Origin of the sequence: Nonomuraea terrae, from assembly GCF_044465245.1 — a bacterium.
GTDB classification, from domain to species: Bacteria; Actinomycetota; Actinomycetes; order Streptosporangiales; family Streptosporangiaceae; genus Nonomuraea; species Nonomuraea terrae.
Genome location: NZ_JBITLL010000005.1, coordinates 995,200 through 1,051,649, shown reverse-complemented (window position 1 = coordinate 1,051,649; position 56,450 = coordinate 995,200). Strand labels below are relative to the sequence as shown.

The following is a 56,450-nucleotide window of genomic DNA, read 5'->3' as shown; positions in this document are numbered from 1 at the left end:
GGCGGCGATGCCGATGGGCACCTGCCTCTCGGGCAGGTCGTAGAGCTTGGCGGAGTCGACGTCGTAGAACTCGCCCTGGTGGGTGACGTACTCGCCGCTGAACAGCTTCCTGATGATCTGGACGGCCTCGGCGAACATCCGGTGGCGGGTGTCCACGGGCGGCCAGCCCTCGCCGATGACGTGCTCGTTGAGGTTCTCGCCCGCGCCGAGGCCCAGCGTGAACCGGCCGTCGCTGAGCACGCCCATGGTGGCCGCCTTCTGCGCCACCACGGCCGGGTGGTAGCGCATGATGGGGCAGGTCACGTACGTCATGAGCGGCAGCCGCTCGGTGACCTGGGCCGCGGCGCCGAGCACCGACCAGCAGTAGGGCGAATGGCCCATCTCCTCGAGCCACGGGAAATAGTGGTCGGAGATGACGGCGTAGTCGAAGCCGATACGTTCGGCCGCGGCGGTGTAGTCCACCAGCTCGCGGGCGGGGGTCTGCTCGGACATCAAGGTGTAGCCGATTTGTACCATGTGCCCCGGCTACCCTGGTTTGTCACGATTAGTGTCCAGGGCGCGGAGATCAATCGCGGCGGCAGGCCCGCCATTCCTCGATGACCAGTCCCAGGCCGATGGCCAGCAGCCAGACGTCCTTGGCGATGGCGAGGCCCTGCTCCGACGGGCGCACACTGTGCGGCCGTCGCAGCGCGGGAAGGCGGAGGTAGAGGCCGACCAGGCCCCCCGCGAAGCCCGTCAGCGCGGCCCCGGCCACCAGTGACGGCACGGCCGGGGTGAGCAGGGCGGCGCCCAGGGCCATCTCGGTCTTCGACAACATGCGGGTGAAGGCGACCGGGTCCACGCCCCGCAGGAACGGATAGGCGCTCACCGCCGTGCCGTGCGTGGACTTGGCGGCCTCCTCGTCGGCGCCCGCCTTGGTGAAGCCGGAGTTCAGGATGAAGGCGCCGGCGGCCAGGCGGGGCGGCAGCTGGTGCATCCGAGCGAAGATCCTCATATCCCCTCACAGATTGCGATCGTTCTTCCTCTTCCCTGATATTTCGCGACATGTCCGGCTTGGCGGTTCCTGGGGCGATGCCCGTACGCTGCGAGGGGAATGCGGGGGTAAATCGTGAGCCGCCCTTGGCCTGGCGCATTAGTGTCTAGCTGTGACAAATGGCGCATACCTGAGATACCCGCACCTGCACGATGACCTGGTCACCTTCGTCGCCGACGACGACGTCTGGCTGGCACCGATCACCGGTGGCAGGGCCTGGCGGTTCACCGCCGACCGCGTGCCGGTGTCGAACCCGAGATTCTCCCCCGACGGCAGCCGGATCGCGTGGGCCGGGACCCGCGAGGGCGTTCCCGAGGTGTTCGCCGCCGAGATCGACGGCCCTGAGGGCGACCGGCTGACGCATTGGGGCAGCGCCACGACGGGCGCGTTCGGCTGGACGGCCGACGGCGACGTGCTCGCGATCAGCTCGGCCGGGGAGAGCTCGCGCACCAGGCGCTGGGCGTACGCGGTGCCGCTCGACGGGGGACCGGCGACGCGGCTGCCGTACGGATGGGTGAGCGACGTGGCCGTCAGCGGCGTCAGGGTCGCCACCGTCTCCTCGCTGTGGCGCGAGCCGTCGCAGTGGAAGCGCTACCGGGGCGGCACCGCGGGCAAGATCTGGGTGGACGCCGAGGGCAACGGCGAGTTCACCAGGCTGTTCGCCGACAGCACGGCGCAGTACTGGTCGGTGAGCTGGGCCGGCGACCGCATCGTGTTCCTGTCGGACGCCGACGGCACCGGCAACGTCTACTCCGCCCTGCCCGACGGCTCCGACCTGCGCAAGCACACCGCACACGAGCAGTTCTACGCCCGCCACGCGACCAGCGACGGCGAGCGGGTGATCTACAGCCACGCCGGCGACCTGTGGCTGCTGGAGAGCCTGGACGCCGAGCCGCGCCGGCTGGAGATCAGCCTCGGCGGGCCGCGTCCGGGACGGGCCAGGCGGCCGGCGCCCCTGCGGGCCGGCGACTTCTCCCCGGACGCCACCGGGCGGGCCAGCGCGGTGGAGATCCGCGGCACCGCCCACTGGGTCACCCACCGCGACGGGCCCGCGGGCGTGCTCCGCGCCGAGCCCGGCGTCCGCGTACGGCTGCCGCGCGTCCTCGACGCCTCAGGCCGCGCCGTGTGGGTCTCCGACGCCTCCGGCGAGGACGGCCTGGAGGTCGGCACCCCCGGCGGCGAGATCCGCACGCTCGCCACCGGGCAGCTCGGGCGGGTGCTGGAGCTGACCGCCGCGCCCGACGCCAAGCACGTGGCCGTCGCCTCGCACGACGGGCGGCTGCTGGTCGTCGGCCTGGAGAGCGGCGACGTCCGCGAGCTCGACCGCACGAGCGAAGGCGACGTGAGCGGGCTGACGTTCTCGCCCGACTCCGCGTGGCTGGCCTGGACGCACCCGCACGACGAGTCGCTGTCGCAGATCCGGATGGGCCGGGTCGACGGCACCTCCGTGATCGACGTGACGCCGGTGCGGTTCGCCGACTCCGACCCGGTGTTCACCCGTGACGGCAAGCACCTGGCGTTCCTGTCGGTGCGGACGTTCGACCCGGTCTACGACGTCCACGTCTTCGACATGTCGTTCCCGAACGGCTGCAAGCCGTACATCGTGCCGCTGCAGGCCACGACGCCCTCGCCGTTCGACCCCTCCCTGCGGGGGCGCGGGTTCAACGGCGAGGACGACAAGCCCGCCAAGGACGCCCCGAAGGACGACGACGCTCCGCCGCGCACCGAGGTCGACACCGAGGGGCTGGCCTCGCGCGTGGTGCCGGTGCCGGTGCCCGCAGGGCGCTACGCCAACCTGCGTACCGCCAAGGACGCGCTGCTGTGGCTGAAGCACCCGCTCACCGGGCAGCTCGGCGACGGCACCGAGCAGAACGCCGAGATCGTGCTCGAACGGTACGACCTCAAGAAGCGCGCCAAGGCCGAGCTGGGCAAGGAGGTGCGGGCGTTCGAGGTCAGCGGCGACGGCACCCGGCTCGTCCTCAACGGCAAGAACGGCCTGCAGACCCGCGCCGCGACCGAGGGCGACGAGGTGGTCACCGTCGACCTCGACCGGATCTCCGTCCAGATCGACCCCGTGGCCGAGTGGCGGCAGGGCTTCCGCGAGGCGGGCCGGCTCATGCGCGACCACTTCTGGCGCGAGGACATGAACGGCGTCGACTGGCAGGGCGTGCTGGACCGCTACGAACCACTGGTCGAGCGCATCGGCTCCCACTCCGAGCTGATCGACCTGCTCTGGGAGACGCAGGGCGAGCTCGGCACCTCACACGCCTACGCCATCGGCAACGGCGCCGGCGTCGACCCCCGGCGGCGCCAGGGCCTGCTCGGCGCCGACCTGGCCAGGGACGAGGACGGGGTGTGGCGGGTCACGCGCGTCCTGCCCGGCGAGACGTCCGACCACGCCGCCCGCTCGCCGCTGCTCGCGCCCGGCGTCGCGATCCGTCCCGGCGACGCCATCCTCGCCGTGGGCGGCCGCCCGGTCGATCCGGTACGCGGCCCGCTCGCCCTGCTGGCCGGCACCGCCGACCGGCCCGTCGAGCTGACCGTGCGGCCCGCCTCCGGCGGAGACGTGCGCCGGGTCGTGGTCAGCCCGATCGCCGACGAGACGCCGCTGCGCTACCACGATTGGGTGGACAGCCGCCGCGCCTACGTCCGAGAGGCTTCGGGCGGCCGGCTCGGCTACCTGCACATGCCGGACATGGTGGCCTCCGGGTGGGCGCAGTTCCACCGCGACCTGCGTACCGAGATGGCCTTCGACGGGCTGATCATGGACGTGCGCGAGAACGGCGGCGGGCACCTGTCCGAGCTGGTGCTGGAGAAGCTGTCGCGCAAGGTCGTCGGCTGGGACCTGGCCCGCGGCAAGAAGCCGAAGCGCTACCCGACCGACTCGCCCCGCGGGCCGGTGGTCGCGGTCACCGACGAGTTCGCCGGTTCCGACGGCGACATCGTGAGCGCGGGCATCAAGAACCGCGAGATCGGTTCGCTGGTCGGCACCCGCACGTGGGGCGGCGTGATCGGGATCGACTCGCGCTACTCGCTCGTGGACGGCACCCGCGTGACCCAGCCGCGGTACTCGTTCTGGCTGGCGGGACAGGGCTGGGCCGTGGAGAACCACGGCGTCGACCCCGACATCGAGGTCGTGATCACGCCCCAGGAGCGCGTCGCCGGGCGGGACCCGCAACTCGACAGGGCGATCGAGCTCGCGCTCGCCGCCCTGGAGGAGCACCCGCCCGCCACGCCGCCGGAGCTGCCGCCCCTGGCGTGAGTCACCAGGCGCGGGCCAGGCGGTCGAGGATCTCGGCGAGGATGGCCTCGGTGGTGGCGAAGTTCAGCCGGACGCAGTGCTCGCCGCCGGGGCCGAACGCCGCGCCGTCGTTGAGCCGGACGCGGGCCTCGCGCTCCAGCACCTCCGCCAGCCCCGGCCGCCCCACCTCCAGCCAGGCCAGGTACGTCGCCTCCGGGATCCGGTACCCGACTCCGGCCGGCAGGCGGGCGGCGATCATGTGCCGGTTGCGGTTGAGCAGCGCCACGGTGTCGGCCAGCCAGGCGTCCCCGTGGCGCCAGGCCGCCACCGTGGCCTCGACGCCGAAGACGTTCGCGGAGCCGTACAGGAAGGGGGGTTCCGCCTCCAGCGCCGCGCGGACGCCCGGGTGACCGAGGTGGGCGACCGAGCAGCGGATGCCGCCCAGGTTGAACGCCTTCGTCGCCGACGTGAGCGTGACCGTGCGCTCGGGGAGGATCGTGGCGAACGGGATGTGCCGGTGCGGCTCGTAGACCAGGTCGGCGTGGATCTCGTCGGAGATCACCAGCAGGTCGTGGCGTTCGGCGTGCTCGGCCAGCTCCTCCAGCTCGGCGCGGGTGAAGGCGCGGCCGGTCGGGTTGTGCGGGTTCACCAGCAGGAGCACCCGGCAGCCGGACAGGTCGGGCACCTCGAAGCGCCATGTGCCGCCGTCCGGGACCATCTGGATGGGGCGCAGGGGGCGCTTCATGAGGTCGAGCGTGCCGAGGAAGGGGTGGTAGGCCGGGGTGTGCAGGGCGACGCTGTCGCCCGGGGCCGTCCAGAGGTGGAGGAGCACCTGGAGGGCCTGGTTGATGTCGGTGAACGACCGCACGTGCTCGGGGCCGGCCGCCCAGCCGTACCGCGCGGTCATGCGCTCGGCGAACGCCTCGGCCAGCGGACCGGCGCCGGGCTTGTCCAGCCACGTCGGGTAGCCGAGGTCTCCGCCGGCCCGCCGCCGCAGAGCCTCGACGACGTCGGGCGCGGTCGGCAGGTCCATGTCGGCCACCCAGGCGGGGATGACGCCCGGCTCGACCGCCGCCCACTTGAGGCCGTCGTGCGTGGACTTGAGGTCTACGGGGGGATATGCGTGGTTCACCCGACCATTCTAGAATCGGCGATTGTGATGAGGCGGCGGCAGCGACTGTGGCAGGCTGTGCGGCCATGACGCCCCACCCGAAGGTCGACGCGATCGTCGACACGTACCTCTCCCTGGCCGACGCGGAGGCTCCCGGGCTGGTGGAGGCGCTCTACCTGGAGGGTTCCGCCGCCCTGGGCGACTACCGGCCGACGACGAGCGACGTCGACTTCGTGGCCGTGACGACCGAGCCGCCGCCGGTCGAGGTGATCGAACGCATCCACGCCAAGCTCGGTGTCCACCCGTTCGACGGCGTCTATCTCACCTGGGACGACCTCCGCCGCGATCCCGCCTCGCTCGGGCAGCGTCCGCAGGCGCACGCCGGGCGGCTCAACCGGCGCGGCGACCTCAACCCGGTCACCTGGCACACCCTGGCCCGTCACGGGGTCACCTGCCGCGGCCCCAAGCCCAAGGATCTCGACATCTGGAACGATCCCGAGGCCCTGGCCGCCTGGACGGACGCGAACCTCGACCACTACTGGCGCCGCCTCGTCGCCCGCGCCTCCCGCGTCGTCTCGCCGTGGGGGCTGGCCTGTTTCGGCGGGTACGCCACCGTGTGGCTGGTCACGGGCGTCTCCCGGCTGCACTATACGCTGGCGACCGGCGAGCTCACCTCCAAGACGGGCGCGGCCCTGCACGCCCTGCGGGCGTTCCCGTCGCGCTGGCACCGCGTGCTCAACGAAGCGCTGCGTCTGCGCGAAGAGGACACTGCCCTTCCGACCGCGTCGAGCCATCTGTCGGGCCTCGCCGACCACTTCGGCACCCCACGCCGATCCCTGTACGCCTCCCCCTTCGAGCGCCGCCAGGACGTCCTCGCCTTCGCCACCCACGCGATCACCGCCGCCCACACGCTCTACACGACCCGCTGACGACGCACCGCGTGACGTCGATCGGCCCCCTGCATGCGCTGCCAGACGGGTGGAGGCGTACGACTCCGCCAGGCGTACGGCCGGTCCGGGGCAGCGGTGGCATGTTCCGCGGCGCGGTCGGCTCGGTGGCCATGCCACAAGCGCAGGCCGATCACCATCGAGGTGAGCGCGACCGCGGCGCAGATCAGCACTGTGGCGGATCTGTCGGAGGCCCAGGCGATCACTGCGAGCAGCAGGACCGCGTGACCGGTGCACTCGGCTGCCGAGGGGTAGGCGATCAGCCCCCGCCGAGGAGAGGAGGGCCGGCCGCGCGGGCACGTAGGTCGTCGCGGCGAGCGGCGCCGATCCCAGCCGCGGCCACCTTGGACGCCGCGGGCCGAATCGGAATATGAGGAGCTCGGCCACCATGGTGGCGGTCAGCAACGCCCACAGGGCAATGCGGTGAATCGCGATCGACGTAGTGGTTTCCGCGTACTCGTCCCAGATCCGCGTCGTGATTCTTCCGGCGTAACGGATGTGGTGCCCAGAACGAGGCCGGTATGAAATGCCCGCCCGGCGGGCTGCCGGCGCAGTTCGCTGACGTGGTCGGGGGTGACGTCCAGGTCCTAGGGATCTCGGTCCTTCGCGGGTACCGGATCACCCGGTCGTGGGTGAGGGCGTGCTTCACGAGCTTTGAGGTCTTGGCGTCCTCGTCGGTCGTCGTTCGGGGTGGCTGACCTGGTCGACGTGGATCAGGGTCGGGCCGATCGTGTGCGGACGGGGACGTGCGTGACGGCCGAGTGAGTGCGAAGCGGGACCGGGCTTGACGAGGTGGCGGGCTGGGTTCGGGTGCGGCGTCCGACGATCGGGAGAGTGCGAATCGGGACCGGCTTGACGAGGCAGGGGGTGACTCGGGTGCGGCGTCCGACTTTGAGGTCTTGGCTTCCTCGTCGGTCGTCGTTCGGGGTGGCTGACCTGGTCGACGTGGATCAGGGTCGGGCCGATCGTGTGCGGACGGAGACGTGCGTGACGGCCGAGTGAGTGCGAAGCGGGACCGGGCTTGACGAGGTGGCGGGTGGCTTCGGGTGCGGCGTCCGACGATCGGGAGAGTGCGAATCGGGACCGGCTTGACGAGGCAAGGGGTGACTCGGGTGCGGCGTCCGACTTTGAGGTCTTGGCTTCCTCGTCGGTCGTCGTTCGGGGTGGCTGACCTGGTCGACGTGGATCAGGGTCAGGCCGATCGTGTGCGGACGGAGACGTGCGTGACGGCCGAGTGAGCGCGAAGCGGGACCGGCTTGACGAGGCGGCGGGTGACTCGGGTGGGGTGTCCGACGATCGGGAGAGTGCGCGAAGCGGGACCGAGCTTGACGAGGCAGCGGGCTGGCTTCGGGTGCGGCGTCCGACGATCGGGAGAGTGCGAATCGGGACCGGCATTCGATCTCCGGACCGGCTCCTTGGCCGGCTCAGGGCAGGCGGTCTGGGGTTCGCGTTCCAGCGGGCGAGTCGGGGTGCGCATCGAGACGTGAGAGCGAGTCGGCAGGAGGGCCGAACCGGAGATGCCTGGGGTGGCGGTGCGGCGGGTGGCCGAGCCGTGGGGTGAGAGGCGTCGCGTGCCGTGGTGGGACGGGCGCCCGGGGCCCTCTGGTGGGCGCCCGGGCCTTCGTCGCGACTAGAGGCGGCGCAGCACCGCCACGACCTTGCCCAGGACGCTGGCCTCGTCGCCCGGGATCGGCTCGTAGTTGGCGTTGTGGGGGACGAGCCAGACGTGCCCGTCCTTGCGCTTGAAGGTCTTGACCGTGGCCTCGCCGTCGATCATGGCGGCGACGATGTCACCGCTTTCGGCCACCGGCTGCTGGCGGACGACCACCCAGTCGCCGTCGGCGATGGCGGCCTCGATCATCGAGTCACCGGTGACCTGCAGGAGGAACAGCGTGCCCTCGCCGACGAGCTGCTTGGGCAGCGCGAAGACGTCTTCGACGCTCTCCTCGGCGAGGATCGGCCCACCGGCGGCGATGCGGCCCACGAGCGGGACGTAGGCGGCCGTCGGGCGGCTGACCGTGGGCTCCTCGGAGCCGGCGTCGGGGTCGACCCACATCACGGGCTCGCCGGGGAGGCGGACCTCCAGCGCGCGCGGCCGGTGGGGGTCGCGGCGCAGATAGCCCTTGCGCTGCAGCGCCGTGAGCTGGTGTGACACGCTGGACGTGCTGGTCAGCTGCACCGCCTCGCCGATCTCGCGCATGGACGGCGGATATCCGCGTTGTTGCACCGAGTCGCGGATCACTTCCAGGATCTTGCGCTGCCTGGGGGTGAGCCCCAGGGAGTCTCGTCGGCGCACCGCGAGGTCGCTGACCCCGCTTGTGTCATCCCGCTCGGTCATGCTGCTCCTCCTCGCCTGGCGGCCCGCCTCACCGGCGGACCTCCCGGTCCGTGGTCTCGATGTCGCACACAGCGACGTTATCGCTGTTGAAGATCATTCTCAAACAATTGTTCGAGTCTTCCTCGAAATCATCGCCGGTGTGGTGTACAACATCGTACGGGAGTTCGATCGACACCGTGTTCGATTTGCTGATCTTTATTTGGCCTTTTCCTCGGGTCGCACGGCAGGAGGTCATCCATGCGAACACCCTCAAATACCGATACGACCAGCGAAGACACCAATCAGCTCACCTTGCTCGCCGATGCCACCCGGAGCACTGATCGACGGGGAGACAATACGCGCGGGCGGGCCACGCTCCGCCGGAATTCAGGGAAGAGGTCGGGGTCCCGTTCGAGTGGTGAGGGAAGGGCTCATTTGCGCCTTGTCCCGCCGCCGCGTACGGGTGGTGACGACGACATGACGGTGGCGAGCCGGCGCTCCGGCCCGCGAGACGGCCCGCGAGAGCGGCCGGTCGGGGAGCGGCGGGCCGGAGAGGGGCGGCCGGGGCGCTCAGGGGAGCGGGGGCCCGGAGGGCGGGAGCACGAGGGGGGACGGTCCGGAGGGCCGGCCTCGGGGGAGCGGTGGCGGCGCGGGAAGCCGCGGTCGGAGGGGCGACGGTTCGGGGGGCAGAGACCTGGGGAGCGCCGTTCGGGAGGACGGCGGCGGCGCAGAGGGCTGCGGTTCGGCGGGCAGGGGCCCGGAGGGAATAAGGGGCGGGGACGGTCGGTTCCTCCGGTACGCCTGACCCGGCGCGGGCGGATCGTGCTGGTGATGGCCATGGCGCTGCTGTCCTTGGGCGGGTTCTGGCTCGGCACGCGTGCCGCGAGTCATGCCGATGTGCGGGTCGTGGTGACGGGTCACGCCGGAGTGCCCTGGGTGGAGGTCGAGAAGGGGGACACGCTGTGGGCGATCGCCGACGCGCTCACCGAGCGGGACGACACGGGGGCCATGGTGGAGGAGATCAAGCGTCTGAACGGCCTGCCCGACTCCCTCATCCGTTCCGGCACGCGACTCTACGTCCCGGCGAACACCGCCGCACTACGTTGACCCCCATGCCGACCTCCCATCCCGCCTTACGGATGACCTTGCTGTAGGGGCGAGACCTCACAGACGGGGACGACCTCACCTAAGGGTGTTCCGCTCAGGCGACGAGCGACGGCACGGGGAAGCAGGACGGCGCGGAAGCCGCTCGGCAGGGGTCCGCCCGGACGCCACCAGCCCAGGCTGGAGCGGGACAGGCGGGGCTGCTTCCAACCGGACCCTGCGGGAGGTCGCTTCTGCGGGGCCGATTTCGTCCGTGGGGCTGGGTTCTTGGCCGGTTCCTCTGTGGGCTCGATTCTGTCCGCGGTGTGGGAGGCCCAGACAGTGCCGGGCGGGCAGTTGCTCCCGTCCCGACAGGGCTTCTCACCATGCGGGGAGGGTTCGTCCGTGGGGCGGTTCCGGCCACGGTCCGAGATCCGGACGGCGCCGGGCGGGCACGCGTGGCGAGCGGGCTTCGCACCGTGCGGGGTGGTTTCGTGGGGCGGAGGTTCTGCGTCGTGGGAGTGCCGGACGGCGCCGGCTGGGCAGCTGCCCCTCGTACGCCGGGCGCAGGCCTCGCTCGGTCACCCGCCGACGGGACGGCCTGGGGGACGTGGCCACCCTCCTTGATCGCCCTCCATTCCTCGCCGCTTCCCTGGGGCACGGCTGCTCGCCCCGGGCGGGCTGAGGGCGGTGGGTGTGTCGGCCGTTAGGATTGTGAGGTTTGTTCACCATCGAGGTCCCGAACAACTGCTGTGACGCCCTCACCTGCGGCGGGAGCACCCGCCCAGGGACGACACGCCGGGGGCTGGTGGTGTCGGTGGGCTGATCAGCGACTTCGTGCCGATGGGGTTGCTCAACTTGCGTTCATGGTCGCACGCTTCTACGGTTGGACCACAACATCTAGTAGTTACACCGATGTAGTTCACCACACCTTGTGTTTCTGTGACCGCTCCATGGCCGGCTGTGGAGTGTGCGCGAGCGTCCCCGTAATGACGGATTTGGCGCGTGTGGTGGCCGGACGTCTTGGAGGCGAACGCGTGCACTGTCCGTTCTGTCGCCACCCTGACACCAGGGTCATCGACAGTCGCTCCACCGACGACGGGGCCGCCATCAGGCGCCGCCGCACCTGCCCCGAATGCGGGCGCAGGTTCACCACGCAGGAGACCGTTCTGCTCATGGTGAGCAAGCGCAGCGGGGTGACGGAGCCGTTCTCACGGGACAAGGTGGTCGCGGGCGTGCGACGGGCGTGCCAGGGCAGGCCGGTCAGTGAGGACTCGCTGGCGCAGCTCGGGCAGCGGGTGGAGGAGGCGATCAGGGCGAAGGGCGCGGCCGAGATCCCCTCCAACGAGGTGGGTCTGGCCATCCTCGGCCCGTTGCGCGATCTCGACGAGGTCGCCTACCTGCGGTTCGCATCGGTTTATCGCGGTTTCGAGAGCCTGGCGGACTTCGAGGCCGAGATCTCACAGTTGAAGGCGGAGAAGGGGGAGTCATGACGGAGACGGCCAGCGGTTCGGTCGCGCGCGGGGGCAAGCGTCCGCGCAAGGGGCTGAAGATGAAGCGGATCTTCACCAAGCCCGGTGTGCACCCGTATGACGAGATCAAGTGGGAGCGCCGCGACGTCGTCATGACCAACTGGCGCGACGGGTCGATCAACTTCGAGCAGCGGGGTGTCGAGTTCCCCGAGTTCTGGTCGGTCAACGCCGCCAACATCGTGACGACGAAATACTTCCGGGGGGCGGTGGGCACCCCGCAGCGTGAGTGGAGCCTGAAGCAGCTGATCGACCGGGTCGTCGGCGTCTACACCACGACGGGCCTCGAGCACGGCTACTTCGCCAGCGACGAGGACGCCGAGATCTTCGACCACGAGCTGAAGCACGCGCTGGCGCACCAGGTGTTCGCGTTCAACTCGCCGGTCTGGTTCAACGTCGGCACCAAGTCGCCGCAGCAGGTGAGCGCCTGCTTCATCCTCTCCGTGGACGACCAGATGGAGTCGATCCTGGAGTGGTACAAGGAAGAGGGCGTGATCTTCAAGGGCGGTTCCGGGTCGGGTGTCAACCTGTCCCGCATCCGTTCGTCGAAGGAGTTGTTGTCGAGCGGCGGCACGGCCAGCGGCCCGGTGTCGTTCATGCGCGGCGCCGACGCGAGCGCCGGCACCATCAAGTCCGGCGGCGCCACCCGCCGGGCGGCCAAGATGGTCGTGCTCGACGTCGACCACCCCGACATCGAGGAGTTCATCGAGACCAAGGCGCGCGAGGAGGACAAGATCCGCGCGCTGCGCGACGCCGGCTTCGACATGGACCTCGGCGGGAAAGACATCGTCAGCGTCCAGTACCAGAACGCCAACAACTCCGTCCGGGTCTCCGACGAGTTCATGCGCGCGGTGGAGAAGGGCGGCGAGTTCGGGCTCCGGGCCCGCCTGACCGGCGAGGTCATCGAGACGGTCGACGCGCGCAACCTGTTCCGCAAGATGGCCAAGGCCGCGTGGGAGTGCGCCGACCCCGGCGTCCAGTACGACGACACGATCAACGACTGGCACACCACCCCCGAGACCGGCCGCATCACCGCCAGCAACCCGTGCAGCGAGTACGTCCACCTCGACAACTCCTCCTGCAACCTGGCCAGCATCAACCTGCTGAAGTTCCTGAAGGACGACAACACCTTCAACGTCGGCGACTTCGTCAAGCTGACCGAGCTGATCATCACCGCGATGGACATCTCGATCGTGTTCGCCGACTTCCCGACGGAGAAGATCGGTGAGACGACGCGGGCCTACCGGCAGCTCGGCATCGGCTACGCCAACCTGGGCGCCCTGCTGATGGCCACGGGCCACGCGTACGACTCCGACGGCGGCCGTGCGGTGGCGGCGGCGATCACGTCGCTGATGACCGGTGTGTCCTACCGGCGCAGCGCCGAGCTGGCCGGCGTGGTCGGGCCGTACGACGGTTACGCCAGGAACGCCGAGCCGCACAAGCGCGTCATGCGCAAGCACGCCGCGGCCAACGACGACCTGCGCACGGTCGGAACCATGGACGCCAAGATCCACACCGAGGCGTCCCGCCAGTGGTCGGAGTGCCTGCGGCTCGGCGAGAAGAACGGCTACCGCAACGCCCAGGCCAGCCTGCTCGCGCCCACCGGCACGATCGGCCTGATGATGGACTGCGACACCACCGGCATCGAGCCCGACCTGGCGCTGGTCAAGTTCAAGAAGCTCGTCGGCGGCGGCTCCATGCAGATCGTCAACCAGACGATCCCGCGGGCGCTCAGGCAGCTCGGCTACCAGCAGGAGCAGATCGAGGCCATCGTCGAGTACATCGCCGAGCACAGCCACGTCGTCGACGCCCCCGGCCTGCGCCGCGAGCACTACGAGGTGTTCGACTGCGCGATGGGCGAGCGGGCGATCGCGCCCATGGGCCACGTGCGGATGATGGCGGCCACGCAGCCGTTCCTGTCCGGCGCCATCTCCAAGACGGTCAACCTGCCCGAGTCGGCCACGATCGACGACATCGAGCAGGTCTACCTGGAGGGCTGGAAGCTCGGCCTGAAGGCCCTCGCCGTCTACCGCGACAACTGCAAGGTCGGCCAGCCGCTGTCGGCGGGCGACGGCTCCAAGAAGGACACCTCCGCCAAGCAGGAGGACAAGGAGCCCGAGGTCAAGGTCATCGAGGTCAACCGGCCGACCCGGCGGCGCATGCCCAACCAGCGGCCGAGCATGACCACCCGCTTCACGGTGGGCGGCGCCAAGGGCTACATGACCGCCTCGTCCTACCCCGACGACGGCCTCGGCGAGGTCTTCCTCAAGATGTCCAAGCAGGGCTCGACCCTGGCGGGCGTCATGGACGCCTTCTCGGTGGCGATCTCCATCGGCCTGCAGTACGGCGTGCCGCTGGAGACGTACATGAGCAAGTTCGTCAACATGCGCTTCGAGCCGGCCGGCATGACGGACGACCCGGACATCCGGATGGCCACGTCGGTGATGGACTACATCTTCCGCCGCCTGGCCCTCGACCACCTGCCGTACGACGAGCGGGCCGCGCTGGGCATCTTCTCGGCGGCCGAGCGCGCGGCGCAGCAGCGCGGCGAGGACCCGGCGGCGCTGCAGGAGACGGTCGACCGTGAGGCGCTGGCCCAGTCCGCGCCCATCGAGGCCGCCCAGCCGAAGGCGGAGCAGCCGGAGGTCAAGGAGCTGACGCTGGAGAGCCACCAGCGCTTCACCGCCGACGCTCCGCTCTGCATGACCTGCGGCACGAAGATGCGCCCGGCCGGCAGCTGCTACGTCTGCGAGGGCTGCGGCTCCACCAGCGGCTGCAGCTGACCTGACGACCGGCGGCGGGGAGCCCGGCTCCCCGCCGCCGATCGCGGCCTCAGAACAGACCGGTCTCCGAACAGGGCGGGCTCAGAAGAGGCAGGCTCCGGCGACGCCTCTTTCGAGGTCGAGCAGCTGCTGCTTCGTTGCCAGACCGCCGCCGTACCCGGTGAGGTGGCCGGTGGAGCCGACGACGCGGTGGCAGGGCACGATGATGCCGATCGGGTTCTTGCCGTTGGCCAGGCCCACGGCCCGGGCCGCGCTCGGCTGCCCGATCCGGTCGGCGAGCTGACCGTAGGTGATCGTCTCGCCGTACGGGATGTCCCGCAGGGCCGCCCAGACCCGTCGCTGGAACGGCGTGCCGTCGAAGACCATGGGCAGCTCGAAGGCGGTCAGCCGCCCGTCGAAGTAGGCCCGCAGCTGCTCCACGACTTCGGTGAAAGGTTCGGGGTCGGGTTCGCCGAAGGTCTCCTCCGGAGGGCGGTGCCGCTGGCGTCGCATGTAGAGACCGACGAGGGTCCCGTCGGCGGCGACGAGGGTGAGCGGGCCGACAGGGCTGTCCACCACGGTGTGGGTCCTGTGTCCGGCCAGGGTCATCGTGCGTCCTTTCGGGGGATCATCCGGTGGGCAGGCTGTTGACGGGATGGTCGCCGGTCGCCCACAGGTACTGAACGGCGTACGCGCGCCATGGCCGCCACGCCTCGGCGCGGCGGGTGAGCGCGGCGGGGGTGACGGGCAGCCCGAGTTCGCGGGCGGCGACGCGGATGCCGAGATCGGTGGCGACGAACGCGTCGGGGTCGCCGAGGGCGCGCATCGCGATGGTCTCCACCGTCCAGGGGCCCAGTCCCGGCAACGCCGACAGCTGAGCCCGCGCTCGCCGCCAGTCGCCTCCGACGCCGAGATCGATCTCGCCGGCGGCCAGGGCGGCGACCAGCCCGGTGAGCGTGGCACGGCGCGACCGCGGCAGGGCGAGGGCCGCCGGGTCCAGGCCGGCCAGCGCGAGCGGGCCGGGGAAGAGGTGGGTGAGGCCCCCGGCGGGGTCGGTGATCGGCTCACCATGGGTCGCGACGAGCCGGGCGGCGTGCGTGCGGGCGGCCGCGGTGGACACCTGCTGCCCGAGCACCGCGCGTACCGCGAACTCCGACGCGTCCACCGTGCGGGGCACCCGGCGGCCGGGGTCCTTGTCCACGAGCGGAGCCAGCACCGGGTCGCCGCGGAGCAGGTCGTCCACGGCGACCGGGTCGGCGTCGAGGTCGAGCAGCCGACGGCAGCGGCTGATCGCGGTGGACAGGTCGCGCAAGTCGGTGAGGGAGAGCCGGCAGTCGATGTGGCCCGGGCGTGGGCGCAGGGTGGCGATGCCGTGCCCGTGGGGCAGGCGCAGGGTGCGGCGATAGGCGCCGTCGCGCCACTCCTCCACGCCGGGTACGGCGGTCGCGGCCAGGTGGCCGAACAGGTTCCCCGGGCACAGCGGGGCCCGGAACGGCAGCCGTAACGACAACACCCCGGACGGGCCGGCCAGGCGGCCACGGGCGACGCGCTCCCGTAGCCGCGTCGGTGTCAGCGCGAAGACCTCCCGCACGGTCTCGTTGAACGTCCGGATGCTGGTGAACCCGGCCGCGAAGGCGACATCACCCATCGGCAGCTCCGTGGTCTCGATCAGCAGCCGGGCGGTCTGGGCCCGTTGCGCCCGGGCGAGCGCGAGCGGCCCCGCTCCGAGCTCGGCGAGCAGTTGCCGTTCGATCTGGCGGGCGCTGTAGCCGAGGTGCGCGGCCAGGCCGGGCACGCCCTCGCGGTCGACGACCCCGTCGGCGATCAGGCGCATCGCCCGCGCCACCACGTCGGCGCGCTCGTTCCACTCGGGGGAGCCGGGGCCGGCGTCGGGACGGCATCGCTTGCACGCCCGGAACCCGGCCTGCTGCGCCGCGGCGGCACTGGGATAGAAGCGCATGTTCTCGGGTTTGGGCGGCACCACCGGGCAGCTCGGCCTGCAGTAGATCCCGGTGGTGATCACCGCGCCGAAGAACCAGCCGTCGAATCGGGCGTCCTTGGCTCGTACGGCTCGAATGCACCGCTCCACGTCGTCGTACACATCGCCAGCATCGCGTGCGACCGGCCGCCGCGGCTGGCGGAAATCCGACATGACCACACCATGATCCTGACTTCCGTCGCTGAGCCTGCTGCGCGGCGCTTCGACCTCGCGAACCTGCCGGGGATATGTGATTGCCGCCGGTGACGCCTTCCTGGTGGACTCGGCCGGTGATCGGAAGGGCGTTGTGGGAGCGGCCGCTTCATCAGAGCGGAAGCATCTCCGCGGTGGCGGCCACGGCGGATCGTGTCGTGGTGCATGAGCGCCACACCCGGCTGGCCTGCCTGAGCCGCCATGACGGCTCGCTCTGCTGGGACGTGCCGGTGGGGACCTGGCCGCGGGCCGTCGTGGCCGCCGGTGATCGCTGCATGGTCCTGCCCCAGAACGCCGATCACCTGTCTTGCCTTGACCTCGCGACTGGGGCCGTGATGTGGCGCGCCCCGTTACGGCCGTACACCGGGCATGTCGTGGTCAGCGGTGAGACGGTGGTCGTCGGCGGCTGGCGCGGTTACACGCCGCTTGCCGCGTTCGACCTGAACGACGGGCGGCCGCTGTGGCGGACGCCACACCGCAAGGCCGCCGTCCTTCCGCTGCCATGGAATGACGGTGTGCTGGTGGGGAGCGGCCCGGAGGTACGGCTGGTCGATCCGCGTGATGGCCGGGAGCTGCTGCGGTGGCGGTTGCCGGAGCCGGTGCCGGACCATGAGGCGGCGTTCACCATGATCGACGCCGGCCGTTGCCTGGTACGGTGTGGCCCGCGTTCCGTCGTGTGCGTTCGGCCGTCGGCGGAGGACGCCGACCGGGTCTTCCGCCACGACGCCGACCTGCTCCCGGAGGCGGCCGAGTTCAGGGGTGGTGTGCTCTGGTTGCGAGAGCCCGGCACCCGGTACCTCGCCGTCGACCCCGAGACCGGATCGGTCCTGTGGCGGGTGGACGTCGGCCAGCCGTTCGCCCGCGGGGTGGTGCACGATGGTGACGGGTTCGTGCTGGCCGGCCAAGGCGGCATGCTGTTCCGCCTGGGACGCGGCGGGCACATCATCGAGCGCGCCTGGGCGTCCGTCCCCCGAGTGACGGGGCTGCTCGACCTCGGTACGGGAGACGCGCTCATGGCCACCGAAGCAACCCTGCGGATGGTCGCCCTGGCCCATGCCGGCGAAGGAGACGTCGCAGATGCGTGAGCCCTGGCGCGGTGCGAGCCGCAGTCGCGGGCGCCCGCTGCGGAGGCGCCCGGACTGGGCTCGCGAAACCGTCAGGAGCTGACCAGGTCGCTCAGGACGTCGGGGCGGTTGGTGATGACGCCGTCCACGCCGTAGCCGATCACCCGGCGCATGGCGTCCGGGTCGTCGACGGTCCAGGTGAGGATGTCCATGCCGAGCCGGTGCACCCGCCGCACGTACGCGGCCGTGAGCGTGCCGTACTGCGGGTTGATCTGCTCGGCGAACCCGGCCAGCCCGGAAAGTTCCCCGGTCGAGGGCGTGCCGAGCAGCCCGACCGGCACGTCCGGCATCAGCCGGTCGAACGTCCGCATCGAGTCCCAGTCGAACGACTGCACCACCACCCGCCCGGGCGCCCGCCACGAGGAGTGCCGGCGCAGCTCGGCGGCGATGCGTTCCTCGATCCCGGGATACAGGTCCGGCGACTTGACCTCCAGCAGCAGGCCCATGTCCGAGCCGTCCATCGCGCGCAGCGCCTCGCCGAGGGTCGGCACCCGCTCGCCCTCGTAGTCGGCCGACTTCCACGAGCCGGCGTCGAGTCTGCGGATCTGGTCGAGGGTGAAGTCGCCGACGTTCCAGGGGGAGCGGCCGGGGAAGACCTGCTCGGCGTCGGTGGTGCGGGTCAGCGTCGTGTCGTGCATGAGGACGAGCTCGTGGTCCATGGTCTCCTGAACGTCCAGCTCGAACATGTCGGCCCCCTGCTCACCGGCCAGCTCGAAGGCGGCGATGGTGTTCTCGGGGGCGTACGCGGAGGCGCCGCGATGGGCGACGTTGGTGACGCCGGCGGCCGCGCTGGTGGTGGTGGCCAGCGCGGGTGCGGTGCCCGGGGTGGCGGCGAGGACGGCGAAGGACGTGGCGATGACGGCGGCGAGTCGCCCGAACATGGATCTCCTCTGGTGGGGAGAGACATTGACGACCCGACAGTGACAAGGCCTTGTGACATCGAGTTGAGGGCAGAGTAGCCCGGCGGTGCCGCGCGGATGAGCATTCGACACGCGGGGGCGCGCGCGAAGGGGCCTCTTCGAACGGGCCCACTCGACGGGGCCCACTCGACGGGGCCCACTCGACGGGGCCTGTTCGAAGGGGCCTATTCGAAGGGCACGGACAGGGCCGTGCCGTACAGCCGCGTCACGGGGAGCCTGATCACCAGCCGCCGGTCGGCCACCATCTGCCGCAGGAACGTCTGCTCGTCGGCGGGTTCGGCGAAGGCCGGCTGCATGGCGAGCAGCTCGCGGCCCACCTCGTCACCAGGCTCGGCGCTCACCGGTGACAGCTCGGCCTCGCCCTCGGCCACGACGTACGACCAGAAGTCGTCGCTGGCCACGTAGAGGGCGCAGCGCGGATCGCCGTGGAGCTGGCGCACCTTGAGCCGGTCGGCGACGGTCGAGATCCGGATGACGCGCTGCCCGGCGTCCCAGTCGTACCGGACGGTGGACAGGTGCGGGTGGCCGCTGCTCCGGTTGGTCGCGAGGGCGCCGAACCGCTGGGCGGCCAGCAGCTTCGACAGCTCGTCGTCCGTCAGCGGCCTCGGCTCCGCGTGCTCCGCCATACACCGTCCTCTAGCCCAAATGGGGAAATGTCACCCTATACCGAGTTGTCTGCTGAACGTCTGGCCGTCGGAGATCACCCAGTACTCGGCGAATCTGCCGTCCCGGACGCGCAGGATGTCATGCCCGCTGAAAGCGATCCTGGTGCCTTCCGCCACGGTCGCGCCCGGGACGCCGCCCCGGTAGGCGCCGCCGAACGTCCAGCGCGCCGATACCAGGTCGCCGTCCACGATCGGCCCCACGTCGAGGGTAACCGTCACGTCCGTGAACGGCTCGTGTCCCTGCCGGAGCGCCTCGACGAGCCCGCCGGGCCCGGAGACGTCCATGCCCGGCCAGTGACCGGTGAAGTCGGGTGTGACCAGCTCGTACGCCAGGTCGAAATCGCCGTTCCACAGCTCGAGCAGCCAACGCCGGTAGAGGTCTGCGATCATTCCGGCCTCCTACCCCCTGACCTGTAGGTTACTTGTCATGAATCTTGCCATTACCAGCGGATATGTCGTACCTGTCGACGGCGACCCCATCGACGGCGGGACCGTGCTCATCCAGGACGGGAAGATCACCGCGGTCGGCCGCGACGTGACCGTCCCCGAGGGCACCCCGATCGTGGACGCCGCGGGCGGCTGGGTGCTGCCCGGCTTCGTCGAGGCCCACGGGCACCTCGGCGTCCACGAGGAGGCCGAGGGCTGGGCCGGCCAGGACACCAACGAGATGACCGACCCCAACGGCGCCCGCCTGCGCGCGCTCGACGCCATCAACCCGGCCGACCTGGCTTTCGCCGACGCGCTCTCGGGCGGTGTGACGACCGCGGTGATCAAGCCCGGCTCCGGCAACCCGATCGGCGGTCAGACGGTCGCGATCAAGTGCTGGGGCAGGTCCGTGGACGAGATGCTGCTCAAGGAGCCGGTCAGCGTCAAGAGCGCCCTCGGCGAGAACCCCAAGCGTGTCTACGGCGACCAGAAGAAGCTGCCGTCCACCCGGCAGGGCGTCGCCGCGGTGATCCGCGACGCGTTCATGAAGGCGCAGGACTACACGGCCAAGAAGGCCGCCGCGGAGGCCGAGGGCAAGCCGTTCGACCGCGACGGCACGCTGGAGATCCTGGCCCGCGTGCTGGACGGCGAGTTGCCCTGGTGCCAGCACACGCACCGGGCCGACGACATCGCCACCGCGCTCAGGCTGGCCGGCGAGTTCGGCTACCGGCTCGTGATCAACCACGGCACCGAGGGTCACCTGCTGGCCGACACCCTGGCCGAGCGGAACGTTCCCGTGATCATCGGCCCGCTGTTCACCAGCCGCTCCAAGGTCGAGCTGCGGCAGCGCTCGCTGCGCAACCCGGGCATCCTGGCGCGGGCCGGCGTCGAGGTGGCGATCACCACCGACCACCCGGTCGTGCCGATCCACTTCCTCGTCCACCAGGCCACGCTGGCGGTCAAGGAGGGGCTCGACCCGGCCGACGCGCTGCGCTCGATCACCGTGAACCCGGCCCGCATCATGGGCCTGGACGACCGGGTGGGCGCGCTCAAGCCGGGGCTGGACGGTGACGTGGTCATCTGGTCGGGCGACCCCCTGGACGTGATGAGCCGGGCGCTGAAGGTGTACGTCTCCGGCCGCGAGGTCTACACCTACGCCGACGGTGAGCCGGTCGTGGCGGATCCGTACTACCGCGAATCAAGCGACCGTTAAGCGCCTGTAGATGGGCCGGGCGCATAGTGGGCGGACCAGCCGGGAAGAGAGGCACCAACATGACAGCACCGTCCCTCGCCCAGCGCCCCAGCAAGGCCCTGCTCGTCGGCCTCGTCGTCTCCGGCGTCCTCGCGCTGATCGTGCTGGCCGTCATGCTCTACTCCGGCGGCCCCATCGGGTTCGGCCTGTCCGCGCTGCTGGCGGTGGCGCCCCTTCCGGTGCTGCTGGCGGCCGTTCTCTCGCTCGACAGGCTCGAACCCGAGCCGAAGCTCCACCTCGCCTTCGCCTTCGCCTGGGGCGCCGGGGTGGCCATCGTGCTCGGCGTCGCGCTGACCGTGGCCGGCCAGCAGCTCTTCCTGCGGGCCGGCTACGGCAGCGCGGCCGTCGAGTACATCGGCACCGTCGTGCTGGCCCCGGTGGTCGAGGAGGCGCTCAAGGGCTCGGCGCTGCTGCTCCTGCTGCGCCGGCGGATGGAGATCGACGGCCTGACCGACGGCATCGTGTACGCCTCCATGGCCGGCCTCGGCTTCGCCGCCGTGGAGAACGTCGGCTACTACCTGCTCTCCTACGACCAGGACGGCATCAGCGCCGCCGTGCAGGTCTTCGTCGTCCGCGGGCTGATCGACCCCCTCGGCCACCCGATCTACACCTCGATGATCGGCCTCGGCGTCGCGTACGCGCTGACCCACAGAACCCCCGCCCGCTACGCCGCCATACCGCTCGGCTACGCGGCCGCGGTCTTCCTGCACGGCCTGTGGAACGGCGCCGCCAGCACCGGCTCGCTCGGTGTGCTCGGCGTCGCCTACCTGGTGATCATGGGTGCGCTGGTCCTGCTGGTCGTCGTGACCGTGCTCGAACGCCGCCAGCTCGTCGCCCGGATGGGCTACTACCTGCCCGCCTACGAGCCGACCGGCGTGATCAGCCCCGCCGACGTGCAGATGCTGACCACGTTGCCCGCCCGCAAGGCGGCCCGCCAGTGGGCCAGGCGGGTCGGGCTCGGCCGCGCCATGAGCGACTACCAACAGGCCGCCACCGAGCTGACCATGCTCCACGTACGCGCCGAGCGGCAGGCCGTCGACCCGATCAGGTTTCAGCTGGAGCGCGACCAGCACCTGAGGACCATGGCGCTGACCCGCCGCTGGTAGCTACCCCGGCAGGAACTCGCGCAGGTGCGCGAGCACGGCCTCCGGCTGCTCCTCGGCCAGGAAGTGCCCGCAGTCGGGGATCTCGGCTCCCCGTACGTCGCGGGCGTACTCGCGCCAGATGTCGAGCACCGGCACCCTGCTGGGCAGCCCGGCCGCGCCCCACAGCGCGAGCAGCGGCATCTCCAGCCGCCGGCCCGCCTCCCAGTCGGCGTCGTCGTGCTCGGCGTCGTACGGGAACGAGGCCCGGTAGTCCTCGAACCCGGCCCGCAGCGCCCCCGGCTGCTCGAACGCCCGCATGTACTCCTCGACGTCCAGCCGGGCACGCTGCACCGTCCACTTCTCGAAGAAGTAGCCGAGGTAGCCGCGCACGTCCTTGCCCGCGAGCAGCTCCGGCAGGTCGGGCTGCAGGTGGAACGTCCAGTGCCAGGTGCCGGCGGCCAGGCCCGAGCGCATGTCGTAGCGCAGCCACATCTCGCGGGTCGGGATGATGTCCATGACCACCAGCCGCTCCACCTCGCCGGGGTGGTCGAGGGCGTACCGGTGGGCGACCCTGGCGCCGCGGTCGTGCCCGGCGAGCAGGACCTTCTCGTGGCCCAGCGAACGGGCGAGGGCCCGCACGTCGGCGGCCATCGTACGTTTGTCGTAGCCGGCGGCGGGTTTGTCGGTGCGGCCGTAGCCGCGCAGGTCGGGCGCGACGACGGTGAAGCGCTCGGCCAGCGCGGGCATGATCCCCCGCCAGCAGGCGGAGGTCTGCGGCCATCCGTGCAGCAGCACGAGCGGCGGGCCCTCGCCGTCGATCAAGTAGTGCATCCGCAGGCCGTTGAGGTCGGCCATCCTGGACATGGTCACGATCTCACTCCCATCCCGGACGGAGGCCGGCGGCCCGGCCGCCCAACGGAAATCTCCTTCGGATCTTCCCCCGATTCCTGACAAGATGGGGGAAACCCCGAAGGGAGATCAGATGAGCTGGGCGGAGATCGGGTCGGAGGCAGAGCTGCGCGAGCTGCTCGGCGAGGTCATGCCGCGAGCGGTCACCAAAGAGCGTGTACGCCTGCACGAGCGCGATCGGCAGTGGCTGGCGGCCTCACCGTTCTGTCTCATCGCCACCTCGGACGACCGGGGCAACTGCGATGTCTCGCCCAAGGGCGACCCGGCCGGGTTCGTCCACGTCGTCGACGACACCACGATCGCGATCCCGGACCGGCCGGGGAACCGCCGAGCGGACGGATTCCTCAACATCCTGAAAAATCCGCACGTCGGGTTGATCTTCCTCATCCCGGGGCGCAACGAGACCCTCCGCGTCAACGGCCGCGCCCGGCTCGTCCGCGATGCCCCGTTCTTCGATGAGATGATCGTGAAGGGCCACCGCCCGCACCTCGCGCTCGTGGTCGAGATCGAGCAGATCTTCTTCCACTGCGCCAAGGCGTTCCTGCGCTCTTCGCTGTGGAAGCCCGATGCCTGGACCCCTGACGGGCTGCCTTCGCACGCCAGGCTGGTCAAGGAGGTGCAGACGGTGGAGGAGAGCCTCGAGGAGCTCGAGAAGTACTACGGCGAGGCGTATGCCCGGCGCCTCTACGGCTGACCGGACCGCCTCGTCGTGCGCCCCGGCCCTCAGGCTGCGGGGGTCGGGCCGCCGGGGAAGCGGATGACGTTACGCCCGGCGTAGGCGCGCAGGTCGATCACCTTGGGATCCGTGGGTGGCTCGCGGCGGACGGCCGACCGGATGTCGCGGACCTTATGCCTGGCCGCATGTCGCGGCACCACCACAAACCTCTTCATCGTGAGCCCCCCGTGACGTGCTTGTTACCAATGTTACTTACAGATACCCCCGTAAGTTCGGTGTAAGGAACGCGCTAGTAGGGAAGCTGGCGACCCGCCGGTGACCGCAGGTCGAGATCGATGACAGGCCTCGTGCGTCGCTTGGCCGACTTGCTGACTCTGACGCGTTTCATTGGAGTCCCCCTTCCGAAGCGCGTCCCTTTCCCCTTCGCGGATGGTGCGCCCGCACTGCTTGGCGACGGCATGGCGGGCTCATTACCCGCCATGCGCGCCAACCTAACCGCCCCCGGCCGGCTCGCTCAACGCATTTCGGCCGGCAGGCTCGTCACGTTCCGGGCGTGAGCCGGGCGGCGACGCCGATGCGGTTCCAAGCGTTGATCATGGCGATGGACACGAGCAGCAGGGCGAGCTGCTGCTCGCTGTAGTGCTCGGCCGCCTGCTCCCACACCGCGTCCGGCACGGCCTCCCGATCGGCCAGCCGGGTCGCCTCCTCCACCAGCGCCAGCGCGGCCCGCTCAGCCGGCGTGAACACCGTGGCCTCCCGCCAGGTGACCACCGACCAGAGCCGCTCGTCACTCTCGCCGGCCTTCTTCATGTCGCGGCTGTGCATGTCCACGCAGTAGCCGCAGCCGTTGATCTGGCTGGCGCGCAGCTTGACCAGCTCGATGGTGCTGGTCGGCAGCTCACTGTCGCGCAGCAGCTTCTCCACGGCGAGAAAGTGGTGGTACGCCTCGGGGACGTGCTTGGCGACGTTGACGCGCTGAGTCATCACATGCCTCCGTAGTTCGGGTCGTTGCACACGGAGGACGGGACAGGCGGCTCGGATGTGACAGTCCCGGCGAGAAAGGCGGCAGTTTTCTTCCGCGCTCCTACTGCGTTCCTTCTGCGTTCCCTCTGGGGCCCTTCCGACGGGCCGGGCTCCCTGTTCTGGTCCTTCTGCGGTTGTCAGGGATTCCGGCCCTGCGGATCCCGTCGCGCGGTCCCGCCGGGGCCGGTGGCGTGCGGCCCGGCGTGCCGTAAGCGGACCCCTACCCCCGATCGGCGCTGTTCTCCACGAGGTTTCCCCACGTGGCGGATCACGGTGGTGTGATCCTTGCTCTATGTCGGCCGCCGGGCCCGGCGGCCGACGAGGATCTGACGGGTGCTTGACCGGACGTACGGAGGGCTGGACGGATGCCGTTGATCGCGGTCTGCGCGGTGTGGGCCGTGTTCTGGGGGTCGTGGTCGGTCCTGCTCCCCGCCGTCAAGCTGGAGGTCGGCATCTCCGCCACCGACCTCGGGATCGCGCTGAGCGCCGTGCCCGTCGGGGCCCTGCCCGCGATGGCGCTGGCCGGGCGGCTGGCCCGCGGACGGGAGCGGCCCGCGCTGGCGTTGACCACCGTCCTGTTCGCGCTCAGCGTCGCCGGCATCGGCCTCGCCGCCACGGGCGGGCAGCTGGCCTTGGCCCTGCTGCTGGTCGGGGCCACCAGTGGCGCCCTCGACGTCGTGCTCAACCTCGCCACCGGGCGCGCCGAGCGCGACAGCGGCCGCCGCCTCTTCCAGGCGGTGCACGCGACCTTCCCGCTCACGGTCATCGTGGCGGCCCCGCTCACCGGCCTGGCCCGCTCGTACGGGCTGGGCGTCGACACGGTGCTCGTGCTCATCGCCCTCGTCGTGGCCGCCGCGTCCCTCACCCTGGTGGCGCTGCCGCTCGGCCGGGCGCTCCCGGAGCCGGCCGCGGTCTCCGAACGGCGGCGGCTGTGGGGCACGGCGGCCGTGCTCGGGGCGCCGGCGGCCTGCGTCCTGGTGATCGAGAACTCGGTCGAGCAGTGGTCGGTGCTGCTCCTGGAGGAGCACCGCGGCGCGACGCCCCTGGTGTCGAGCGCCGCGCCTGCGGCGTACATGGCGGCGCTGACGGCCGGGCGGCTCCTCGCACAGGCGCTGCCCCGGGTGCGGCTGCGCACGTTGTATCTGGTGGCGGGGGTGGGCGGTGGCGCGGGCATCGCCCTGGCCGGCATGGGCGGCGGCGTGCCGGTCACCATCGCCGGGTTCGCGGTGACCGGGCTGGCGCTCGGCCCGATCGTGCCCGCCCTGCTCAGCCACGCGGCGGCCGGCGACTCCAGCGGGACGCTCGTGTGGGGCGTCTCGACGATCTCGTACACCGGCTTCGTGGTGAGCCCGCTGCTCGTGGCCGGGCTGAGCGGGTGGCTCGGCCTGCCCGCCGCGCTGGCCGTCCTCGGGCTGCTCGGTCTGCCGCTCGTGGCGCGATTTCTGGTGGAACGATCATAACGGGCGGAATATAACCCCCATTTGGGGAAAAGGGACCATGGAACGGGGTATCCCGACGGCGGATCAACGGCGAAGGGGATCACCATGGCGATCTGTGAGACGTGTGGCAACGACTACGACATGGCGTTCGAGGTGCACGCGCAGGGGGCTGTGCACACGTTCGACTGCTTCCAGTGCGCGATCGAGGCGATGGCGCCCATCTGTGAGCACTGCGGCACCAAGGTCATCGGCCATGGGGTGCAGTCAGGCGAGCACTGGTTCTGCTGCGCCCACTGCGCCCGCGAGGAGGGCACCCAGGGCCTCGTGGACCGGGTGAAAGCCGGCGCCTCGGCCTGACCTTCATCGCGCCCGCGCCTGACCGGCCGGCCTGATTTCGCCGGCCGGCCAGGAGGGTACGCGCCCACGCGGCGAGTGAACGGGGTTGAGGAACGAACGGACAACCGTCGGCGCCAAGGACGATCATGGCGCTGGTTCCCCGGTCGTACTAGCGGAGAAGCTGTTCACCGGACTCTGGAACGACTGCCATGGGGCGACCGGCGTGGTCCGCGAGAAGAAGGTCGTAGAACATCCGGTCGTCGGCCGCATCCGTTTCCACGTGGAGGCGGTGACGACACCCAAGGACCCGGACCAGGTCCTGCAGGTGTTCATCCCGGAGTCCGATGTCGCCTCTCAGTCGGCCGTACGACATCTCCAGGCGTTGGCGGACACCCGCGAGGCGGGTCAGCGGACAAAGCCGATGTTCTCGTACTGGAGGTCGTAGAAGCCGCGCGCGCCCACGTTCGCCAGCCTCTCCTTGACCGCCACGTTCTGCGGCCGCTGGTACAGCGGGAGCACGTTCACCTCCTGCCAGATGAGCTGGTCGGCCTCGTTCGTCGCCGCGCGGGCCCGCGCCGGGTCCAGGCTCTGCGACGCCCGCTTCATGGCCGCGTCGATGGCCGCCGACCCGGTACGCCCGAAGTTCGCGTTCCACCGCCCGTCCGTGGCGTTCGCGTAGATGCCGTAGCTGCTCGACACGGGGAACGGCGTCCCGATGTACGCGAACGGCGTGATGTCGAAGTTGCCAGGAATGACGTACCTGGTGAAGAAGTCGTCGCTGGGCACGGACCTGATGGTGAGCTTCACCCCGATCTGGGCGAGCATGCTCTGCGCCAGCTCACCCTCCGCCTTGCTCACCTGCACCCCCGACGGCACCACGAACCGCAGCTCCAGCGGCTTGCCGCCCTTCATCCGGACGGCGCCGCTCAGCCGCCAGCCGGCCGCGTCCAGCATCTGCTTGGCCTTCTCGGGGTTGTAGACGCCGAGCACGCCCGCGTTGTCCTGGTATCCCTCCTGCGTGTTCATGAAGAAGTGGTTGTTCAGCAGCGTGATCGGCCAGTCGAGGCCCTGCAGGTCGGACTGCGCGATGGCCTGACGGTTGATGCCGAGCTGGACGGCCTGGCGCACGTTGCGATCGCGCAGCAGCTCACTGGAGCCGTTGAAGGTGAAATGCCGGAAGTCGGGCCCGGCGGCCTGGCGGACCTGCGCGTCCGGCGTGTTCTTGGCGCGCGCGTAGTCGGGCGCGGACGGCCCCACGTCGATGATGTCCAGCTCGCCGTTGCTGAACGCGCCGATCAGGGAATCCTGCTCGGACGCCCGGTAGACGATCCGGTCGAGCTTGGCCCGCTGCCCCCACCACGCGTCGTCCCGTACCAGGGTGATGGTCTTGGCCGTCTGGTCGAATCCGCCGAACTTGAACGGCCCCGCCGTCACCGGGATCTTGTTCAGCCAGGCGTTGTTGAACGCCTCCGGGGTCTTGTTGGTCGAGGCGGGCAGCAGCGGCCCGAACAACGACTGCCAGTCGCCGAACGGCCGGGCGAACGTCACCACCACCTGGTAGTCGTCCTTGCCCTTGGCCACCTTCTCGATGTCCTGGTAACCGGTCGAGGAGGCGATCCGGTAGCCGGGGTCGCGCCCGCTGAGCGCCTGCCACTGCGCCTGGTAGTCGGCCCACGTGATCGGCTTCCCGTCCGACCACTTCGCCCGCGGGTTCAGCGTGTACGTCACCACCTGCTTCGGCCGCCGATCGGTCACCCTGGCGTCCAGCACGTAGTCGCGGTCGACGGAGATCTGCGCCTTCTCGTCGGACACGAACGGCCCCGGCAGCAGCGCGTTGCTCACCGAGGCGGCCACCGCGAGGTTGCCGTCGACGTGGTTGCGGTTCCACTGGGCGGGGAACTCGTTGATGCCCCACCGCAGCGTCCCGCCGTCCTGGACGTTCTCGCGCGGCTGCGGATTGATGTCGTACGCCTTGATCGTACGCTCGTCGCCCGGGCCGTCCTGGACGCCGGGCGCGCCCCCCTGGCCGTCGCCGCAGCCGGCCAGCAGCAGCGACCCCGTCACCGTGACGGCCACGACACGACGTGATGCTCTCATCGAACGCATTCCTCCTGGTCAGACGACTTCCCGGCTCTCGGCGTAGTGACAGGCCGCACCGTGGTCCTCGCCCACGGGCCGCACCTCGGGCTCGACGTCCACGCAGAGCCGGCGTTCGGCGTCGGTGAGCTCACCCCGGAACTTCGGGCATCTGGTGCGGAACCGGCAGCCCGACGGAGGGTCGGCCGGGCTGGGCAGGTCGCCTTCGAGCAGGATCCGCTCACGCGAGCGCTCGCGTACGGGATCGGGCAGCGGGATCGCCGAGAGCAGCGCCTGCGTGTACGGATGCGCGGGAGCGTCGTAGACGGCGCCGACACGGCCGATCTCGGCGATCCTGCCCAGGTACATCACGGCCACCCGGTCGGCGATGTGCCGCACCACGGCCAGGTCGTGCGCCACGAACAGGTACGACAGCCCCAGCCGGTCCTTCAGCGAGCCGAGCAGGTTGAGCACCCCCGCCTGGATCGACACGTCGAGCGCGGAGACGGGCTCGTCCAGCACCAGCAGCCGGGGCTCCAGCGCGAGCGCCCTGGCGATGCCGATGCGCTGCCGCTGCCCGCCCGAGAAGCTCTGCGGGTGGCGGGCGGCGTGGGAGGGGTGCAGGCCGACCAGGTCGAGCAGCTCGGCGATCCGCCGGGCCGGGTCGCGCCGTCCGTGCGTGCGCAGCGGCTCGGCCAGGATGTCGTAGACCGTCATGCGCGGGTCGAGAGCGGCCAGCGGGTCCTGGAAGACCACCTGCATGTCGCGCCTGATCGCGGTGCGCCGGGCCCGGTCGAGCCGTGTGACGTCGTGGCCGAGCACGACGATGGTGCCCTCCTGCGGCGCGGTCAGCTCCAGGATCTGCGTCAGCGTGGTGGTCTTGCCGCTGCCGGACTCGCCGACCAGCCCCAGCGTCTCACCCTCGCGGATGTCGAAGTCGACGCCCGCCACCGCGTGCACCGTGCCCACCCGGCGCTTGAACACCGCCCCCTTGAACAGCGGATAGTCCTTGACCAGGCCGCGCACGTCCAGCACGGTCCGCTCGCCGCGCGGCCGGGGCGCGGCCGCCTCCTCCGGCTCCGGCGGTGCCTCGTACGGGCGCACCTCCTGCCAGCGGATGCACGCCGCGCGGTGCCCCTCGCCGACCTCGAACAGCGGCGGCTCGCCCGCGTCGCAGGCGTCGATCCGCAACGGGCAGCGGGGCGCGAACGGGCACCCGGGCGGCAGCGCGGCGGGGGAGGGCGGGTTGCCCTCGATCGGCGTCAGCGCCCGCCGCCCGCCCCGGTCCACCCGCGGCACCGAGCCGAGCAGCCCCACGGTGTACGGCATCCGCATCCGGTAGTAGATGTCGTCCACCGCGCCCACCTCGACGGGGCGGCCGGCGTACATGACCATCACCCGGTCGGCGAACCCGGCGACCACCCCGAGATCGTGCGTGATCATGATGATCGCGGCGCCGGTCTTGGCCTGCGCCCGCTTCAGCACCTCCAGCACCTGGGCCTGGATGGTGACGTCGAGCGCCGTGGTCGGCTCGTCACAGATGATCACGTCGGGGTCGTTGGCGATGGCCATCGCGATGACCACCCGCTGCCGCATGCCGCCGGAGAACTCGTGCGGGAACGCCTGCGCCCGCTCCGACGGGCGCGGGATGCCCACGAGGTCGAGCAGCTCGACGGCCTTGACCAGCGCGGTCTCCTTGCTGACCCGCTGGTGCACGCGGACGGCCTCGGCGATCTGGTCGCCCACCCGGTAGACCGGCGTGAGCGCCGACAGCGGGTCCTGGAACACCATCGCGATCGACCTGCCGCGAAAGGAGTTGAGCTCGCGTTCGGGGGCGCCGATCAGCTCCCTGCCGTGCAGGCGTACGGAGCCGGTGACGCGTGCCCCCGGCGGCAGCAGGCCCATGACCGCGGCCGAGGTGACCGACTTGCCGGAGCCGGACTCGCCCACGATGCCGAGGACCTCGCCGCGGCGTACCGCGTAGCTCACCCCCCGCACGGCGTGGACGTCGCCGAACGACACGGTCAGGTCGCTGACCTCCAGGACCGGCTCGCTCACCGCCGCCCCCTCGATGACGACGGGTCGAACGCGTCGCGCAGCGCGTCGCCGATGAGGTTGACCGCCAGCACGGTCACGACCAGCAGCCCCGCCACGAACCAGAAGGTCCACGGCGCGTAGACGGCCGTCTTGGAGCCGTCGGCGATGAGCGTCCCGAACGACACGTCGGGCGGCTGGATGCCGAACCCGAAGTACGACAGCGAGGTCTCGGTGAGGATCGCGGTGCTGACGTTGAGCGTGGCGTCCACGATCAGCAGCGACGACAGGTTGGGGATCACGTGACGGAAGATGATCCGCACCGGCGGCACGCCCATGTAACGGGCGGCCTGGACGAACTCCCGCTGCTTCACGGAGATCGCCATCCCGCGCACGATCTTCGAGGTGACCATCCACAGGAACAGCGCCAGCATGATCACGAACAGCGCCCACTGCCCCGGCCCGAACACCGGCGACAGGATCGCCAGCACCAGGAACGCCGGCAGCACGAGCAGCAGGTCGGTCACCCAGCTCAGCGTCCGGTCGGTCCACCCCAGGAAGTAACCGGCGAACGCCCCCACCACGGCCGCCAGCGCCGTCGAGATCAGCGCCGCCAGCAGCCCCACGACGAGCGACTTCTGCATGCCGCGCAGCGTCACCGCGAACACGTCGGCGCCCGTTTGGAGCGTTCCGAACCAGTGGCGCGCCGACGGCGGCTGCATGAAGGCGGTGAAGTCCTTGTCGGTGTACGACCACGGGCTGACCAGCGGCCCCGCGAACGCCAGCAGGAACATCAGCGCGAGCACCGTGAAGCCGATCCGCCCCTGCGCCGAGCGGAAGAACCGCGCCGCCACCACCCGCGCCCGCGACGGCACCCTCATGACGGCGCCGTCGGAGAGCTCCTCGGCCAGCTGCTCCTCCGACAGCGTCATCCGGCCCGCACCCTCGGGTCGAGCGCCGCGTGCAGCAGGTCGGAGGCGAGCGAGGCGGCCAGCACGGCCACGGCCGCGAGGAGCGAGATGGCGGCGACGGTGTTGACGTCGTTGCTGAAGATCGAGTTGATCAGCTGCTCGCCCAGCCCGTGCCAGCCGAAGATCTTCTCCGTGAACGTGGCCCCCGTCAGCAGCGCGCCGAACGTGAACGCGAAGTACGTCATCACGGGGATCAGCGCCGTGCGCAGCGCGTGCCGGGTCAGCGCCTTGCGCCTGCTCAGCCCCTTGGCCCTGGCCGTACGGACGAAGTCGGCGCCCAGCACGTCGAGCATCATGTTGCGCTGGTAGCGGCTGAAGACGGCGATCAGCCCCACCGACAACGTGATCGTCGGCAGGATCATGTGTTGCAGCCGGTCGACGACGTGGCCCCAGAAGCCGGTGGTCAGGCCGTCGCTGTACTCGCCGCTGACCAGGAACACGTGGCGGCCGAACACGTGCTCGTTGGCCCACGTGGCGACCAGGATGAGCACGTTGGCCAGCACCACCACCGGCACCGCGAGCACCAGGAAGGACAGCCCGGTCGTGAGCCGGTCGAACCAGCCGTACTGCCGCACCGCCGCGAGCGCGCCCGTGAGCACCCCGAGCAGGCTGCCGCAGATCAGCCCCACGATGACCAGCCGGAAGGTGACGCCCATGCGGCGCTTGAGGTCTTCGTTGACGGGGGCGCCCGTCACCGTCTTGCCGAAGTCGCCGCGCAGCACGCCGCCCGCCCAGGTGGCGTAGCGCTGCAGCAGCGGCGTCTTGTCGTTGAGGTTGAGCGCGGTGAGCTGCGCGTCGACCACGGCCGGCGGGGGCTTCGGCGTGCGGTCGGCGTAGTTGGAGCGGGGGTCGAGCGCCGCGGCGGCCAGCAGGTAGGCGAGGCTGGCGGCGACCGTCACGAGCACGGCGTAGTTGAGCAACCTGCGGACCAGGAACCCCGCCATCGCTCCCCTTCCGACGCGCACCGCACGTAGCCATATTGCTACACCATGTGATGGACGCGCCGCAGGGAACCTTCAAATAAGGTCAACGGCCGGAGAGCTCGTCGACGGCGGTGCGCACGTCGTCGCTGGTGATGGTGGTCAGGTCGGCCGAGCTGGCGGTGCCGCCGCGGGTGGCGTGGGCGGCCAGGCGCACGTCGCGCCGCATGGCCGCGCGCTCGAACAGCGACCTGGCGAAGCGGCCGTTGCCGAGGCCGTCGATCAGCCGCTGCTCGCACACGTACGCGAAGACCTCGTCGAGGCGGCTCAGGGCGTCGTCGTCGAACCTGTCGCCCGACTTCTCGGCCTGCAGCACCGCGATCTCGCGCAGCTCGGCCGGGCTGTAGCTGGGGAAGGCCACCCGCTGGTTGAACCGGCTGGCCAGGCCGGGATTGGTGGCGAGGAAGGCGTCCATCTCGCGTTCGTAGCCGGCCAGCACGATGACGAGCCGGTCGCGGTCGTCCTCGGCCCGTTTGAGCAGGGTCTGCACGGCCTCCGCCCCGAACGCGTCGCCGCCCTGGTAGCCGGGGTTGGCCAGGCTGTAGGCCTCGTCGATGAAGAGCACGCCGCCGAGGGCGCGGTCGACCAGCTCGTTGGTCTTGATCGCGGTCGCGCCGAGGTGCTGGCCGACCAGGTCGGCCCGGTGCGCCTCGACGACGTCGGGGCGGGCCAGCAGGCCGAGGGCGGAGAAGACCCGGCCGAGCACGCGGGCGACCGTCGTCTTGCCGGTGCCGGGCGGGCCGGCGAAGACGAAGTGGCGCATCTGCTGCGGGGTGGGCAGCCCGCGCTCCTGCCGCATGCGGGCCACCTGCAGTTGCGCGGCGATCGCGTGCACCTGCCGCTTGACCGGCGCGAGGCCGGCCATCCGGTCGAGGTCGGCCAGCGCCTCCTCCAGCGTGGGCGTGGCGATGTAGCCGCGGAAGCGGGCGGTCAGCCCCTCGAATGCCTTGGTGACGTCGGGCGTCGTGGTGGTCACCAGGTCGTGGGTGCTCGGCGTGCCGCCCGCGCCCACCACGCGCACGTCGCGGGCCTGGGCGGCGGCCTCGACCAGGCTGCGGGCGAAACGGGCGTTGCCCAGCTCGTCGACCAGGCCGCGCCGGTGGACGTCGTCGTAGAGGCCGAGCAGCACCTTGCGGGTGTCGGTGGCCATCGTGTCGCCCCTGTGCCGCTGGAGCAGCTCGGTGACCTCGACCAGCTCGGCGGGGGAGTAGCCGGGGAAGCGCACGCGCGTGGCGAACCGGCTGGCCAGGCCCGGGTTGCTGGTCAGGAACGCGCCCATCTCCTGCTCGTAGCCGGCCAGGATGATGATCAGCCGGTCGCGGTCGTCCTCGGCCCGCTTGAGCAGGGTCTGCACGGCCTCGGCGCCGAAGCGGTCGGGCTGGCCGTCGGAGGAGTTGATGAGACTGTAGGCCTCGTCGATGAACAGCACGCCGCCGAGCGCCCGGTCGACCAGCTCGTTGGTCTTGATCGCGGTCGCGCCCAGGAACTCGCCGACCAGGTCGGCCCGCTGCGCCTCGACCACGTACGGGGTCTCCAGCAGGCCGAACGCGTAGAAGATCTTGGCGAGGGCGCGGGCCACGGTGGTCTTGCCGGTGCCGGGCGGGCCGACGAAGACGAAGTGGCGGGTGGGCCGCCCGGCGGTGTAGCCGGCCTCGGCGCGCAGCCGGGACGCCTCGATGGAGGCGGCGATCGAGCGCACCTGCTCCTTGACGGGGGCCAGGCCGATCATGCTCTCCAGCTCGGCGAGCGCCTCCTCGACGGAGATCTGCGGCGGCGCGCCCGCCTTGTCGGACGGGGCCTCGGGCCTGCCCTCGCGGGCGCGTACGCGCAGCTGCTGCTCCTCGGCGGCGGCCACCTCGGCGCGCGCCCGGCGGGCCAGCACGAGGCGGTGGACCAGGACGGCGGCGGAGGCGGCGCAGGCGACCCAGACCGAGGCGTCGGGGGACAGCGGCGAGACGGCGGCGCCGAGCACGGCCGCGGGCAGCAGCGCCAGCAGCGTGGTCACCCACGGCGTCACCCAGCGGATGAGGTGGGCGGCGGCGGCCACCGGCAGCGCCAGCGCCACCATCAGGTGGACCGCGCCGGAGCCCGGCGGGAAGAGCGTGGAGAAGAGCGGCAGCGCCACCACGACCCAGCCCGCGACCACCAGCGCGGTGGCGGCGGCGCGGGGGAAGCGCATGGTCAGCGCGACGAAGGCGAGCAGCAGGAGCACCAGGGGGAAGGTCTGCAGGAGATCCCAGCCCAGGGCCGCGCCCACGCCCATCGCGCCCACCAGGGCGACCACGTAGAGCACCCGGCGCACCGCCGGGGGCGTCTGGAAATAACGCAGCCGAACCTTCTCGAACCGATCCCGCGCCGCGGCCCGCCCCGCGGCCTGGGCCCTGCCGGACTCACGCATCACGCCTCCCCGGTCCGCCCCCGGTTATACCGCACCGGACCGACGATTGGGCGGACCTGACACGCTAGGCGGTGGTCACGAAAACGGCGATCTGGCGGCCGAGCTCGGCGCCCGCGTCCTCCTGGAGGAAGTGCCCGGCGCCTTCGATGACGGGATGCCGCAGGCCGGCCGCCCCGGCCATCGATGCCCGCAACCGGGGCGCCATGCCGCCGGTGATCGGGTCGCCGTCGGAGAACGCCACAAGGAACGGCAGGTCGAGCGTGGTGAGGATCCGCCAGGCAGCGCGGTTGGCGGCCGCGGCCGGGTCGTCGGGGGTGATCGGCACGAGCCCGGGCATCGCCCGCGGCCCCGCCTTGTACGACTCGTCCGGGAACGGCGCGTCGTACGCGGCCCGCACCCGCGGCGCCAGCGCGGTCCGGCAGCCCGCCTGCACCAGCCGGCCGACGTCGAGCACGGGCGCGTTCTCCACGGCGGCCCTGAACCGGTGCCACACCTCGGGCATGGGAGTGTCACCCGTGGGCAACCCCGTGTTGGCGGCCACGATCCTGGCGACGCGCTCCGGGTGTTCGGCGGCGATGCGCAGCCCGATCAGGCCGCCCCAGTCCTGGCCCACGACGGTGACCCTGTCGAGGCCGAGCGCGTCGAACAGCAGCGCGCGGGTCCACTCGACGTGCCGGGCGTAGGTGTGGTCGGCAGGGTCGGCCGGTTTGTCGGAGCGGCCGAACCCGACCAGGTCGGGCGCGATGGCCCGCAGCCCGGCCGCGGCCAGCTCCCGCATGACGTGGCGGTAGAGGAACGACCAGCTGGGCTCGCCGTGCAGCAGCACGACCGGCTCGCCGCCGGCGGGACCGGCCTCGACGTACGCCATGCGCGGGCCGCCGGGCAGCTCGGCGTAACGGGGCTCGTAGGGGAAGTCGGGCAGGTCGCGGAAGCACTCGTCGGGGGTGCGCAGGAAACGCATGGACCGATGCTCTCACCCGCGCCGCTGGTGGCGGCCGGGGAACTCGCCGACCTGCACCTGCTTGGGCGTGACGCGCAGGACGTCGGCGTCGGCCAGCGCGACGCCGCGCACCTCCACCCAGAAGCGCCGTTGCAGCGGGTCGGAGGCGAACACCGCCACCCTGGGGTCCGCCTCGACGGCCTCCCACACCGCGGCCTCGGCGATCAGGCGCAGCTCGCCCGAGGACGTCACGGAGGCGACCGCGCCCGCGACCCGCGGCCCCAGGGGGTCGCCGTAGGACAGGACGACGCCGCGGGCGTACGAGAAGGCCTGGCGCACCTCGGGGTCCAGGTCGACCGAGGGCTCGCCGCCCACCGGCAGGTCGCACATCAGCAGCGACGAGCGCCACGGCCCTGGGCCGCCGCGCCACCACGCGCGCGCGGCCCGTACCGCGAAGACGGGCACCACCAGGCCGAGCGCGCCGAGCCCGATCCGCCACGCCCACGCCGACCCCAGCAGCCCGCCCGCCGCGCAGGCCGGCCCGGCCAGTGCCACCAGCCCCGCCGCGGCGCGCAGGGGCAGGTCACCGCGGTGCCGGGCGCGCAGGTAGCCCCGCACCATCGGGTACGGCACCGCCACCGCCGCCACGGCCGCCCGCGGCTCCGCCACCAGCGCCCCGGCCGCCACCATGACCAGCGCCGACCACGTCCGGCCGAGCACGATCCACAGCGCCACGCCCGCGTTCCGCCGCGCCGTCCGCTCGGCCGCGGTCGCCGGCGCCGTCTCGGCGAGCGCCCGCAGCGGACGTCCCCGCCACGTCTCGGCCAGCGCCCGTACGGCCGCCAGCGCCGGCCAGCCCAGCACCGCGATCCCCGCCAGCCCGGCCCAGACGGGGTCCAGCGCGGACGGCACCGCGGCCAGCACCAGCCAGGCGGCGTACGCGGCCACCGCCACCGCCGCCGACACCACGTCCGCCCCGAGCCAGGGATCCCGGCCGAACATCGCCGGCACGTACGACCAGAGGCCGACCCGCCGCGCGTGCCGGACCGTGAGGGGCACCAGCAGCGCCAGCACGGCGAACCCGCCGATCTGCGCCTGGGCGCCGAGGTCCAGCAGGAAGGCGCAGGCCGCGACCGCCACCGTGGCCACCGCGACCAGCAACCGGGCCTGCCGCGACCAGACCTCCAGCGCCCGCCTGGCCCGGCCGGTCTCGCGCGGGCCGATCGGCCAGGCCGGGTCGTGGTGCGGGCGGGGACGCTCCCAGCGCAGCAGGGCCAGGGCCAGGTTCACCCAGGCCTGCGGGTGTCCGGGGTCGAGGGTGAGCGCGGCCCGGTAGCGGCGTTCGGCGCCGGCGTGCTCGCCGCGCAGCAGCGCCAGGTCGCCCAGCATGACCTCGGGCGCCGGCTGCTCGGGTGCGAACTTCGCGGCCAGCGTGGCGTGCGCGACCGCCTCGGCCCAGCGGCCCGGCATCCGGCGCAGCGCCGCGGCCAGGCGCAGCCGGGCCGGCCACGAGCCGGGCGCCAGGTCCACGGCCCGCTCGGCGAACGGCACGGCGTCGGCGTCGCGGCCGAGGCGTTCGTGGGCGAGGCTGATGAGCCGGTGCGGCCACTCGGCGGCCGGATCGAGGTCCGCGGCCCGGCGCGCCGCCTCCAGCGCCGAGTCGGGGCGGCCGGCGTTCAGCCTGGTCAGGGCCTCGTCACACCATTCGCGTGCGGATCGGTCGGAGTCGTCGCCGTCAGTGCCGTCTGGATCGGTCCGCACGCGTCCATGATCGGCTGGCCAGCGAATCTTGGATAGATCTCGACATATGGCTGTATCTCTCTAGAGAGGTATGCGGCGTCGCGGATCGGCCGATACCGCTCTCACCGGCGCGCGCCATGGCCTAAGCTGCCACGCAAGCCGGGAGCGCCGGAGCCGGCGGCGACGACATGCAGCACGGTTCCGCCGCCGCCGACCACGCACGCGCGGGCCCTGTGACACGGATCGGCCCGCAGGGAGGGCCATGACCGTCACACAGTCCGCACCCCTCGTACGGACTGCCGAACGGGGGCACCCCGACCGCTGGCCCATCCTGGTCATCCTCTGCCTCAGTCTGCTGCTGATCACGGTGGACGCGACCGTCCTGCACATCGCGGTGCCCGCGCTGACCGCCGCGCTGGAGCCGTCCGCGGTGCAGCTGCTGTGGATCATCGACGTCTACTCCCTGGTGGTCGCGCCGCTGCTGGTCGTGTTCGGCACGCTCGGCGACAGATACGGCCGCAAGCGGCTCGTCCTGGCGGGATTCGTGCTCTTCGGCCTGGCCTCGGCCGCGGCCGCGTTCGCGCCGACCCCGCTCACCCTGATCCTGGCCAGGGCGCTGCTCGGCGTGGGCGGCGCCATGATCATGCCGGCCACGCTGTCGCTCATCCGCGAGGTGTTCACCGACCGGCGCGAGCGCGCCGTCGCGCTGGGCGTCTGGAGCGCGGTGGCGGCGGCCGGCGCCGCCGTGGGCCCCCTCGCCGGCGGCCTGCTGGTCGGCCTGTGGTGGGGCGCGGTCTTCCTCGTCAACGTGCCGATCCTGCTGGCGCTGCTGCCCGCCGCCGTCCGGCTGCTGCCGGAGTCGCCGGTGCGCGGGGGCCGGCCGTGGGACGCCGTCAGCGCCGTGCTGTCGGTGCTCGGCGTCCTGGCGCTGGCGTTCGGGCTCAAGGAGGCCGGCTCGGGCAGCCTGATGCCGCTGTGGGCGGCCACGCTGGTGTTCCTCGCGGGGCTCGCCCTGCTGGCCGCGTTCGTCCGCCGTCAGCGCCGGCTGGCCGTGCCGTTCCTGGACGTCGGGCTGTTCCGGCGGCGCGCGTTCACCACCGGGGTGCTGGGCGTGCTGCTCGGCGTGTTCGCGCTGGTGGGCCTGCAGCTCATGCTCGCCCAGTACCTGCAGCTCGTGCTCGGTGACAGCCCCGTGCGGGCCGCGCTGCGGATGCTGCCGCTGGTGATCTCGGCCGTGATCGGCGGGCTCGCCGCGGCCCGCGTCCTGCCGAGGATCGGCCTGCGGGCCACCATGAGCGGCGGCCTCGCGCTCGTCGCCCTCGCCCTGACCCCCACCCTGACGTGGGGCGTCGAGGGTCATCCCGTGATGCTGGCGGTGTGCTTTGTCGGCATCGGGTTCGGGGTGCAGGTCGCGCTGCTGGCCGCCTCCGACACGATCATGGCGTCGGTGCCCGAGTCCCGGGCGGGCGGGGCCGCGGCCATCGAGGAGACCGCGTACGAGCTGGGCGCCGGGCTGGGCGTGGCCGCGCTCGGCACGGTCACCGCCCTCGCGTACGCCCCCGGACTGCCCGCCGTGCCCGGAGTGCCCGCCGGCGGCATGGACCAGGCCAGGCAGTCGCTGGCCGCCGCCGCGCACGTCGCCGACGAGATCGGCGGCGCCACGGGCGGCGCGCTGCTCGACGCCGCCCGGTGGGCCTTCGTCAATGCCCTGCACACGACCGTGGTCGTGAGCGTCGTCCTGCTCAGTCTGACCGCCGCCGTGGTGGCCATGCTGCTCAGCCGTGATTGAGGTGTGCCATGTCCCGAATAGGGCAGACAAATACCGTGAAGCAGGCCCTTCGTGATCTCGCCGCATTAGTCGCTCGCCTAGGCGTCGGCGGCATCTTCTTCGCCAACGGCTGGGCCAAGCTCGAAGACGGACTGAAGATCACCGGAGCCAAGTTCCTCGAACAGGGCGCCCCCGCGCCCGGCGCCTGGGCCACCGTCACCATGCTCGCCGAGCTCATCGGCGGGGCGCTGCTCATCGCGGGCCTCGCCGTCTCGGTCACCGGCCTCGTGCTCTTCGCCGAGGCGCTGGCGGTCTTCCTGGTGGCCCCGCCGCTCAACCCCATAAGCCTGAACGAGCTCATCCTGCTCGGTGCGGCCTCCCTGCTGCTCGCCGTGGTCGGCGCGGGCCGCGTCTCCGTCGACCACATGGTGGTGATCCGGCGCAGGGAGTCGGAGGCCGCCGACGAGTTCGCCGCCGACACCGAGGCCGACCGCGTCATCGCGTCGTTCAAGGAGCCCGACAAGCCCGCCGGCGACGCGCCCGCGAAGGAGCCGGAGCCCGCGGCGGACACCGCGCCGCACCCCCGCCCGCGCGCTTCCGGAGGCGAGGCCAAGACCGTCGAGGCGAAGACCGCCGAGGAGCCCGCCACCGCGCCAGGCGACACGCTGGTGGCCGGCCGCAAGAAGCCGTCGTCGCGCAGCCGCCGCACCACGACCGACTGACCTGGCAGACTCCGTTCCATGAAGCGGCCTTTCACCCAGGTTGATGTGTTCACCGCCACGCCGTACCTCGGCAACCCGCTCGCCGTCGTCCTCGACGGCGACGAGCTGAGCACGGAGGAGATGCAGCGGTTCGCCGCCTGGACGAACCTGTCCGAGACCACCTTCCTCCTGCCGCCGACGACCCCGCAGGCCGACTACCGGGTGCGCATCTTCACCCCCGAGACGGAGCTGCCCTTCGCCGGCCACCCCACCCTGGGGTCCTGCCACGCCTGGCTGGAGGCAGGGGGCAAGCCGCGTACGGACGGGGTGGTCGTGCAGGAGTGCGGCGCCGGCCTGGTGACCCTGCGCCTGACGGACGACGGGCCCGCCTTCCACGCGCCGCCGCTGGTGCGCTCCGGCCCTGTGGAGGAGGAGCTCCTCGAACGGATCGCCGCCTCGCTGGGGATCGCCCGCGGTGACGTCGTGGACGCCGAGTGGGCCGACAACGGGCCCGGCTGGGTCGGCGTGCTGCTGAGGGACGCCGAGTCGGTGCTGGCGCTGCGGCCCGGCCGGGTGCCCGTGGACGTGGGCGTGGCGGGTCCGTACCCGGAGGGGTCGCCGTACGCCTTCGAGGTGCGGGCGTTCTTTCCGCACCGCGGCTCCACCGTCGAGGACCCGGTGACCGGCAGCCTGAACGCCGCACTCGGGCAGTGGCTGCTGCGCACGGGCCGGGCGCGGGCGCCGTACGTGGCCTCGCAGGGCACGGTCGTCGGACGGGCCGGACGCGTCCGCGTCTTCGCCGACGACCAGGGAGACGTCTGGGTGGGCGGCTCCGTCGTCACCTGTGTCGGCGGCCACGTCGAGCTGTGAGCCTCAGCCCCGCAGCGTGAACCGCACCTCGTCGCCGGGCCGCAGCTGTGCCGCGACCGGGACGTCCGCGGCCCGCACCACCCCGATCACCGGATAGCCGCCCGTCGGCGGGTGGTCGGCGAGGAAGACGATCGGCTGCCCGCTCGGCGGCACCTGCACCGCGCCGAGCACCATGCCCTCGCTCGGCAGCTCACCCCGGCGGGCGCGCACCACCTCGGGCCCGCGCAGCCGCACGCCGACGCGGTTGCTGTCCTGCGTCACGGTGTACGGCCGCGCGCACAGCCCGGCCGGCGCCCCGGGCGCGAACCAGTCGTCGCGCGGCCCCGGCAGGATCCGCAGCACGGCCGGCCGCGGCCCCGGCGGCGGCGCCAGGTCGGCCGAGATCTCGCCCAGGGGCCGCCCGACCGGCAGCAGCGTGCCCGGCCGCAACGGCGCCGGCCCCAGCCCGGACAGCGAGTCGGTGGAGCGGCTGCCGAGCACCGGCTCGACCTCGATCCCGCCGCGTACGGCCAGGTAGGTGCGCAGCCCCCACGCCGGCGGCCCGAGCCGCAGCTCCGCGCCCGCCGGCACCCAGAACGGCGCCCCCATGTCCGCCCCCGACGCCAGGGGCGCGCCCGCCAGCGCCACCCACGCCGCGTCGTGGAAGCGCAGCCGCGCCATCCCGAACGTCAGCTCCACGCCCGCCAACCCCTCGGGGTTGCCGACGAGCCGGTTGGCCAGCCGCAGGCTCGGCGCGTCGGCCGCTCCCGAGCACGGCACCCCCAGGTGCGCCAGACCCGGGCGGCCCAGATCCTGCACGGTCGCGTAAGGACCGGGCGCCACCACCTCGATCACGCGGGCTCGAACCGTACGCGCATGCCCGGCCGGAACAGCGACGGCGGGTCGGCGCTCACGTCCCACACCGGTGTCGAGGTGCGCCCGAGCAGCCGCCACCCGCCCGGCGAGGCCGTCGGGTAGACCGCGGAGTAGGGCCCGGCCACGGCCACCGACCCGGCGGGCACCGAGGTGCGCGGCGTGTCCAGCCGCGGCATGTGCAGCACCGGGTCGAGCCCGGTCAGATAGGCGAACCCCGGCGCGAACCCGAGCCACCCCACCACGAGCTCCCGCCCGCTGTGCCGGGCGATGACCTCCTCCACCGGCAGGCCCGCCAGCAAGGCCACCGACTCCAGGTCGGCGCCGTCGTAGACCACGGGGATCGTGACCACCGGCCCGTCGGTCATCCCCGCCCCCGCGCGTACCTGGTCCGCCAGGGACGACAGCCGCGCCCGCAGCCGCTCGCGGTCGGCGCCGGGCGCCACCACGAGCACGGTCTCGGGCCCCGGCACGATCTCCACGACCTCCTCCGGCCGCTCGGCCCGCAGCGCCGCGTCCAGCCGGTGGGAGGCCTCCAGCGACCCGGTCTCCACGAGCAGCCCGTGCTCACCGGCCGTCCGGATCACGCGAACGCCTGCAGGACCACTCCGGCCGCCAGCAGCGCGTCGCGCACCTCCCGCGCCAGCCGGACCGCGTCAGGCGTGTCACCGTGGACGCACAGCGAACGGGCCGGGACCGGCACCGAACTCCCGTCGACGGCCGTCACGCGGCGCTCCACGGCCATCTGACGGGCCCGCGCGGCCACCGCCGCCGGGTCGTGGACGACCGCGCCTGGCTCCCGGCGCGGCACCAGGGTGCCCTGCGGCGTGTAGGCCCGGTCGGCGAACGCCTCGCTCACCGTCGGCACGCCCTCGGCCGCGGCCACCTTGTGCACGACCGACCCGGGCAGCGTGAGGACCGGCAGCGAGGGGTCGTAGTCGGCCACCGCGCCGATCACCGCCGCCGCCTGGACCTCGTCGCGGACGATCCGGTTGTAGAGCGCGCCGTGCGGCTTGACGTACGAGACCCGCCCGCCCATCGCCCTGGCGATGCCGTCGACGGCGGCCAGCTGGTAGAGCACCTCCGCGCACAGCTCCTCGGGCTCGACGTCCATCTCCCTGCGCCCGAAGTGCGCCAGGTCGCGATAGGACACCTGCGCGCCGATCGTCACGCCGCGGTCGACGGCCGCCGCGCACGTGCGCCTGATCGTCACCGGGTCGCCGGCGTGGAAGCCGCAGGCGACGTTGGCGCTCGTGACGACGTCGAGCAGGGCGAGGTCGTCACCGAGCCGCCAGATGCCGAAGCCTTCGCCGAGGTCCGCGTTCAGGTCGATCACCATGGCTCCATCATGGCCGCAGGTGAGCCCTCGGCGCGACGCACACCCGCTATCTCAGATTTCGTCCGGGATGTCGGCGATGTCGTCAAGTGCGGAGGCCAGTTCGTCGGGGTCGCCGCCGATCCGCTCGGCGATCTCGATCAGCACGTGCAGCACGTCGTGGCGGTCGTGGCCGAGGTCGAGCAGGCGCTGCGCGGCCTCCCACAGCTGCGGCGGGTCGCCGTCCCACAGCCGGGTGGCGATCTCCTCGTGCCAGGCCAGGTGCTCCTGGTCGATCAGCCCGCCGTGGTCGATCTCGAGTAACGTACGCCGGTCCGCCTCGTCGGCCGGGTTGAGCCGGTCGAGGTCGACGCCGTTGTGCGTGCCCTGCAGATAGGGGAACGCGAACGCCCGCCTGGCCAGCGCCGACAGGTCGCCGTCGGGCAGCAGCCGCTCCAGCAGCGGCCGGTCGATCCCGAACGACGTCGGGTCCCGGTAGGCCTCGGGGAACTTCCCGGTGGCCTCCCACACCGCGTCGAGCGTCGCCTTGAGCCCCTGCTCCGGCAGCCCCGTGCGGCGGGCGGCGAAGCGCACCCACGCCGACAGCACGTGCGGCATCGCCTCCTGCTCGGCCACGCTCAGCATCACCTTGCGCGGCAGCCAGTCGAGCAGGAACGTCTCGCACTTGGTCGGGCTCACCCGCAGCGGCCGGTTGAAGTCGCGCTCGCACCCGTAGTCGATGATGTGGTCGGCGCAGCGCGAGGCCGCCGACGGGTCGGACAGGTGCTCGGCCGCGTCGGAGGCGAGGAACTCCGCCGCCAGCATGGCCCGCCGCTCCCTGCTGTACGGGGCCTCGATGTGCAGCGGCGCCGGCCGCTTGCGCCCCGGGGGCAGCGCCTTGAGCCGGGCCCTGGCGAAGGCGTGGTAGGCGCTGTAGCTGTCGCTCACGGGCGGCGGGGTCTTGGGCTCCATGGTGGCCTTCATCGCCGACTCCAGCAGCGCCCTGGCCTGCTCCGGCTGGATCTCCTCGAACAGCAGCATCGGATTGCCCGCCGCCTCTGCCCTGGCCTGCTCCAGCAGCTTGTCGACCTGGGAGGACACCCAGGCGTCGCGGGCCATGCCGTTCATGTTGTAGTCGACCACCATGACCAGCGCGTGGCGGTCGATCGGCTGCTCGCTCGCGCTCGGCCGGTAGGCGAAGGTGCAGATGACGGTGTCCTGGTCGCCGTAGGCGTCGCGGGAGACGTAGCCGCCGGTGGGCTTGACCGCGCCCACCCGGTCGGCCCAGCCGGGCCTGGCGACCCCCGACTCCATCATCGCCAGCGCCGCGCCCTCGGCCTTGGCGCCCTGGCGGGCGGTGCCGAGGTAGGCCAGGCAGATCAGCAACGTGAGCGAGGCGGGCGTGCCGGCCTTGGCGGCGTAGTCGACCAGGCCCTCGCCGAGCACCTGCTCGACGTCGCCGCCCCTGACCCGTCTGCCCCACCAGGCGCCGATCATGTCGGAGACCATCAGCTCCGCGTCGAGAGGGGAGCGCACGGCCAGCAGCTCGCGGGCCGCCTGCACCATCTCCTTGAAGACGTCGTCTGGCGGGGTGCTCTCCCGGGGATCTCGTCGGTGTCGGCGCACGCCCTCACTCTCTCGTATTCCAGGCGCGAACGGTGCGGAGAACACGACCCGGTGACCCCGATGTTATCGGGCAGGAACCTTTCGGCGGGCACGCGTGCGTGCGCCCGCCCACCGTGTTACCGGAGACCCCTGGGCGGGGGCGCCGAGTTGACGATCGCCAGCAGACGCTCACGGGCGATGCGTTCCACGATCTCGGGTGTCGCCGAGATGCCGAGGTGCTGCGCGCACGCGCACACGTCCGCGACGCAGCGGTCGATCGTGTCCACGGGTACGGTCAGGAACTCTTCGGCCAGCCGGTGACTGACCGGTTCCCGCAGGAACCGTGTGGCCAGAGCGAGCATAGGTGTGAGATTCCTCTGGAGACCTGGGGGCAAACCCCCAGGAACGTCTGCAGGGCGACTTGCGCTCTCATTTCATCTTTTCTCGGGCCGGTGTCAAGCCCCTGCGGAGGCTGTGTTCACTTCACGGCGCGCCCATTCATGCGAAGCTGTCTCCATGCGCATCCAGCTCGCCCAGCGGAGCGAGGCGGACGAGCTCCTCGGCCGCAGCCCGCTCGCCCTCCTCGTCGGCATGCTGCTCGACCAGCAGATCCCCATGGAGTGGGCGTTCACGGGGCCGTACACCATTTCCCAGCGGCTCGGTCATGACCTCACCGCCGCGGAGATCGCCTCCTACGATCCCGACGCGTTCGCCGCGCTGCTCGCGGAGAAGCCGGCCGTGCACCGCTACCCCAAGTCGATGGCCGCCCGCGTCCAGCAGCTCGCGGCCTACCTCGTCGAGCACCACGACGGCCGCCCGGAGCTGATCTGGGCCGACGTGAACGACGGCCACGAATTGTTGAAACGACTCATGGCCCTTCCGGGATACGGGAAGCAGAAGGCCCAGATTTTCTTGGCATTGCTGGGCAAGCAGTTGGGGGTCCAGCCGTCAGGCTGGCAGGAGGCAGCCGGACTCTACGGCGAGGAGGGGTCACACCGATCGGTCGCCGACGTGGTCGACGCCGACAGCCTGGCCCGCGTGCGAGAGGCCAAACAGGAGGCCAAGCGCGCGGCCAAGGCCCGGTAGCCGTGGCAGAAATCCGCGACGGCGACAGGGCGCTGTAACCTGATCTTGCTGCGCAACGTGGAGCGACTTTGACAGGATGCGTAGACCCGAGAGGCGACAGGGCCGCGGCGGGGGCTTCCGTCCGCACGTGCCCATCGCCGATGATGTACTGCAGGATCCGGTCGCCCGGAGCTGCGCTACGCCGATACACAGTTATGGAGATGTGCCGCGTGGGAGACCCTGGCACGCGACGGAGGTGCGGACGATGAGCGCCGAGACCTCCGTTCCCCGTCCCCGGGAGTCGGATGTGGACATCTCAGACTCCGCCCTCTTCAAGGGCCTGCTGTCCGAGGCCGAGTTCGCGTTCGCGTTCTTCGACGCCGAAGGCCGCGTCCAGCGGGTCAACGACCTCTTCAGCGACGTCGTCGGCGTGCCCGCCGACCGCCTGGCCGGCAGGACGCCCGCCGAGGCGCTGGCCGCCGACCTCAGCCAGGTCATCGGCCACGCGGTGCAGGCCGTCATCGACAGCGACGCCCCGGTCACCGAGGGCCGCGTACGCGTGCGCTCGGCAGGGGGCGACACGCGGCACTGGTCGTTGTCGTTCTCGCCGGTCCACGACGACGCGGGCGAGCTGCACGCCATCGCCCTGATCGGCCTGGACGTGACCGAGAGCCGCCAGACCGAGGAGGCGCTGCGCCGCAGCGAGGAGCGCTACCGTTCGCTCGTCGAGGCGCAGTCGCAGCTCGTCTGGATCACCTCGCCCACCGGCGCCGTGATCGAGGACGCGCCCCAGTGGCGCGCCATCACCGGCCAGGGCCTGGAGGAATACCTCGCCAACGGCTGGCTGGAGGTCGTCCACCCCGAGGAGCGCCAGCAGACCGAGGAGGCCTGGCGCGAGGCGCTGCGCGGGCGCACCATGTTCGAGTGGAACTACCGCGTCCGCACCCGCGCCAGCGGCTACCGCCACTTCGAGGTGCGCGCGGTGCCGATCATCCGCCACGGCAGGGTGGTCGAGTGGGTGGGCGCCAACACCGACGTCACCCCGCAGCGCGAGGCCGAGGAGATGCGCGGCCGGCTGACCGACCAGCTCGGCGCCGCCGCCCTGCGCACCGCCCGGCTGCAAGGCGCCACCGCCATGCTGGCCGAGGCCCTGACGGTCGAGCAGGTCGTCCAGGTCATCATCGACGTGGGCCGCACCGCCCTGGCCGCCGACCGCTCGGCGGTCGCGCTGCTCGACACCGACCGCGCCGCGCTCAAGCTGATCAACGGCGAGGGCATCATGGAGGCGTCGGGCGCCACGGGCGACGAGATCCCGCTGTCGCAGTCCAACGTCATGACCATGGCGGTCAACAGCCGCCGGCCGGTGTTCGCCGAGTCGCCCGAATCCCTGAAGGCACAGCTGCTGGAGGCGGGCGGCGACGAGGAGGTCCTGGCCCAGATGCTGGCCACCGGCGACGAGCGGGCCTGGGTGGGCCTGCCGCTGCTGGCGGCCGGGCGTGCCCTGGGAGCGCTCCGATTCTCCTTCACCAGGCCGCAGAAGATCTCCCAGGAGGACGGCGTCTTCCTGGAGGCCCTGGCCGGCCAGTGCGCGCTGGCGGTCGAGCGGGCCACCCTGTTCGAGCGTGAGCACCGCACCGCCGAGACGCTGCAGCGCAGCCTGCTGCCGGACCGCCTGCCGGTGATCAAGGGCTTGGTGCTGGCCCAGCGCTTCCGCTCGGGCAGCCGCCACGTCCAGGTCGGCGGCGACTGGTACGACGCCTTCGTCCTGCAGGACGGACGGGTCGCGGCGGTGGTCGGCGACGTCATGGGCAAGGGCGTCAAGGCAGCGGCCGGCATGGGCCGCATCCGCAACGCCATGCGGGCGCTGGCGCTGACCAATCCGCCGCCCGCGGCCGTGCTCACCGGGCTCGACCGCGTCTTCGAGGCCACCGAGGAGGAGGAGCAGGTCACCACGCTGGCCTACATGGTCGTCGAGCCGGTCACGGGCGAGGGCACGCTGGCGCTGGCGGGACACCCGCCGCCCGTCCTGGTCTCCCCGCAGGGCACCGCGATCCTGAGCGAAGGCGAGCCCGGCACCCCGCTAGGCTGGCCGACCAGCCGCAGGCAGTTCCGGTTCGTGGTGCCGCCCGGCCATACCGCCGTGCTCTACTCCGACGGCCTCGTGGAGAACAGGAAGCGCGGATTGGACGCCGGTTTGGCAGAGCTTTGCAGTGTTGTGACTGAAGCGCCGCCTGAGGTGGTGAGTAGTCCGCATATGCTGCTGGACTTCCTGGTTGACCGGATGTTGTCTGGATATGAACAGGATGATGACGTTACTGCACTCGCAATTCACGTCCCGCCAGCCACGAAGAGTGACTGAATGAAACAGTCATAACGGTTGCTTTCGGGTATCAGTGCCTCGCTTACGTACGCACTACTGTCTCGGTCGGCCTAGGGTGGAGGTCAACCGCCGGGAGGTGGCCGTATGGAGTGCGGGGTCGTGCCAGAATGCTGTGCAGGTCCGTCGCGGTCCGCACGGCCTCACCGATCTCCGAGAGAGGCAACAGCCCCCCAGCGGGCATCTGGGTCCATTGTCGCCACGCGTTCGTTCGAGAGGTGTTCGTGTCGCCTGCAAGTTCGACTCGCTCGAAGCCACAAGAGCTGAACGAGCCCGTCATTCAGCGACTGCTCGAGCGTGGGCGCTCGCAGGGTTTCCTCGAGTCTGAGGATGTCCGTCAGGCCTTCGAGGAGGCGGACATCCCCATGTCGCACGCCGCCGCGTTCTTGCGGAACCTCAGCAAAGAGGGCGTGACCGTGGTGGTGACCGCCGCGGATTCGGCTGCGCCGAAGAAGAAGTCTCGAGGTCCAGCAAAGCGTCAGACCGCCGCGCCAGTCAAGACCAAGGCTGCGGCGGCCGCCAAAGAGCAGCAGCCCGAGACCGTGACCGCGGTCGTCGGCACCACTGAAGCCGAGCCGGCCGCCAAGAAGGCGGCCCCTGCCAAGAAGGCCGCTCCGGCGGCCAAGAAGGCCGCGGCTCCCGCCGCCGCCAAGAAGGCCGAGCCGAAGAGCGCTGGGCCTGCCGACACCAAGCCGAAGGCGGCCGATTCCAAGGCCGACTCGGACGACGACGACCTCGAGCTCGACGGCGACGTGGTGCTGGAAGAACTCGAAGACCTCGACGTCGAAGACATCGTGGCCGAGGACGACAGCGAAGCGGACGGCGAGTCCGACTCCGACGACGACTCCGAAGACGAGGCCAAGCCCGCCCAGGTGGTCGTCGAGAAGACCGAGGACGAAGTCCTCATCCTCTCCGACGACGACGATGACGCCCCGGTCGCGCAGGTCGCCGCCGCCGGCGCCACCGCCGACCCGGTGAAGGACTACCTCAAGCAGATCGGCAAGGTCCCCCTGCTCAACGCCGAGCAGGAGGTCGAGCTGGCCAAGCGCATCGAGGCGGGCCTGTTCGCCGAGGAGCAGCTCGGCGGCGGCGAGACCGACTCCCTGCCGGTCGACGTCAAGGCCGAGCTGGAGTGGATCGCCGAGGACGGCCGCCGCGCGAAGAACCACCTGCTGGAGGCCAACCTCCGACTCGTGGTCTCGCTGGCCAAGCGCTACACCGGCCGCGGCATGCTCTTCCTCGACCTGATCCAGGAAGGCAACCTGGGCCTGATCAGGGCCGTCGAGAAGTTCGACTACACCAAGGGCTACAAGTTCTCCACCTACGCCACGTGGTGGATCCGGCAGGCGATCACGCGTGCCATGGCCGACCAGGCGCGGACCATCCGCATCCCGGTCCACATGGTCGAAGTGATCAACAAGCTGGCCCGCGTCCAGCGGCAGATGCTGCAGGACCTCGGCCGCGAGCCCACGCCGGAAGAGCTCGCCCGTGAGCTGGACATGACGCCCGAGAAGGTCGTCGAGGTCCAGAAGTACGGGCGCGAGCCCATCTCGCTCCACACCCCGCTGGGTGAGGAGGGCGACAGCGAGTTCGGCGACCTCATCGAGGACTCCGAGGCCATCGTCCCTGCCGACGCCGTCAGCTTCACGCTGCTCCAGGAGCAGCTGCACTCCGTTCTCGACACGTTGTCGGAGCGGGAGGCGGGCGTCGTCTCGATGCGCTTCGGGCTCACCGACGGTCAGCCGAAGACCCTCGACGAGATCGGCAAGGTTTACGGGGTCACCCGTGAGCGCATCCGCCAGATCGAGTCGAAGACGATGTCCAAGCTGCGTCACCCGTCCCGGTCCCAGGTGCTGCGCGACTACCTGGACTGACCTGGCCGTTGCGAACGAGCCCCGTGCGGGATTCCGCACGGGGCTCGTTCGCGTCACAGGGCGCGCGTCACAGGGCGCGCGTCACAGGGCGCGCGTCACAGGGCGCGCGTCACAGGGCGCGCGTCACAGGGCGCGCGTCACAGGGCGACGTCGAGTGTCCAGGGGCGGTTGGGGCGCTGCGGTGCGGCCAGCTCGACGGCGTAGCCGCGGTCCGTCAGGTGTTTGGCCAGCTCGTCGGGGGTGGCAGGGTCGGCGCCCGACTCCAGCAGGGCCCGGGCGATCTCGCCGCGCGTGGCCTTGGCCATGTGGCTGACGACCTTGCCGTCGCGGAACACGCGTACCGTGACGGCCCGGTCGCCGGGCTGCCACGCGGCCGCGTACGTGGCCGAACGCAGGTCCACCACCAGCCCCGGCAGGCGGTCGAGCTGCTTGGCCAGCAACGGACGCCAGAACGCCGCCAGCCCGCCGAGCGGGGGCAGGCTGACGTCCATCGACAGGCGGTAGGGCGGGATGCGGTCGGTGATCCGTACGACGCCCCACAGGCCCGAGAAGATCAGCACCGTCTCCTCGGCCCGGCTCCGCGCATCGGCGCCCAGCGTGCCGAGGCCGAGGTTGTCGTAGAGGACGCCGGTGTAGAGCTCGGCGGCGGGGAGCGTGGGGGCCGTCTTGAGCGCGGCGTTCTTGGCCAGCTCGCCTTTGAGCCCCGGGGTGAGGCCGAGGACCTCCAGGGCGTCGCGCCGCTTGGAGGCCCGGATGAGCGCGTTCAGCACCCGGGTGCGGGGCTTGCCGAGAGCGGGGAAGGACAGGTCACCGACGGGCGGGCCGCTGCCCTCCGACGCCTTGCCTTCAGACGGCGGCAGCAGAATCAACACCGTGCCAGGTTATTGCTCCCCACCCACCGACCGTGGCCGGGCTCCGTCGCGGGGGTGACGGGTTTGTTCTTCTGTTACGGCGGTGCCGGGTGGGCGCCATCCACCGACCGTGGCTGGGCTCTGTCCAGGGAGACGCTCACCAGGTGGAGCCGCCGCGCCACCGCTACGGCGCCCTCTGGGCCGCCTCCTTCGCTTGCCGTCTCCTCCTGCGCCTCAGTGGCGGACGCCTTCACAGCCCCCAGGAATGGCTCAGGGATGGCCGCCTTCACAGGCCCCTCAGCGGCCGACTGCACAGGACTTTCAACGACCCCGCCTCCGCCCCAGCTGCGTGCTCCTTTTTCGGCCCTCATGACCCCCGTCTCCGGACCCTGGGCCGACCAGGGTTCAGAGTCGGTCGTCCAAGCCCTCCCTGATGCTTGCGCCTGGCTGCTATCTACGGTCTCCGTGGCGGTGCCCGTGATCCCTGGTGCCCACCGCAGACGGCCCGAGAAGCTCGTCGATCATGCGAAGATCATCGTCCATTCACCCACCGATGATCTGAGAGGCCATCACGTGGACGCCGGACGGCCTTCGACCGACGAGGTGTTCGGGCACTGTCAACGGCTGGTCGGCGAGCCAGAGTTGGATGTGGCGGCGTGCTGGGCGGTCGTGGTCCCCGACCCCGGCGTGGGCTCGCTCACCTTGCCCGAGGTGGGCGCACGGCTGGGCGGAGGGACCAGCTATGAACTGCACGAAGTGGCGAAGCCCCACTTGGTCAACCTCCCCTTGTGCCGTCCAGGCCCGTGCGGGGTCGTGGACCGATCCGGTGCGACGGTCGTCTTGTACGGGTTCGAGGTTCTCGGGTACCCGAGCGGAGCGCTCCGGCGGCTGGCCTCGCATGCGCGGGTCTACAGCGCCTGGTGGAACGTCAACTTCGTGAACTGCCTGTCCCTCACCGTGAACGGCGAAGTCCTTGTAGCAATCAACGGACTGTTCCCGGGACGTCCTGAGAATCACCCGAATCTGGCGTCATGGCCTGAACTGACGGCGATGGGCGAGTTCTTCCTCGACTACGTGGACGAAGACTTCACGGGGAGAGACGACGGCTGGGACTGGAGGGCAGGTTTCCTCACGGCCATCGAACTGGCCACAGGGGTGAGGCTGGACCGCCAGTGGCTGGACGTGGAACACCCCTATCTGGTCTTCTCGGGCCCCATCGCAGAGTGAGGCACATCAGGAGACGAGGCCTCGCCAGCAGATGATTGCGGCGGTCACATCCACGCACGCTTCATGGATGCCGTCGCGGATCTCCGGCGGGTGCGCAGGCGGCCGAACCCCGTGCAGCGGCGCGGCCGCCTGCTCGATCACCCACCGATGTGTACCCAGGCCGGAGCCGTGCTCGGTACCCCGGCGGGTGATGAGCGGCTTGGCCCCGGTAGTTGTCGTGGTCGTATCCCTGGTCGGCGTACAACTCCTCGGGTCGCCGGCGGGGCCACCCACGCACCGGTGGGATCGACCGGAGCAGCGGCATGACCGGGGTGACGTCGTTGCGATTGCCGCCGGTCAGGGCGAGGGGGATGCCGTTACCGTCGGCGATGACGTGGTACTGGGAGCCCGTCTTCCCTCGGTCGACCGGGCTCGGACCCGTTTCGGACCGCCCTTCAGCGCCCGGATGTGGAGCTGTCGATCACCGCCTTGGACCAGTCCATCCGGTCAGTGGCGTGCGATTCCGTCAACAGCAGATGGTTCCTTCTGCCACACCCCGGCGGCATGCCAGTCCCGCAACGGGTGCCAACAGGTCATCCTGAACGGAAGCCCGACTCCTGCGGCAGGAACTCCCAAGCGATCCCGGTGTAGAGCCACGAACAAGTTGCCCGACAGCACCTTGGGGTCGTCCAGGCGCTTACGTCCCGGTCGATCGGACCGGCAGGGGCCACCGGCGACAGCGGCTGGATTCGAGCCCACGACTCATCCGGCACGATCCATGGCGGCTCCAGGCCCTTGCTCACGCGTTGATCAACCCGGACATGATCAACAGCCTTCCTTGATCATGTCGCAGGAGTTCTTACCCGCCACTCAGCGTGATTGCCGCCTCGTAACCAGCCCAAAGCCGCACATCACCCTGGACGTAACCCCACAGGCCTTCTTGCACGCCCGGCCGCGCCGGGCTGGGGAAGAAGCCACCGCGCCCTGCTTCGGGCCGTAGCGCTGCACCCTGGCCCCGGTTGTGTTGTACCTATCTTGGGCGGTTGTGCTGCACCTTGTCCCGGGGCGGTCGCGACTGCCCTGCTCACCGGTGCGCTCGTCTCTGCGTCGGGCTGGTGTTGCGGTCGGGGGAGGGGCGGGATTGGGACGGGGGCGGGGGTTGAGGGCAGGCGAGTCGAGAGTCGGCTGGTCAGCTAGGCTGCGCGCGTGAATTTCGACCTTCTTGTCCACGAAGCCTGGCCCGCGTATGAGCAGCAGTCGCACGACGGGTGGCTGCTGCGATACGCCGGCGGCGTGACCAAGCGGGCCAACTCCGTACTGGCGCTGAACCCGCCCGCCGACCTGGACTCCGCCATCAGAGCGGCGGAGGCGTTCTACGGCGGGCGTGGGGAGCGCTGCGTCTTCTCAGTGGGGCCCGGCGCCGCGCCCGGGTTGGACGAGGAACTGGAGCGCCGGGGCTACGAACTGGTCGATCCGACGTGCATCATGACACGTCCTCCCGAGGCCGGCCCCAAGGCCGGTGGCCCGCTCGACAAAGAGGTGCGGATCGAGGACCGGCCGTGGCGGGGCTGGCTGGAGACGTGGTGGGCCGTCGACGGCCGATACGGGGACGGCCTGGAGGCCGCCGAGCGGGTCTGCACGGGCGTGCCGGCCTGGTACGCGGCGTTCGAGGAGGAGGGCGTGGCGCTGGCTGTCGGGCGGGCCGTGCCACAGGGGGACACGCTGGGCATCTACTGCATGGCCACCCTGCCCGAGGCCCGTCGCCGGGGCCTGGCCCGGACGGTCCTGCGCGCTCTGACACGGCACGCAGGCACCGCATCCGCCTACCTGGTCGTAACCGTCCGTAACGAGGCTGCCCAGACGTTGTACCGAAGCGAGGGCTTCCAACTCGCCGCCCGCTACCACTACCGCGTCCGTTGACCTCCACGGCCACGCTGCCTGGTACGAGGCGTGTCACCGCCGTGACGAGGCAGCGCCGGCTCTGTAGCGAAGCGAGCGCTTCGATTTCACCCGCTGCTACAACGTCCCCGCCTCGTCGGTCTTGTAGGTGGCGTTCGAGGAGGACGGTGTGGCATTGGCTGTCGAGGGCGGTGCCGCAGGGGCACGTTGGGGATCTCCTGCATGGCTTCCTTGCCCGAGGCTCGTCGCCGGGGGTCTGGTCCTCCGGGCTTTGACGCGGCACGCGGGTAACGTATCCGCTCATCCGATCGTCACCTTCCGTAACGCGGCTGCTCAGGCTCTGTATCGAAGGCTTCGAGCTTCGTCGGCCTGTAGTGTCCGCCGGACTCTACGGCCTCTTCGGCGTTGTAGGCGGTGTTCGAGGACAGCGGCGTGGACTGGCTGTCGGGCGGGCCGTGCCTCAGGGGGCACGTTGGGGATCTCCTGCATGGCTACGTTGCTCGAGGCTCGTCGCGCACCGAGGTGCTCGGCCAGCTGATGCTCGCCAGGCTGATCGAGACGCACGACTACGACCGGCACATCCGTGCCGCCCGCCTGCGCTACCGATGCCGCCGCGACCTGCAGCGCGGCCGCCTGCGCGACGCGCTGCCCGGCGCGCGGCTGCCCGGCGTGGCGGCGGGCCTGCGCGCTCTCCTCCTGCTGCCCGGGGACGGCCCGTCGGAGGCGGAGGTGCTGGCCGCGTGCGAGCACCGCGGCATCCCCCTGCGCCCGGCGTCCCCGCGCTGGCACGACGCGGGCCACGACGGCCTGCTCGTCGGGTACGCCGAGGTCTGCATGGGTGATCCTGCGGGTCCGGGACTGGCGCGGTATTCCTACGGGGACAGGGGCCAACGCGGTAGTGCCGCCACGACTGCGACCAACACGATCTCGTCGCCGCCACTGCGGCGAACGCACACCGGCGAATACCGCAACGGTCATTACGCCCCGCGCACGCGTTGCCGCGGCGGGCGCATGCCGACGGCTTCGGCCGGCGCGGGGCAGTCGGGTGCACGGCGGCCTCGGCCGGCGCCGGGCGGCAGTTGAGTGCACGGTGGGCCGGCAGGCGCCGGGCCCGGCTCCCTGTGTCGCCGGATGTTGCTCTGGCGGGTCATCCCTGCCCTTCGGTGAGGCTGCTTCGGGCAGCCAGGAGATCCTCCGGTAAGCGGAGTGAACCCGTCCGGCATTGATGGAGGCTGCGGTTGGAAAGGATGGAGCCCATGGCCGGTGATCTTCATCGCATCCCTTCCAGCGTCGATACCCGTCGGAGCTGAAGCAGCGCGCGGTCCGGAGGAGATCCAGCAGCCCGGGGAATCGCACGGGGTGATCATCCGGGTGGCGCGCCGCGGCTATTCCTATGACAATGCGCTGGCCGAGTTCAATGGCCTGTTCAAGGCCGAGCTGATCCGGCCTCACGGGTCATGCTCACGCCTCGACGTCCTGGAGCTGGCGATGCTGGAATACCTCGACTGGTAAAACCATCACCGGCTTCACACCGCCTGCGACTACCGGTCGCCAGCGGAGTTCGAAGCCATCTCCTACCGTCACAACTACAACCCCGTCACGACAGCAGAAACCAAGTAGGTAGCTGTCCGTCAAACCCGGACGGGTTCAGAAAGGCCCTTCGGCGGCCAGCGCGCAGTCGTGCGGGGCAGCGGAGAGCAGCCCCGGGAGGTCGGTGGGGTCGTTCGGGGCGGGAGAACAGCCGCTGGGGGGCGGGGTACGGGGTGGGGGAGAGGGCGCTGGCGCCCTGGCGTCCCCTGAGGCGCCATGGGGCGGGGCCTCGCTCCCGAGTCTGGGCCGTGCCTGGCCCGCGGGCGGGCGGTGGAGGTGGCCGGCGGCCACATGGGTGGCGGCGGATCGGGCTGGGGATGTACGACCGCTGTTGTGAGATGTGTCACCGGTAGAGGCAGAGGAAACACTGGGAACGCAAAACGGCGGCCCCGGTGGCCGGGGTCGCCGTCTTGGTCACGCGATATGTGGTTATCTCACACGGCCAGCGCTGAGGTCAGCGCTCGTCGTTGGGGGCGGGTGATCGGGTTTCGCTGAGTCGAGCCGACTCGTCCAGGATGTCGGCACCCTTTTCGCGCAGCGCCGCGATGTGCTGACGCCCGTGATGGGCGCAGAACAGCAACTCCCCACCCACAGGCAGGGTCGCGCGAATGTAGGCCTGGGCGCCGCAGCGGTCGCAGCGGTCGAGGGCCGTCAGCGGCTTAACGGGGGCGAGAGCTCCAGTCACGTATCGCCTTTCGGGTCACCCCCGCCGAAGCGAGGATCTGGCGTCAGTCACTTGAGACAACATCTAACCGGACGTGGACGTTCCCAACCTCCCCCTCTCTACGCCCAGAGCAGAATGTGTCCGAAAGTAATGATGATCAGCCGGTTGGTAACGGCAAACGGGCGCCCATGGCAAGCTTGTACGCGCGCGTACGGGAAGAACGGTAAGCTACGCACACGTGTTCGATGACGTGTTCGATGCTTGACACCAGGGGAGCTGGAGTGACGCTAGTGGAGGCGGGTTACACGGCTCGTCACCTCTCGGTGCTTGAGGGGCTCGAGGCCGTCCGCAAGCGCCCGGGGATGTACATCGGGTCCACCGACAGCCGCGGGCTCATGCATTGCCTCTGGGAGATCGTGGACAACGGCGTCGACGAGGCGCTGGCGGGCTACTGCGACCGCATCGAGGTCGAGCTCCACGCCGACGGCTCCATCGAGGTCCGCGACAACGGCCGGGGCATCCCGGTCGACGTCGAGCCCAAGACCGGCCTGGCCGGCGTCGAGCTCGTCTACACCAAGCTGCACGCCGGCGGGAAGTTCGGCGGC

At 71.3% G+C, this 56,450-nt stretch carries 49 protein-coding genes and 1 pseudogene (2 of these 50 only partly in view); 23 read left to right on the top strand and 27 right to left on the bottom strand.

All coding sequences use genetic code 11. The features are described from left to right. Both ACIBP6_RS28600 and ACIBP6_RS28595 read right to left on the bottom strand, forming a co-directional pair. On the bottom strand, positions 1-516 hold the 5' portion of the coding sequence (locus ACIBP6_RS28600; RefSeq protein WP_397056970.1) for a TIGR03557 family F420-dependent LLM class oxidoreductase. It extends 453 nt beyond the left edge of the window; 516 of the gene's 969 nt are visible here — the first part of the coding sequence; its start codon is at positions 514-516; its stop codon lies off the left edge, out of view. 49 nt (positions 517-565) lie between these two features. Further along, positions 566-994: a hypothetical protein gene (locus ACIBP6_RS28595; RefSeq protein WP_397056969.1), complete on the bottom strand. Its 429-nt coding sequence runs from the start codon at positions 992-994 to the stop codon at positions 566-568. 151 nt (positions 995-1,145) lie between these two features. On the opposite strand from ACIBP6_RS28595, the gene ACIBP6_RS28590 reads away from it, so the two are divergent. Further along, positions 1,146-4,295: a S41 family peptidase gene (locus ACIBP6_RS28590; RefSeq protein ID WP_397056968.1), complete on the top strand. Its 3,150-nt coding sequence runs from the start codon at positions 1,146-1,148 to the stop codon at positions 4,293-4,295. A gap of 1 nt (position 4,296) precedes the next feature. Here the strand turns inward: ACIBP6_RS28590 and ACIBP6_RS28585 are convergent, their stop codons facing one another. After that, a complete protein-coding gene (locus ACIBP6_RS28585) occupies positions 4,297-5,406 on the bottom strand; it encodes a MalY/PatB family protein (RefSeq protein WP_397056967.1) in 1,110 nt (369 codons plus the stop codon). 65 nt (positions 5,407-5,471) lie between these two features. Between ACIBP6_RS28585 and ACIBP6_RS28580 the strand changes: the two genes are divergently transcribed. Continuing rightward, entirely contained in the window at positions 5,472-6,314 is an 843-nt protein-coding gene (locus tag ACIBP6_RS28580; RefSeq protein WP_397056966.1) for a nucleotidyltransferase domain-containing protein, read from the top strand. A 1,648-nt stretch (positions 6,315-7,962) separates the two neighbouring features. Here the strand turns inward: ACIBP6_RS28580 and lexA are convergent. Beyond that, complete coding sequence (lexA, locus tag ACIBP6_RS28575) at positions 7,963-8,670, bottom strand: transcriptional repressor LexA (RefSeq protein WP_132621905.1); 708 nt, start codon at positions 8,668-8,670, stop codon at positions 7,963-7,965. Between the two features lie 810 nt (positions 8,671-9,480). Here lexA and ACIBP6_RS28570 point away from each other — a divergent pair. The 3 genes from ACIBP6_RS28570 (at position 9,481) to ACIBP6_RS28560 (ending at position 14,044) form a co-directional block, all read left to right on the top strand. Further along, a complete protein-coding gene (locus ACIBP6_RS28570; RefSeq protein WP_397056965.1) occupies positions 9,481-9,756 on the top strand; it encodes a LysM peptidoglycan-binding domain-containing protein in 276 nt (91 codons plus the stop codon). Between the two features lie 1,013 nt (positions 9,757-10,769). Continuing rightward, on the top strand, positions 10,770-11,225 hold the full coding sequence (nrdR, locus tag ACIBP6_RS28565) for a transcriptional regulator NrdR (protein WP_111183346.1): 456 nt from the start codon (positions 10,770-10,772) through the stop codon (positions 11,223-11,225). Beyond that, a complete protein-coding gene (locus ACIBP6_RS28560; protein ID WP_397056964.1) occupies positions 11,222-14,044 on the top strand; it encodes a vitamin B12-dependent ribonucleotide reductase in 2,823 nt (940 codons plus the stop codon). Before nrdR ends, ACIBP6_RS28560 begins: the two co-directional genes overlap by 4 nt. A gap of 81 nt (positions 14,045-14,125) precedes the next feature. Here ACIBP6_RS28560 and ACIBP6_RS28555 read toward each other — a convergent pair whose 3' ends face one another. Then, a complete protein-coding gene (locus ACIBP6_RS28555; RefSeq protein WP_397056963.1) occupies positions 14,126-14,632 on the bottom strand; it encodes a methylated-DNA--[protein]-cysteine S-methyltransferase in 507 nt (168 codons plus the stop codon). A gap of 19 nt (positions 14,633-14,651) precedes the next feature. Then, the gene (locus tag ACIBP6_RS28550) at positions 14,652-16,124 is read right to left on the bottom strand and encodes an AlkA N-terminal domain-containing protein (protein ID WP_397056962.1); all 1,473 of its coding nucleotides are present in this window, start codon (positions 16,122-16,124) and stop codon (positions 14,652-14,654) included. 140 nt (positions 16,125-16,264) lie between these two features. Here ACIBP6_RS28550 and ACIBP6_RS28545 point away from each other — a divergent pair, with 140 nt between their 5' ends. Beyond that, complete coding sequence (locus ACIBP6_RS28545) at positions 16,265-17,299, top strand: outer membrane protein assembly factor BamB family protein (RefSeq protein WP_397056961.1); 1,035 nt, start codon at positions 16,265-16,267, stop codon at positions 17,297-17,299. Positions 17,300-17,370: 71 nt separating this feature from the next. Here the strand turns inward: ACIBP6_RS28545 and ACIBP6_RS28540 are convergent, their stop codons facing one another. The 3 genes from ACIBP6_RS28540 to ACIBP6_RS28530 all read right to left on the bottom strand — a co-directional run bounded on the left by ACIBP6_RS28540 (position 17,371) and on the right by ACIBP6_RS28530 (position 19,313). Further along, on the bottom strand, positions 17,371-18,219 hold the full coding sequence (locus tag ACIBP6_RS28540; protein WP_397056960.1) for a glycerophosphodiester phosphodiesterase: 849 nt from the start codon (positions 18,217-18,219) through the stop codon (positions 17,371-17,373). 203 nt (positions 18,220-18,422) lie between these two features. After that, a complete protein-coding gene (locus ACIBP6_RS28535) occupies positions 18,423-18,884 on the bottom strand; it encodes a PPOX class F420-dependent oxidoreductase (protein ID WP_397056959.1) in 462 nt (153 codons plus the stop codon). A 30-nt stretch (positions 18,885-18,914) separates the two neighbouring features. After that, positions 18,915-19,313: an ester cyclase gene (locus tag ACIBP6_RS28530; RefSeq protein WP_397056958.1), complete on the bottom strand. Its 399-nt coding sequence runs from the start codon at positions 19,311-19,313 to the stop codon at positions 18,915-18,917. 37 nt (positions 19,314-19,350) lie between these two features. Here ACIBP6_RS28530 and ACIBP6_RS28525 point away from each other — a divergent pair, with 37 nt between their 5' ends. Both ACIBP6_RS28525 and ACIBP6_RS28520 read left to right on the top strand, forming a co-directional pair. Next, positions 19,351-20,562 carry an amidohydrolase gene (locus ACIBP6_RS28525; protein WP_397056957.1) on the top strand — a complete coding sequence of 404 codons (1,212 nt, stop codon included), beginning with the start codon at positions 19,351-19,353 and terminating at the stop codon, positions 20,560-20,562. Positions 20,563-20,621: 59 nt separating this feature from the next. Further along, positions 20,622-21,707, top strand: coding sequence for a PrsW family intramembrane metalloprotease (locus tag ACIBP6_RS28520; protein ID WP_397056956.1), 1,086 nt, complete (start codon positions 20,622-20,624; stop codon positions 21,705-21,707). On the opposite strand, the gene ACIBP6_RS28515 is transcribed toward ACIBP6_RS28520, so the two are convergent. Beyond that, positions 21,708-22,550: an alpha/beta fold hydrolase gene (locus ACIBP6_RS28515; protein WP_397057092.1), complete on the bottom strand. Its 843-nt coding sequence runs from the start codon at positions 22,548-22,550 to the stop codon at positions 21,708-21,710. A gap of 118 nt (positions 22,551-22,668) precedes the next feature. Between ACIBP6_RS28515 and ACIBP6_RS28510 the strand changes: the two genes are divergently transcribed. Beyond that, positions 22,669-23,289, top strand: a complete 621-nt coding sequence (locus ACIBP6_RS28510; protein ID WP_132620504.1) for a pyridoxamine 5'-phosphate oxidase family protein — start codon at positions 22,669-22,671, stop codon at positions 23,287-23,289. Positions 23,290-23,318: 29 nt separating this feature from the next. Here the strand turns inward: ACIBP6_RS28510 and ACIBP6_RS28505 are convergent, their stop codons facing one another. Next, positions 23,319-23,486, bottom strand: a complete 168-nt coding sequence (locus ACIBP6_RS28505) for a hypothetical protein (protein WP_397056955.1) — start codon at positions 23,484-23,486, stop codon at positions 23,319-23,321. A gap of 325 nt (positions 23,487-23,811) precedes the next feature. Further along, on the bottom strand, positions 23,812-24,255 hold the full coding sequence (locus tag ACIBP6_RS28500) for a carboxymuconolactone decarboxylase family protein (protein WP_397056954.1): 444 nt from the start codon (positions 24,253-24,255) through the stop codon (positions 23,812-23,814). A 404-nt stretch (positions 24,256-24,659) separates the two neighbouring features. Between ACIBP6_RS28500 and ACIBP6_RS28495 the strand changes: the two genes are divergently transcribed. From ACIBP6_RS28495 to ACIBP6_RS28485, 3 genes are all read left to right on the top strand, one after another. Then, on the top strand, positions 24,660-25,754 hold the full coding sequence (locus ACIBP6_RS28495) for an MFS transporter (protein WP_397056953.1): 1,095 nt from the start codon (positions 24,660-24,662) through the stop codon (positions 25,752-25,754). A gap of 84 nt (positions 25,755-25,838) precedes the next feature. Next, positions 25,839-26,090 (top strand): hypothetical protein, encoded by a 252-nt coding sequence (locus tag ACIBP6_RS28490; protein WP_132620510.1) that lies wholly within the window; start codon positions 25,839-25,841, stop codon positions 26,088-26,090. A gap of 85 nt (positions 26,091-26,175) precedes the next feature. After that, the gene (locus ACIBP6_RS28485) at positions 26,176-26,514 is read left to right on the top strand and encodes an MmyB family transcriptional regulator (RefSeq protein ID WP_397056952.1); all 339 of its coding nucleotides are present in this window, start codon (positions 26,176-26,178) and stop codon (positions 26,512-26,514) included. Here ACIBP6_RS28485 and ACIBP6_RS28480 read toward each other — a convergent pair. From ACIBP6_RS28480 to ACIBP6_RS28450, 7 genes are all read right to left on the bottom strand, one after another. After that, positions 26,475-28,166, bottom strand: a complete 1,692-nt coding sequence (locus ACIBP6_RS28480; RefSeq protein WP_397056951.1) for an ABC transporter family substrate-binding protein — start codon at positions 28,164-28,166, stop codon at positions 26,475-26,477. The two genes, ACIBP6_RS28485 and ACIBP6_RS28480, sit on opposite strands and share 40 nt — an antisense overlap. Positions 28,167-28,184: 18 nt before the next feature. Further along, positions 28,185-30,203: a dipeptide ABC transporter ATP-binding protein gene (locus ACIBP6_RS28475; RefSeq protein WP_397056950.1), complete on the bottom strand. Its 2,019-nt coding sequence runs from the start codon at positions 30,201-30,203 to the stop codon at positions 28,185-28,187. Further along, complete coding sequence (locus ACIBP6_RS28470; RefSeq protein WP_397056949.1) at positions 30,200-31,111, bottom strand: ABC transporter permease; 912 nt, start codon at positions 31,109-31,111, stop codon at positions 30,200-30,202. The genes ACIBP6_RS28475 and ACIBP6_RS28470 overlap by 4 nt, the downstream gene beginning before the upstream one ends. Continuing rightward, positions 31,108-32,094, bottom strand: a complete 987-nt coding sequence (locus ACIBP6_RS28465) for an ABC transporter permease (RefSeq protein ID WP_397056948.1) — start codon at positions 32,092-32,094, stop codon at positions 31,108-31,110. The genes ACIBP6_RS28470 and ACIBP6_RS28465 overlap by 4 nt, the downstream gene beginning before the upstream one ends. A gap of 82 nt (positions 32,095-32,176) precedes the next feature. Then, entirely contained in the window at positions 32,177-34,528 is a 2,352-nt protein-coding gene (locus ACIBP6_RS28460; RefSeq protein ID WP_397056947.1) for an AAA family ATPase, read from the bottom strand. Between the two features lie 64 nt (positions 34,529-34,592). Continuing rightward, positions 34,593-35,489, bottom strand: a complete 897-nt coding sequence (locus tag ACIBP6_RS28455) for a haloalkane dehalogenase (RefSeq protein ID WP_397056946.1) — start codon at positions 35,487-35,489, stop codon at positions 34,593-34,595. 12 nt (positions 35,490-35,501) lie between these two features. After that, positions 35,502-37,229 carry a tetratricopeptide repeat protein gene (locus ACIBP6_RS28450; protein WP_397056945.1) on the bottom strand — a complete coding sequence of 576 codons (1,728 nt, stop codon included), beginning with the start codon at positions 37,227-37,229 and terminating at the stop codon, positions 35,502-35,504. 241 nt (positions 37,230-37,470) lie between these two features. Here ACIBP6_RS28450 and ACIBP6_RS28445 point away from each other — a divergent pair, with 241 nt between their 5' ends. Genes ACIBP6_RS28445 through ACIBP6_RS28435 form a run of 3 tightly spaced genes read left to right on the top strand, consistent with a single transcriptional unit; the run spans position 37,471 to position 40,547 of the window. Then, positions 37,471-38,997: an MFS transporter gene (locus ACIBP6_RS28445; protein WP_397056944.1), complete on the top strand. Its 1,527-nt coding sequence runs from the start codon at positions 37,471-37,473 to the stop codon at positions 38,995-38,997. 35 nt (positions 38,998-39,032) lie between these two features. Continuing rightward, complete coding sequence (locus ACIBP6_RS28440) at positions 39,033-39,698, top strand: DoxX family protein (RefSeq protein WP_397056943.1); 666 nt, start codon at positions 39,033-39,035, stop codon at positions 39,696-39,698. 18 nt (positions 39,699-39,716) lie between these two features. After that, entirely contained in the window at positions 39,717-40,547 is an 831-nt protein-coding gene (locus tag ACIBP6_RS28435; protein WP_397056942.1) for a PhzF family phenazine biosynthesis protein, read from the top strand. A gap of 3 nt (positions 40,548-40,550) precedes the next feature. Here the strand turns inward: ACIBP6_RS28435 and ACIBP6_RS28430 are convergent, their stop codons facing one another. The 5 genes from ACIBP6_RS28430 to ACIBP6_RS28410 all read right to left on the bottom strand — a co-directional run bounded on the left by ACIBP6_RS28430 (position 40,551) and on the right by ACIBP6_RS28410 (position 44,681). Further along, positions 40,551-41,381, bottom strand: coding sequence for a biotin-dependent carboxyltransferase family protein (locus tag ACIBP6_RS28430; protein WP_397056941.1), 831 nt, complete (start codon positions 41,379-41,381; stop codon positions 40,551-40,553). Continuing rightward, on the bottom strand, positions 41,378-41,986 hold the full coding sequence (locus tag ACIBP6_RS28425) for an allophanate hydrolase subunit 1 (protein WP_397056940.1): 609 nt from the start codon (positions 41,984-41,986) through the stop codon (positions 41,378-41,380). The genes ACIBP6_RS28430 and ACIBP6_RS28425 overlap by 4 nt, the downstream gene beginning before the upstream one ends. Further along, positions 41,983-42,738: a LamB/YcsF family protein gene (locus ACIBP6_RS28420; protein WP_397056939.1), complete on the bottom strand. Its 756-nt coding sequence runs from the start codon at positions 42,736-42,738 to the stop codon at positions 41,983-41,985. The genes ACIBP6_RS28425 and ACIBP6_RS28420 overlap by 4 nt, the downstream gene beginning before the upstream one ends. 51 nt (positions 42,739-42,789) lie before the next feature. Next, the gene (locus tag ACIBP6_RS28415; protein WP_397057091.1) at positions 42,790-44,280 is read right to left on the bottom strand and encodes a hypothetical protein; all 1,491 of its coding nucleotides are present in this window, start codon (positions 44,278-44,280) and stop codon (positions 42,790-42,792) included. A gap of 176 nt (positions 44,281-44,456) precedes the next feature. Beyond that, positions 44,457-44,681: a hypothetical protein gene (locus ACIBP6_RS28410; protein WP_132618774.1), complete on the bottom strand. Its 225-nt coding sequence runs from the start codon at positions 44,679-44,681 to the stop codon at positions 44,457-44,459. A 154-nt stretch (positions 44,682-44,835) separates the two neighbouring features. Here ACIBP6_RS28410 and ACIBP6_RS28405 point away from each other — a divergent pair, with 154 nt between their 5' ends. The 3 genes from ACIBP6_RS28405 (at position 44,836) to ACIBP6_RS28395 (ending at position 49,635) form a co-directional block, all read left to right on the top strand. Continuing rightward, positions 44,836-45,405, top strand: coding sequence for an HhH-GPD-type base excision DNA repair protein (locus tag ACIBP6_RS28405; RefSeq protein ID WP_397056938.1), 570 nt, complete (start codon positions 44,836-44,838; stop codon positions 45,403-45,405). 244 nt (positions 45,406-45,649) lie between these two features. After that, positions 45,650-47,743: a SpoIIE family protein phosphatase gene (locus ACIBP6_RS28400; protein ID WP_397056937.1), complete on the top strand. Its 2,094-nt coding sequence runs from the start codon at positions 45,650-45,652 to the stop codon at positions 47,741-47,743. A gap of 242 nt (positions 47,744-47,985) precedes the next feature. Next, a complete protein-coding gene (locus tag ACIBP6_RS28395) occupies positions 47,986-49,635 on the top strand; it encodes an RNA polymerase sigma factor (RefSeq protein WP_397057090.1) in 1,650 nt (549 codons plus the stop codon). Between the two features lie 137 nt (positions 49,636-49,772). On the opposite strand, the gene ACIBP6_RS28390 is transcribed toward ACIBP6_RS28395, so the two are convergent. Next, positions 49,773-50,507, bottom strand: a complete 735-nt coding sequence (locus ACIBP6_RS28390; RefSeq protein ID WP_397056936.1) for a YaaA family protein — start codon at positions 50,505-50,507, stop codon at positions 49,773-49,775. Between the two features lie 444 nt (positions 50,508-50,951). Between ACIBP6_RS28390 and ACIBP6_RS28385 the strand changes: the two genes are divergently transcribed. Then, positions 50,952-51,713: a hypothetical protein gene (locus tag ACIBP6_RS28385; protein WP_397056935.1), complete on the top strand. Its 762-nt coding sequence runs from the start codon at positions 50,952-50,954 to the stop codon at positions 51,711-51,713. A gap of 6 nt (positions 51,714-51,719) precedes the next feature. Here the strand turns inward: ACIBP6_RS28385 and ACIBP6_RS28380 are convergent. Beyond that, positions 51,720-52,468 (bottom strand): annotated as a pseudogene (locus ACIBP6_RS28380) (IS5 family transposase). A gap of 430 nt (positions 52,469-52,898) precedes the next feature. On the opposite strand from ACIBP6_RS28380, the gene ACIBP6_RS28375 reads away from it, so the two are divergent. From ACIBP6_RS28375 to ACIBP6_RS28365, 3 genes are all read left to right on the top strand, one after another. Further along, positions 52,899-53,612, top strand: coding sequence for a GNAT family N-acetyltransferase (locus tag ACIBP6_RS28375; RefSeq protein ID WP_397056934.1), 714 nt, complete (start codon positions 52,899-52,901; stop codon positions 53,610-53,612). 516 nt (positions 53,613-54,128) lie between these two features. Further along, positions 54,129-54,674, top strand: coding sequence for a hypothetical protein (locus ACIBP6_RS28370; RefSeq protein ID WP_397056932.1), 546 nt, complete (start codon positions 54,129-54,131; stop codon positions 54,672-54,674). A 180-nt stretch (positions 54,675-54,854) separates the two neighbouring features. Continuing rightward, complete coding sequence (locus ACIBP6_RS28365; protein WP_397056930.1) at positions 54,855-55,103, top strand: hypothetical protein; 249 nt, start codon at positions 54,855-54,857, stop codon at positions 55,101-55,103. A 532-nt stretch (positions 55,104-55,635) separates the two neighbouring features. Here ACIBP6_RS28365 and ACIBP6_RS28360 read toward each other — a convergent pair. Beyond that, the gene (locus tag ACIBP6_RS28360; RefSeq protein WP_132620101.1) at positions 55,636-55,866 is read right to left on the bottom strand and encodes a DUF7455 domain-containing protein; all 231 of its coding nucleotides are present in this window, start codon (positions 55,864-55,866) and stop codon (positions 55,636-55,638) included. Positions 55,867-56,126: 260 nt separating this feature from the next. Here ACIBP6_RS28360 and ACIBP6_RS28355 point away from each other — a divergent pair, with 260 nt between their 5' ends. Next, positions 56,127-56,450: the beginning of a type IIA DNA topoisomerase subunit B gene (locus ACIBP6_RS28355; protein WP_397056928.1), read on the top strand. It continues 1,743 nt past the right edge of the window; only the first 324 of its 2,067 coding nucleotides appear in the window; the start codon lies at positions 56,127-56,129; the stop codon falls past the right edge of the window.

What these genes read in the sequence shown, in the direction of transcription:
- ACIBP6_RS28595 (WP_397056969.1), bottom strand. Translation starts at nt 994, where the DNA reads ATGAGGATCTTCGCTCGGATGCACCAGCTGCCGCCCCGCCTGGCCGCC.
- ACIBP6_RS28580 (WP_397056966.1), top strand. Translation starts at nt 5,472, where the DNA reads ATGACGCCCCACCCGAAGGTCGACGCGATCGTCGACACGTACCTCTCC.
- lexA (WP_132621905.1), bottom strand. Translation starts at nt 8,670, where the DNA reads ATGACCGAGCGGGATGACACAAGCGGGGTCAGCGACCTCGCGGTGCGC.
- ACIBP6_RS28570 (WP_397056965.1), top strand. Translation starts at nt 9,481, where the DNA reads ATGGCCATGGCGCTGCTGTCCTTGGGCGGGTTCTGGCTCGGCACGCGT.
- ACIBP6_RS28560 (WP_397056964.1), top strand. Translation starts at nt 11,222, where the DNA reads ATGACGGAGACGGCCAGCGGTTCGGTCGCGCGCGGGGGCAAGCGTCCG.
- ACIBP6_RS28555 (WP_397056963.1), bottom strand. Translation starts at nt 14,632, where the DNA reads ATGACCCTGGCCGGACACAGGACCCACACCGTGGTGGACAGCCCTGTC.
- ACIBP6_RS28540 (WP_397056960.1), bottom strand. Translation starts at nt 18,219, where the DNA reads ATGTTCGGGCGACTCGCCGCCGTCATCGCCACGTCCTTCGCCGTCCTC.
- ACIBP6_RS28535 (WP_397056959.1), bottom strand. Translation starts at nt 18,884, where the DNA reads ATGGCGGAGCACGCGGAGCCGAGGCCGCTGACGGACGACGAGCTGTCG.
- ACIBP6_RS28530 (WP_397056958.1), bottom strand. Translation starts at nt 19,313, where the DNA reads ATGATCGCAGACCTCTACCGGCGTTGGCTGCTCGAGCTGTGGAACGGC.
- ACIBP6_RS28525 (WP_397056957.1), top strand. Translation starts at nt 19,351, where the DNA reads ATGAATCTTGCCATTACCAGCGGATATGTCGTACCTGTCGACGGCGAC.
- ACIBP6_RS28520 (WP_397056956.1), top strand. Translation starts at nt 20,622, where the DNA reads ATGACAGCACCGTCCCTCGCCCAGCGCCCCAGCAAGGCCCTGCTCGTC.
- ACIBP6_RS28515 (WP_397057092.1), bottom strand. Translation starts at nt 22,550, where the DNA reads ATGTCCAGGATGGCCGACCTCAACGGCCTGCGGATGCACTACTTGATC.
- ACIBP6_RS28510 (WP_132620504.1), top strand. Translation starts at nt 22,669, where the DNA reads ATGAGCTGGGCGGAGATCGGGTCGGAGGCAGAGCTGCGCGAGCTGCTC.
- ACIBP6_RS28505 (WP_397056955.1), bottom strand. Translation starts at nt 23,486, where the DNA reads ATGAAGAGGTTTGTGGTGGTGCCGCGACATGCGGCCAGGCATAAGGTC.
- ACIBP6_RS28500 (WP_397056954.1), bottom strand. Translation starts at nt 24,255, where the DNA reads ATGACTCAGCGCGTCAACGTCGCCAAGCACGTCCCCGAGGCGTACCAC.
- ACIBP6_RS28495 (WP_397056953.1), top strand. Translation starts at nt 24,660, where the DNA reads ATGCCGTTGATCGCGGTCTGCGCGGTGTGGGCCGTGTTCTGGGGGTCG.
- ACIBP6_RS28490 (WP_132620510.1), top strand. Translation starts at nt 25,839, where the DNA reads ATGGCGATCTGTGAGACGTGTGGCAACGACTACGACATGGCGTTCGAG.
- ACIBP6_RS28480 (WP_397056951.1), bottom strand. Translation starts at nt 28,166, where the DNA reads ATGAGAGCATCACGTCGTGTCGTGGCCGTCACGGTGACGGGGTCGCTG.
- ACIBP6_RS28470 (WP_397056949.1), bottom strand. Translation starts at nt 31,111, where the DNA reads ATGACGCTGTCGGAGGAGCAGCTGGCCGAGGAGCTCTCCGACGGCGCC.
- ACIBP6_RS28465 (WP_397056948.1), bottom strand. Translation starts at nt 32,094, where the DNA reads ATGGCGGGGTTCCTGGTCCGCAGGTTGCTCAACTACGCCGTGCTCGTG.
- ACIBP6_RS28460 (WP_397056947.1), bottom strand. Translation starts at nt 34,528, where the DNA reads ATGCGTGAGTCCGGCAGGGCCCAGGCCGCGGGGCGGGCCGCGGCGCGG.
- ACIBP6_RS28455 (WP_397056946.1), bottom strand. Translation starts at nt 35,489, where the DNA reads ATGCGTTTCCTGCGCACCCCCGACGAGTGCTTCCGCGACCTGCCCGAC.
- ACIBP6_RS28445 (WP_397056944.1), top strand. Translation starts at nt 37,471, where the DNA reads ATGACCGTCACACAGTCCGCACCCCTCGTACGGACTGCCGAACGGGGG.
- ACIBP6_RS28435 (WP_397056942.1), top strand. Translation starts at nt 39,717, where the DNA reads ATGAAGCGGCCTTTCACCCAGGTTGATGTGTTCACCGCCACGCCGTAC.
- ACIBP6_RS28420 (WP_397056939.1), bottom strand. Translation starts at nt 42,738, where the DNA reads ATGGTGATCGACCTGAACGCGGACCTCGGCGAAGGCTTCGGCATCTGG.
- ACIBP6_RS28415 (WP_397057091.1), bottom strand. Translation starts at nt 44,280, where the DNA reads ATGGTGCAGGCGGCCCGCGAGCTGCTGGCCGTGCGCTCCCCTCTCGAC.
- ACIBP6_RS28410 (WP_132618774.1), bottom strand. Translation starts at nt 44,681, where the DNA reads ATGCTCGCTCTGGCCACACGGTTCCTGCGGGAACCGGTCAGTCACCGG.
- ACIBP6_RS28405 (WP_397056938.1), top strand. Translation starts at nt 44,836, where the DNA reads ATGCGCATCCAGCTCGCCCAGCGGAGCGAGGCGGACGAGCTCCTCGGC.
- ACIBP6_RS28400 (WP_397056937.1), top strand. Translation starts at nt 45,650, where the DNA reads ATGAGCGCCGAGACCTCCGTTCCCCGTCCCCGGGAGTCGGATGTGGAC.
- ACIBP6_RS28370 (WP_397056932.1), top strand. Translation starts at nt 54,129, where the DNA reads ATGCTCGCCAGGCTGATCGAGACGCACGACTACGACCGGCACATCCGT.